The sequence below is a fragment of the Parathalassolituus penaei genome (genome assembly GCF_026626885.1).
Taxonomy (GTDB): Bacteria; Pseudomonadota; Gammaproteobacteria; order Pseudomonadales; family Oceanobacteraceae; genus Oceanobacter; species Oceanobacter penaei.
On the sequence record NZ_JAPNOA010000039.1, the window covers coordinates 172030 to 229700 of the forward strand.

General features: G+C 56.8%; 50 protein-coding genes (1 of these 50 running past the window's edge). 13 read left to right on the forward strand and 37 right to left on the reverse strand.

The annotated features are described in order from the left end of the window. Positions 1-20: 20 nt before the first annotated feature. Positions 21-821: a CZB domain-containing protein gene (locus tag OUO13_RS13745; RefSeq protein ID WP_283174472.1), complete on the forward strand. Its 801-nt coding sequence runs from the start codon at positions 21-23 to the stop codon at positions 819-821. Between the two features lie 104 nt (positions 822-925). After that, positions 926-1390: a phosphatidylglycerophosphatase A family protein gene (locus OUO13_RS13750; RefSeq protein ID WP_283174578.1), complete on the forward strand. Its 465-nt coding sequence runs from the start codon at positions 926-928 to the stop codon at positions 1388-1390. Positions 1391-1409: 19 nt separating this feature from the next. On the opposite strand, the gene OUO13_RS13755 is transcribed toward OUO13_RS13750, so the two are convergent. Beyond that, positions 1410-2090 carry a zinc metallopeptidase gene (locus tag OUO13_RS13755; RefSeq protein ID WP_346429356.1) on the reverse strand — a complete coding sequence of 227 codons (681 nt, stop codon included), beginning with the start codon at positions 2088-2090 and terminating at the stop codon, positions 1410-1412. Positions 2091-2207: 117 nt separating this feature from the next. On the opposite strand from OUO13_RS13755, the gene ribA reads away from it, so the two are divergent. Continuing rightward, on the forward strand, positions 2208-2849 hold the full coding sequence (gene ribA, locus OUO13_RS13760; RefSeq protein WP_283174473.1) for a GTP cyclohydrolase II: 642 nt from the start codon (positions 2208-2210) through the stop codon (positions 2847-2849). Between the two features lie 16 nt (positions 2850-2865). Here the strand turns inward: ribA and nosR are convergent, their stop codons facing one another. The 3 genes from nosR to dxs all read right to left on the reverse strand — a co-directional run bounded on the left by nosR (position 2866) and on the right by dxs (position 7254). Beyond that, entirely contained in the window at positions 2866-4200 is a 1335-nt protein-coding gene (nosR, locus tag OUO13_RS13765) for a response regulator c-di-GMP phosphodiesterase, NosR family (protein WP_283174474.1), read from the reverse strand. After that, complete coding sequence (locus OUO13_RS13770; protein ID WP_283174475.1) at positions 4193-5260, reverse strand: sensor histidine kinase; 1068 nt, start codon at positions 5258-5260, stop codon at positions 4193-4195. The genes nosR and OUO13_RS13770 overlap by 8 nt, the downstream gene beginning before the upstream one ends. A gap of 110 nt (positions 5261-5370) precedes the next feature. After that, complete coding sequence (gene dxs / locus OUO13_RS13775; RefSeq protein ID WP_283174580.1) at positions 5371-7254, reverse strand: 1-deoxy-D-xylulose-5-phosphate synthase; 1884 nt, start codon at positions 7252-7254, stop codon at positions 5371-5373. 277 nt (positions 7255-7531) lie between these two features. On the opposite strand from dxs, the gene OUO13_RS13780 reads away from it, so the two are divergent. From OUO13_RS13780 to OUO13_RS13795, 4 genes are all read left to right on the forward strand, one after another. Beyond that, on the forward strand, positions 7532-7885 hold the full coding sequence (locus tag OUO13_RS13780; RefSeq protein ID WP_283174476.1) for a YgiW/YdeI family stress tolerance OB fold protein: 354 nt from the start codon (positions 7532-7534) through the stop codon (positions 7883-7885). Between the two features lie 25 nt (positions 7886-7910). Next, positions 7911-8582: a response regulator transcription factor gene (locus OUO13_RS13785; RefSeq protein ID WP_283174477.1), complete on the forward strand. Its 672-nt coding sequence runs from the start codon at positions 7911-7913 to the stop codon at positions 8580-8582. Between the two features lie 55 nt (positions 8583-8637). Continuing rightward, positions 8638-9843 carry a sensor histidine kinase gene (locus OUO13_RS13790; protein ID WP_283174478.1) on the forward strand — a complete coding sequence of 402 codons (1206 nt, stop codon included), beginning with the start codon at positions 8638-8640 and terminating at the stop codon, positions 9841-9843. Positions 9844-10110: 267 nt separating this feature from the next. Then, entirely contained in the window at positions 10111-11499 is a 1389-nt protein-coding gene (locus tag OUO13_RS13795) for a M48 family metalloprotease (protein WP_283174479.1), read from the forward strand. A gap of 1003 nt (positions 11500-12502) precedes the next feature. On the opposite strand, the gene choV is transcribed toward OUO13_RS13795, so the two are convergent. The 6 genes from choV to betI form a co-directional block, all read right to left on the reverse strand. Further along, on the reverse strand, positions 12503-13708 hold the full coding sequence (gene choV / locus OUO13_RS13800; RefSeq protein ID WP_283174480.1) for a choline ABC transporter ATP-binding protein: 1206 nt from the start codon (positions 13706-13708) through the stop codon (positions 12503-12505). 2 nt (positions 13709-13710) lie between these two features. Beyond that, on the reverse strand, positions 13711-14553 hold the full coding sequence (gene choW, locus OUO13_RS13805; protein ID WP_283174481.1) for a choline ABC transporter permease subunit: 843 nt from the start codon (positions 14551-14553) through the stop codon (positions 13711-13713). A gap of 66 nt (positions 14554-14619) precedes the next feature. Beyond that, positions 14620-15570, reverse strand: a complete 951-nt coding sequence (locus OUO13_RS13810; RefSeq protein ID WP_283174482.1) for a choline ABC transporter substrate-binding protein — start codon at positions 15568-15570, stop codon at positions 14620-14622. Between the two features lie 96 nt (positions 15571-15666). After that, the gene (betA, locus tag OUO13_RS13815; RefSeq protein WP_283174483.1) at positions 15667-17370 is read right to left on the reverse strand and encodes a choline dehydrogenase; all 1704 of its coding nucleotides are present in this window, start codon (positions 17368-17370) and stop codon (positions 15667-15669) included. Positions 17371-17394: 24 nt separating this feature from the next. Beyond that, complete coding sequence (betB, locus tag OUO13_RS13820) at positions 17395-18855, reverse strand: betaine-aldehyde dehydrogenase (protein ID WP_283174484.1); 1461 nt, start codon at positions 18853-18855, stop codon at positions 17395-17397. A 3-nt stretch (positions 18856-18858) separates the two neighbouring features. Then, positions 18859-19497 carry a transcriptional regulator BetI gene (gene betI, locus OUO13_RS13825; RefSeq protein ID WP_283174485.1) on the reverse strand — a complete coding sequence of 213 codons (639 nt, stop codon included), beginning with the start codon at positions 19495-19497 and terminating at the stop codon, positions 18859-18861. 809 nt (positions 19498-20306) lie between these two features. On the opposite strand from betI, the gene OUO13_RS13830 reads away from it, so the two are divergent. Next, the gene (locus tag OUO13_RS13830) at positions 20307-21308 is read left to right on the forward strand and encodes a branched-chain amino acid aminotransferase (protein WP_283174486.1); all 1002 of its coding nucleotides are present in this window, start codon (positions 20307-20309) and stop codon (positions 21306-21308) included. 237 nt (positions 21309-21545) lie between these two features. Here the strand turns inward: OUO13_RS13830 and OUO13_RS13835 are convergent, their stop codons facing one another. The 14 genes from OUO13_RS13835 to OUO13_RS13900 all read right to left on the reverse strand — a co-directional run bounded on the left by OUO13_RS13835 (position 21546) and on the right by OUO13_RS13900 (position 38759). Continuing rightward, complete coding sequence (locus OUO13_RS13835; protein WP_283174487.1) at positions 21546-22076, reverse strand: nuclear transport factor 2 family protein; 531 nt, start codon at positions 22074-22076, stop codon at positions 21546-21548. An 880-nt stretch (positions 22077-22956) separates the two neighbouring features. Next, the gene (locus tag OUO13_RS13840) at positions 22957-24018 is read right to left on the reverse strand and encodes a TRAP transporter substrate-binding protein (RefSeq protein WP_283174488.1); all 1062 of its coding nucleotides are present in this window, start codon (positions 24016-24018) and stop codon (positions 22957-22959) included. A 123-nt stretch (positions 24019-24141) separates the two neighbouring features. After that, positions 24142-25224, reverse strand: coding sequence for an aromatic ring-hydroxylating oxygenase subunit alpha (locus tag OUO13_RS13845; protein ID WP_283174489.1), 1083 nt, complete (start codon positions 25222-25224; stop codon positions 24142-24144). 74 nt (positions 25225-25298) lie between these two features. Beyond that, positions 25299-26243, reverse strand: coding sequence for a PDR/VanB family oxidoreductase (locus OUO13_RS13850; protein ID WP_283174490.1), 945 nt, complete (start codon positions 26241-26243; stop codon positions 25299-25301). 328 nt (positions 26244-26571) lie between these two features. Continuing rightward, positions 26572-27057, reverse strand: a complete 486-nt coding sequence (locus OUO13_RS13855) for a MarR family winged helix-turn-helix transcriptional regulator (protein ID WP_283174491.1) — start codon at positions 27055-27057, stop codon at positions 26572-26574. 206 nt (positions 27058-27263) lie between these two features. Continuing rightward, entirely contained in the window at positions 27264-27449 is a 186-nt protein-coding gene (locus OUO13_RS13860) for a hypothetical protein (RefSeq protein ID WP_283174492.1), read from the reverse strand. A 700-nt stretch (positions 27450-28149) separates the two neighbouring features. Further along, complete coding sequence (locus tag OUO13_RS13865; protein WP_283174493.1) at positions 28150-28512, reverse strand: hypothetical protein; 363 nt, start codon at positions 28510-28512, stop codon at positions 28150-28152. A gap of 557 nt (positions 28513-29069) precedes the next feature. Beyond that, on the reverse strand, positions 29070-29846 hold the full coding sequence (locus tag OUO13_RS13870) for an SDR family NAD(P)-dependent oxidoreductase (protein WP_283174494.1): 777 nt from the start codon (positions 29844-29846) through the stop codon (positions 29070-29072). 127 nt (positions 29847-29973) lie between these two features. After that, the gene (locus OUO13_RS13875) at positions 29974-31833 is read right to left on the reverse strand and encodes a phytoene desaturase family protein (protein ID WP_283174495.1); all 1860 of its coding nucleotides are present in this window, start codon (positions 31831-31833) and stop codon (positions 29974-29976) included. 223 nt (positions 31834-32056) lie between these two features. Continuing rightward, the gene (locus OUO13_RS13880; protein WP_283174496.1) at positions 32057-33274 is read right to left on the reverse strand and encodes an MFS transporter; all 1218 of its coding nucleotides are present in this window, start codon (positions 33272-33274) and stop codon (positions 32057-32059) included. 91 nt (positions 33275-33365) lie between these two features. Then, the gene (locus tag OUO13_RS13885; protein WP_283174497.1) at positions 33366-34736 is read right to left on the reverse strand and encodes a DUF1329 domain-containing protein; all 1371 of its coding nucleotides are present in this window, start codon (positions 34734-34736) and stop codon (positions 33366-33368) included. Positions 34737-34751: 15 nt separating this feature from the next. Continuing rightward, a complete protein-coding gene (locus OUO13_RS13890) occupies positions 34752-36461 on the reverse strand; it encodes a DUF1302 domain-containing protein (protein WP_283174498.1) in 1710 nt (569 codons plus the stop codon). Between the two features lie 46 nt (positions 36462-36507). Beyond that, positions 36508-37530, reverse strand: coding sequence for an SMP-30/gluconolactonase/LRE family protein (locus OUO13_RS13895; protein WP_283174499.1), 1023 nt, complete (start codon positions 37528-37530; stop codon positions 36508-36510). 74 nt (positions 37531-37604) lie between these two features. Further along, positions 37605-38759 carry an amidohydrolase family protein gene (locus OUO13_RS13900; protein WP_283174500.1) on the reverse strand — a complete coding sequence of 385 codons (1155 nt, stop codon included), beginning with the start codon at positions 38757-38759 and terminating at the stop codon, positions 37605-37607. Between the two features lie 242 nt (positions 38760-39001). On the opposite strand from OUO13_RS13900, the gene OUO13_RS13905 reads away from it, so the two are divergent. After that, positions 39002-39931 (forward strand): LysR family transcriptional regulator, encoded by a 930-nt coding sequence (locus tag OUO13_RS13905; protein WP_283174501.1) that lies wholly within the window; start codon positions 39002-39004, stop codon positions 39929-39931. A gap of 10 nt (positions 39932-39941) precedes the next feature. Here OUO13_RS13905 and OUO13_RS13910 read toward each other — a convergent pair whose 3' ends face one another. The 6 genes from OUO13_RS13910 to OUO13_RS13935 all read right to left on the reverse strand — a co-directional run bounded on the left by OUO13_RS13910 (position 39942) and on the right by OUO13_RS13935 (position 46717). Next, entirely contained in the window at positions 39942-40250 is a 309-nt protein-coding gene (locus OUO13_RS13910; protein ID WP_283174502.1) for a hypothetical protein, read from the reverse strand. A 191-nt stretch (positions 40251-40441) separates the two neighbouring features. Then, on the reverse strand, positions 40442-41641 hold the full coding sequence (locus OUO13_RS13915; RefSeq protein WP_283174503.1) for a multidrug effflux MFS transporter: 1200 nt from the start codon (positions 41639-41641) through the stop codon (positions 40442-40444). Positions 41642-41878: 237 nt separating this feature from the next. Continuing rightward, a complete protein-coding gene (locus OUO13_RS13920) occupies positions 41879-42052 on the reverse strand; it encodes a hypothetical protein (RefSeq protein ID WP_283174504.1) in 174 nt (57 codons plus the stop codon). Positions 42053-42714: 662 nt separating this feature from the next. Next, entirely contained in the window at positions 42715-43644 is a 930-nt protein-coding gene (locus tag OUO13_RS13925) for a transporter (protein WP_283174505.1), read from the reverse strand. A gap of 87 nt (positions 43645-43731) precedes the next feature. After that, positions 43732-44964: an MFS transporter gene (locus OUO13_RS13930; RefSeq protein WP_283174506.1), complete on the reverse strand. Its 1233-nt coding sequence runs from the start codon at positions 44962-44964 to the stop codon at positions 43732-43734. A gap of 121 nt (positions 44965-45085) precedes the next feature. Next, positions 45086-46717 carry a GMC family oxidoreductase gene (locus OUO13_RS13935; RefSeq protein WP_283174507.1) on the reverse strand — a complete coding sequence of 544 codons (1632 nt, stop codon included), beginning with the start codon at positions 46715-46717 and terminating at the stop codon, positions 45086-45088. Between the two features lie 204 nt (positions 46718-46921). On the opposite strand from OUO13_RS13935, the gene OUO13_RS13940 reads away from it, so the two are divergent. Then, positions 46922-47887, forward strand: a complete 966-nt coding sequence (locus OUO13_RS13940; protein ID WP_283174508.1) for a helix-turn-helix domain-containing protein — start codon at positions 46922-46924, stop codon at positions 47885-47887. A gap of 814 nt (positions 47888-48701) precedes the next feature. Here the strand turns inward: OUO13_RS13940 and OUO13_RS13945 are convergent. Beyond that, positions 48702-50120, reverse strand: coding sequence for an aldehyde dehydrogenase family protein (locus OUO13_RS13945; RefSeq protein WP_283174509.1), 1419 nt, complete (start codon positions 50118-50120; stop codon positions 48702-48704). 214 nt (positions 50121-50334) lie between these two features. Here OUO13_RS13945 and OUO13_RS13950 point away from each other — a divergent pair, with 214 nt between their 5' ends. Next, positions 50335-51294: a helix-turn-helix domain-containing protein gene (locus OUO13_RS13950; RefSeq protein WP_283174510.1), complete on the forward strand. Its 960-nt coding sequence runs from the start codon at positions 50335-50337 to the stop codon at positions 51292-51294. 5 nt (positions 51295-51299) lie between these two features. Here the strand turns inward: OUO13_RS13950 and OUO13_RS13955 are convergent, their stop codons facing one another. Beyond that, entirely contained in the window at positions 51300-52238 is a 939-nt protein-coding gene (locus OUO13_RS13955; protein WP_283174511.1) for a quinone oxidoreductase family protein, read from the reverse strand. Between the two features lie 154 nt (positions 52239-52392). Here OUO13_RS13955 and OUO13_RS13960 point away from each other — a divergent pair, with 154 nt between their 5' ends. Next, a complete protein-coding gene (locus OUO13_RS13960; RefSeq protein WP_283174512.1) occupies positions 52393-53199 on the forward strand; it encodes an AraC family transcriptional regulator in 807 nt (268 codons plus the stop codon). Between the two features lie 61 nt (positions 53200-53260). On the opposite strand, the gene OUO13_RS13965 is transcribed toward OUO13_RS13960, so the two are convergent. From OUO13_RS13965 to OUO13_RS13980, 4 genes are all read right to left on the reverse strand, one after another. After that, positions 53261-53641: a hypothetical protein gene (locus tag OUO13_RS13965; RefSeq protein ID WP_283174513.1), complete on the reverse strand. Its 381-nt coding sequence runs from the start codon at positions 53639-53641 to the stop codon at positions 53261-53263. Between the two features lie 222 nt (positions 53642-53863). Further along, positions 53864-54622: a response regulator transcription factor gene (locus tag OUO13_RS13970; RefSeq protein ID WP_283174514.1), complete on the reverse strand. Its 759-nt coding sequence runs from the start codon at positions 54620-54622 to the stop codon at positions 53864-53866. Positions 54623-54745: 123 nt separating this feature from the next. Beyond that, on the reverse strand, positions 54746-55810 hold the full coding sequence (locus OUO13_RS13975) for a CobW family GTP-binding protein (RefSeq protein ID WP_283174515.1): 1065 nt from the start codon (positions 55808-55810) through the stop codon (positions 54746-54748). A gap of 165 nt (positions 55811-55975) precedes the next feature. Next, a complete protein-coding gene (locus OUO13_RS13980; RefSeq protein WP_283174516.1) occupies positions 55976-56797 on the reverse strand; it encodes a MoaF C-terminal domain-containing protein in 822 nt (273 codons plus the stop codon). A 146-nt stretch (positions 56798-56943) separates the two neighbouring features. Between OUO13_RS13980 and OUO13_RS13985 the strand changes: the two genes are divergently transcribed. Then, positions 56944-57654 carry a helix-turn-helix transcriptional regulator gene (locus OUO13_RS13985; RefSeq protein WP_283174517.1) on the forward strand — a complete coding sequence of 237 codons (711 nt, stop codon included), beginning with the start codon at positions 56944-56946 and terminating at the stop codon, positions 57652-57654. On the opposite strand, the gene OUO13_RS13990 is transcribed toward OUO13_RS13985, so the two are convergent. Beyond that, positions 57622-57671, reverse strand: partial view of a hypothetical protein gene (locus tag OUO13_RS13990; RefSeq protein ID WP_283174518.1) — the 3' end only. Its footprint extends 142 nt past the window's final position; the window shows 50 of its 192 coding nt (coding positions 143-192); its start codon lies beyond the right edge, outside the window; the stop codon is at positions 57622-57624. The genes OUO13_RS13985 and OUO13_RS13990 overlap by 33 nt on opposite strands.

Below are 57671 nucleotides of genomic sequence, written 5' to 3' on the forward strand. Positions count from 1 at the left end.
CGTCCGCAGGAACATGTGTCATGGAATATCTGAGCTTCAGCCACGGTGGCCATCACTATGCGGTGCCTCTGGAGCATGTGCGTTACATCGCTGCCAGCACCTCCGTCAAAACCACGCGGATTGCTTATGGCAATAACGAAGAGCGCGACACCATCAACTACGAAGGCCATTCCTGTCTGGTCTTTAATCTGGCCGAATTACTGGGTGACAGCCCGGAATTACGGCAGTCACGGCAGCTGCTGGAATTGCTCGATCAACGCCAGCAGGATCACGAAAACTGGATGAACAACCTCGAAGAAGCCCTGAAAAACGACGGCCATTTTACCCTGGCCCGTAACCACCGGGATTGTGCTTTTGGTCGCTGGTATCAGGATTTCCAAACTTCTGATGCAGAATTTAAAGCCATCATGGAGCGTTTTGACCAGCCGCACCAGCGAATACACCAGCTAGCCAATGAACTGCTGGATCTGCATAGCAAAGGAGAAACAAGTGAGGCATTGGCTATTTTGCAACATCACCGTAAAACCACTCTGCGACGCCTGATTGATCTGTTTGGTGACGCCCGCCAGCACCTCAAGGGTGTGGCACGGCCAACGGTGGTGGTGTTGCAGCGCCTGCGCCATCCGGATGATCCATCCCGCGATCTGTTTGGTCTGCAGGTTGATCATATTGGTGATGTGTTCAGCTGTGATGACCCGGTCACCCGCGACAGCAGTGATTACTGGCTGCCCACATTCGCCGATGGCTGGCTCAAGGACATAGCCATCAACAACCACAAGGTAACGGCGCTGGCGCTGGCACCGGAACGGATCAGCTGCTGAGTTCAAGCGCACCGACTCCGTCGCCAATACTTGTCAGATGTTCAGTGGTGTTTATGATGCCAACAGCCTGATTGCGAGGATTCCCTGTGTCTGTTCATCCCAATATGAAAAACCCCATTCACCTGCTGGCGTTTGGCCTGGGTTCCGGCCTTGCCCCCAAAGCACCGGGGACATTTGGCACCATCGCCGCGTTACCTGTATGGTGGTTGCTGCTGGACGGCATTCCGGTGTTGCCATATCTCGGCATTCTGGTCGCAGGTCTGGCGCTCGGTGTTGTGGTGTGTGAAATCACATCGCGTGATATGGGGGTCCACGATCACGGCGGTATTGTCTGGGACGAGTGGATTGGTCTGTGGATCACCCTGCTGGCGTTGCCCGGTGATGGCCATATCTGGTGGCTGGTGTACGGTTTTGCGCTGTTCCGTATGTTCGACATCCTCAAGCCGTGGCCTATTGGCTGGCTTGACCGTCGTGTCAAAGGTGGTTTTGGCATCATGATCGACGACGTACTGGCTGGCATCATGGCCTGGCTGGTTTTACAGGCCACCGCTCTGCTGCTGGGTACCTGATCGCCGTCGCATATAGCGGTCAGCGCCGCAACATACGAAACCACTGCCAGACATTCAGCAGGTTGGCCAGCGACGCCGCCACATAGGTAAACGCCGCCGCCTGCAGAATACGCCGCGCATACTGCATATCCTGCTCCTGCAAATAGTCTCCGTCGGCCAGCATCGGCAACGCCTTGTTAAAGCTGGCATCCAGCTCCACCGGCAAGGTCAGCAGATGCACCAGCAACCCCGTAAGCATGGCGACCACAGCCAGACCAATCGCCAACCGCGATGCCGCTGGCATCACCGTTAATAACAGAGGCGCGATCAGAACCGCCGCCGGAGCCAGCCGCTGTAACCAGATTGCCAGCCACGCCAGCCCGGTGCGTGCATGAAACAGCATCTCACCACGGGCATGCTGGATGGCGTGGCCAACCTCGTGAGCGGCCACCACCACGGCGGTGAGGCTACGACCGTCGAGTTTGTCAGCGGTCAGACGTACCGTTCGAGCCGAGGGATCGTAATGATCACCGCTGCTGGTACTTTCAACCTGAACATCTGCTAACCCATGCAACTGCAGCAGATGCCGCGCCATGTCGCCACCCGTCCCGGGAAAGTCGGGCCGTGGCAGGCTGTGCTGTTGTAAAATCCGCGCCACCCACCATGATGGCAGGGCCAGTATCATCAACAGCAACAGCGCCAATAAAAACCACAAAATCATGTCGAAATCCGAAACAGTTAGTTGGATGAACAAATTGTTATTCGGTGCGCTACCATGCTTTGGTCAATGCACATTGACTGCTAGACTACGCCGCCTGTTCTACCGGAGGTCCAAGCCTTGAGTATCCGCTACATTGCATCGTCCAAATTACCCACCCCGTTTGGTGAGTTCACCATGCATGGCTTCGAGGATACGGAAACCGGCAAGGAACATGTAGCCCTGAGTATGGGCGACATCGGTAATGGTGAACCGGTTCTGGCGCGTGCCCATTCCGAGTGTCTGACCGGTGATGCCCTGTTCAGCCTGCGTTGTGACTGTGGTTTCCAGCTCGAAGAAGCTCTGCGTTCAGTGTCAGTGGCTGGTCGTGGTGTGGTGTTGTATCTGCGTCAGGAAGGTCGTGGTATTGGCCTGCTGAACAAGATCCGCGCCTATAACCTGCAAGATCAGGGGGCTGACACCGTAGAAGCCAACGAACGTCTGGGATTTGGTGCCGACATGCGTAACTACAGCATGTGTCAGCCGATGCTGGCGCACCTGGGGGTTTCTGCGATTCGTCTGATGACCAACAACCCACGCAAGGTCAAAGCCCTGTCGGATGCCGGTGTCACCGTCGCTGAACGTGTGGCTCTGGAAGTAGGCCGTAACCCGCACAACCGTGGTTATCTGGATACCAAAGCCAGCAAGCTGGGCCATTATCTGCAACAGACCGGTCAACCCGGTGTTGCCATCAGCCATCAGGATGACGAAGCCGGCGCCTGAGCACCGGCTGTTTTCGTTATTCGTCGCGATTCTGACGAACGTGTAACAGAATCTGGTGGCCCGCAAACTGCCGGGCCATCGCTTGCAACTTGGTGACATGACGGTCATTCAGTTGTGTCCCTTCCGATAGCAATACCACTCCAGCCGGACTGATCAGGTTGGTGGCCAGGGTCATACCGACCCGAACCTCGGCAATCGGAATACGGTCCATGTTGGATACAACGCCTTCATCGAAGTCTTCCAGCACTTCCATAAAGATATCCACCAGCTCGCGGTCATAACGCTGCCCTGCCATTTTCAGCAGATACGCCTTGCTGGCTTCTTCGTTCAGACGCTCACCCAGAAAGTTGTATTCGCGCTGCAGGTCAACGTAGTCGGTAACAATACGCAGCAGGCGCGCTTCGCGCGGAATGGCGTCCATCGCCAGACGATCCGGGAATCCCTTGCCGTTATACAGCTCCATATGCGAACGAATAATGTTGGCAGCATTCTGTAATGGCTCCAGCAGCATCAGGGTGGTCTGGCCATTAATGGTAAAACGTGCGTATTCCTTTTTCTCAGCTGGAGTCATGACCGTCAGCGACTTCACCAGCACCGAATCTGGCAAGGTAATCTTGCCAATATTCTTGAGCAACGCAGCGTAGTAAAGATCTTGCACCTGTTCGCCCACCAGCCCGGCAAATTCACCAAAGAGTTTGGCCAGACGAGCCAACCTTTCACTACTTCCAGGTTCTTCACCGTTACGACGTTCTACCAGGCTCACCAGCATATGCAGCATGCTTTTGAATTCCTGCACCAGGGTGCGATATGCACCTTCCAGCTTGGCTTCGGCTTCACCGGCCTGATCCGATTTCTGCAAAAATTTCTTTTCCAGTTCACGGTTCAGTCGCGCCAGTTCCTCGTTCTGTTCTATTACCCGCGCCTGCAGTTTTTCGTTCAGGTCTTTCAGAAGGTTGCGTTGCAGGGCATCGGCGACGATGCCGCGTAGCTGTTCGTTGTTCCAGGGTTTGTTGACGTAACGGAAGATGTTGCCATCGTTTACAGCCTTTACTGCCGATTCGAGATCCGAATAACCGGTGATCAGCACCCGGGTCATGTCTGGCCAGCGTTCAAAACAGATGGCCAGCAGGTCAGCACCACTCATGCCGGGCATGCGCATATCAGAGATAATCAGGTCAAATGGCTCTTCTGACAGTTTGGCCAGCGCATCATGACCACTACTGGCAGTTTCTACCTGATACTGGCGATATAACAGACGCTTGAGGGCCTGCAACACCGCAGGCTCATCATCAACCAGCAGTATTCGGCCGAATTTTTCATCGGCTTCCTGTACGAGATAATCATCAAACATGTTGTCCCTCCTGAGCCGGCACCGGCAGATAAATATGGAAACAGGTACCTACTCCCGGCTCGCTTTCCACTTCAAGACGCCCACCATGATCCTGCACCAGCTGGCGACTCAGGGGTAATCCCATACCGGTGCCATCCTGTTCCCCCTTGGTGGTAAAAAAGGGCTCAAATGCACGCTGCAGCAACTCCGGGCTCATCCCCGGACCGTCATCACAGATGGTGATCTCCAGCTCGCCGTCACGCAGCGTCTGGGTCAGGGAAATATCGCCGCTGTTATCACCCACCGCCTGCACGGCATTAACCAGAATATTGAGAACCACCTGACCAATCTGCGATGGGTTACACCAGAGTGGCGGGCAGTCATTCAGCAGGTGCACATGGAACTGTACCTGACCCTTGATCCGGGTGCGGGCAATGTTGATGACGGTGGCAAGGTCCTGATTGAGATTGCACAGCGCCTTATTTGACCCACCACCCCGTACCAGGGTTTTCATGTCATGGACGATATGGCCGATACGATCGACGCCTTCGATGCAGTCTTTAAGGCGCTCGGGAAACAGCGCCAGAATGTCGGCTACCTGTTCATCACGATAGGCCTGCACCATGCCGCGCCAGATATCACTGTCGCGCGGAAGATCATGGGCCAGTTCATCAATACGACGGATAAAGCGGTGCAGGTTATCGAAGTCTTCGCGGATATCCACCAGGTTGCTGTGCACATAAGCCACCGGATTGTTGATTTCATGGGCGATGCCAGCGGATAACTGTCCCACCGCCACCAGCCGCTCCATACGTAACAGCAGGTCGGTGTCAGCCAGGGCAGAAACAGCCGGGGCAACCACATCAGGAGGTGTTTCAGCAGCCGGGTCGGGGTCTGGATCATCGGCAAGCGCAGGCCCATGGCTCAGCATCACCCTAGGTCTGTCAGCCACCATATGGACTGCCAGCAATAACATGATCACTGACACCACGGTCCAGACCAGAGATGCCAGATCAGCAAAAAGGAGAGCCGCCCCGATCAAGAGGGTGCCCATATAAACGGGAGTTCGGCTAAGAGCCACCGGATTCACCTGTTAAATGTTCTTGTACTAACCAGTAAAGCATCATTTACAGGAGTTGCCCGGCCAGCGAGCAGACCATACCGTCTGGCATGGTCAGCGAGGGATGGAAATCAGAGACCCAGACGTTGCTGGATTCGGGTCAGCAGGCTGCCGCTATCCAGACCACAGTCTTGCCACTGACGGGCCGGAGTGGCGTGTTCAATAAAGCGATCCGGGATACCGGCCATCATCACCGGACAAGCCACACCGGCCAGCGCCAGTACTTCCAGAACGGCACTGCCAGCACCGCCCATCACGGCATTTTCTTCCAGAGTCACCAGCAGGTCATGATCGTGTGCCAGCTGTTGTACCAGCGCCTCGTCCAGTGGCTTCACAAAACGCATGTCGGCCACAGTGGCATCCAGGGTTTCGGCTATATCCATAGCATTGTTCAGTGGCGCACCAAAGACCAGCAGCGCAACCCGTTTGCCAGCAGCAGCATTACCCACCCGCCGTACCACCCCTTTGCCCAATTCAACGGTTTGCAGGTGGGGCTGGGTTTCAATACCGGCACCACTGCCACGTGGATAACGTACCGCCGCTGGCCCCTGATGATGGAAACCGGTGCTCAGCAACAAACGACATTCCTGTTCATCGGACGGTGTCATCACCACCAGATTGGGGATACAGCGCAGGTATGACAGATCGTAGGCACCGTGGTGAGTTGGGCCGTCTTCGCCCACCAGACCGGCACGATCGATGGCAAACAACACGTCGAGGTTTTGCAGCGCTACGTCGTGGATCAGCTGGTCGTAACCGCGCTGCAGGAAAGTCGAATAAATCGCCACCACCGGCTTCTGCCCCTCACAAGCCAGACCTGCCGCCAGCGTCACCGCATGTTGTTCGGCAATGGCAACGTCGAAATAACGCTCGGGGTATTCGTAGGAGAAACGGATCAGGTCGGAGCCTTCACGCATGGCCGGGGTAATCCCCACCAGACGTTTGTCGGCCGCTGCCATATCACACAGCCATTCGCCAAAAATATTGGAGTAGGTCGGTTTGGCTGGCACGACTGGCTTGCTGGCTGGAGCAGGCGCTTTGAGTGCGTGATAACGGATCGGATCGTCTTCCGCCGGAGTGAACCCCTTGCCTTTACGGGTGACCACATGCAGGAAACGTGGGCCACGCAGTTTACTGAGATTACCGAGGGTGTTAACCAGCTCATTGATATCGTGGCCGTCGATCGGGCCAAAATAGTTGAAGCCGAATTCTTCAAACAGGGTGCCCGGAGCCACCATGCCTTTCATATGTTCTTCGGTGCGACGGGCAAACTCCCAGGCGGCCGGAATCTTTTCCAGCACCTTCTTGCTGCCTTCACGAATGGCGCTGTAGGTGCGGCTCGACCACAGACGGGTGAAATAACGGTTGAGCGCACCGACGTTGTTGGAGATCGACATATCGTTGTCATTGAGGATCACCAGCATGTCGGCCTTTTCGTGGCCGGCGTGGTTCAGGGCTTCAAATGCCATACCGGCGGTAATGGCACCATCACCAATAACCGCCACCGCCTGACGCTGCTGGCCTTGCTGGCGGAATGCCAGCGCCATACCCAGCGCCGCCGCAATCGAGGTACTGGAGTGACCCACACCAAAGGTGTCATAAGGGCTTTCGGTGCGCAGCGGGAAAGCCGCCGGGCCGTCTTCACGACGGATACGGGTCATCTGTTCACGACGGCCGGTCAGAATCTTGTGAGGATAGGCCTGATGACCAACGTCCCAGACCAGACGGTCGTCCGGTGTGTTAAAGACATAATGCAGGGCAACGGTCAGTTCCACCACCCCCAGACCGGCAGCGAAATGGCCACCCGACTGGCCAACGCTGTACAACAGGAATTCCCGCAGTTCACGGCACAGATCCTTAAGCTTTTCGGCAGGCAGCTGCCGCAGGTCGGCAGTCTCCTGAATGGCGTCAAGCAAAGGTGTTACAGGGCGTGAGCCCGGAATTTCGGTAAACATCAAGGTTCACTGTCCGGTCATGGCTTGCAGCAGGAGCCGCCAAGCGATTCAGCGTTGGTTTGGTGAACACCTGTGTGTTTACCGTACCGGTTACAAAAAGGCGACCATTTTAGCGGCTGCGGCCATTATTGAGTAGGAAAAAAACCGGCCAGCTACATGCAACTCTGGTGTTAGTCCTCGCGCATGCCACCCTCACGTTTTCTTCACACCCACTCACGCAGTATGGCATGCACAACGGCACCCGGCCGTTCCACCCACGCCAACCGGAGTTATCACCATGAGCCACATTTCCGCACTTGTTCTGTCTATCAGTGCTCTGACCTCTGCCAGTATGGCCAACGCCGAATACCAAGGGCCGGTCCAGAATGAACTGAACCGGATTGACCAGATTATCGATAACGGCAAGGATGACCAGATGGTGCGCCTGCAGGGTTATCTGATCGAAAAAGTCAGCAACGACAAATACCTGTTCAGCGATGGCCAGCAACAGATCCGGGTCGAGATTGATGATCATCTGTTCCCGGCCGAGCCGTTTGATCATCAGGACCGTATCGAAATTCTGGGCGAGGTCGAAAAAGACTATCTGGAATCCGCTGAAATTGATGTCGACAGCCTGCGTCTGCTGCGCTGATCAACCGACTGCAGGAGCAATATCCGTGAATATTCTGGTCGTAGACGACAATCCACAGGTCATGGCAACCCTCTGTGACTACCTCGAACTGGCAGGTCATCAGGTTGACTGTGCCCACCATGGGGACGCCGCTCTGGAACGCCTGCGCCATCAGCATGTGGATGTGATCGTGATGGACATCATGATGCCCAGACGCGATGGCATCAGCACCGTCCAGCACATTCGCCAGCAACTGCATCTGGATATTCCGGTGCTGTTTCTGACCGCCCGCGACCAGCTTGACGACAAGGTCGCCGCCTTTGAAGCCGGCGGTGACGACTACCTGGTCAAACCCTTTGCCCTGCAGGAACTGCAATTACGCCTGCAAGCACTGGCCCGACGTGGACGCCAGCCCAGTGTTGGCCGTCTGCAACTGGGGGCACTCTGTTACGACCTGCAACAGCAGCAGGTCAGCCTGAATGAACAAACCGTTCATCTCAGTCCGATCCGCTTGCACATCCTGCGGCTGTTGATGCAACAGTATCCCGCCATGGTCAATCGCCAACAGCTGCTCAACCAGATCTGGGGCAACAACGAACCTGACAGCGATGCCCTGCGCAGCCACATTCACGGCCTGCGTTGTGCCCTGCGGGAGCATGGCCAGCATGACTGGCTGGAGACCGTCCACGGCCAGGGGTATCGTCTTGTTTGCCCATAAAAACCCCACCCGCTCAGCCGCTAATCTCCACCAGCATCCGAGTCTGTTCAGGCGCATGTGGTGGCTGACCGCCAGCATGGGTCTACTGCTGGTATTACTGTTCTGGGGCCTCATGGTGATTGCCGAAGATCAGCTGGAACGCATCAGCCTGCATCAATGGCTGGATGCCGAAGCAACCCAGTATGAGCGGAACTGGCAACTGTATGGCACCTCAGGACGCCTGCCCAATCCCTATGCCTTCGACTTCTATCAGCAGGAACAGGCACCTCAATGGCTAAGCACCTACCAGCAATCAGGATTTTACGAACACCAGCTGGGTCCTGAGGACAAACACTTTCTGGTGCAGCATCACCCATCCGGAGCAGGTCTGTATTATCTGGTGTTCAAGGACAATGCCGATGATTTCCTTGACCCCTTTGAAGAACAGCTCCATCACGGAGCACTGCTGATGGGTCTGCTAATGAGCATCCTGCTCATGCTGTGCGGTTATTATCTGGTCAGAACCCTGCGCCAGCCGCTACAGGAACTGCTGACCCGGATTCCACAACTGGCCCCCGGACAAGCCGCCTCCGTTGTATCCGCACGGTTTCAGGAGCTGGCGCAGATCGAACAGCAACTGCTGGCCAGCAAACAACAGATAGAAGGCTATTTCCGGCGCGAACAGGAATTCAACCGCTTTGCCTCTCACGAGATACGCACGCCGCTGATGGTGCTACAGGGGTCAGCCGAATTACTGGCGCAAATCCCGGCCGTACAGGCACAGCCTCTGGCACAACGGGCTATCCAGCGCATTGAGCAGAGCTGCAGCGATATCCGCCTGTTGACCGAGGTCTTCCTGCTACTGGGGCAAGAGCGGATCGACACTCACCACATCCAGCCAGTCGACATTGGCCAACGTCTGAATAACCTGATCCCATCGCTGCAGACACTGTTCAACAGCAGTGGCTTAGCCGTACACCAGAACGTCAACGAGACCGCGGTGGTGATCAGCGCACCACCCGGCTTTGTTGATGTATTGCTCACCAATTTACTGAAAAACGCCTTCATTCATGGTCATCAACATATCCAGATTGAGCTTTCCCGGCAGACATTAACGATTTGCAACGGTGTGAGCCCGGACAGTCACCCGACGCCTGGCTACGGTTATGGCTTACAAATAAGTGCCCGCATTTGTGAACGCCTTGGCTGGTCACTGGATGACGATCAGGACGACCATGAATTCCGAATCATAGTGCGCTGGCCAGAGCAACCGGCTCATTGAAGGATCTTGTGACTTCTACAGCTCCCCACATAAGCAGCCCCACCCCGACCAACACCGACTGCAATAATCGCCCATTAAATGCCACATTCCCTTGCGAATACGATAATTCGAGACCTGATTCCGGTTATTTATGGTCTATAAAAGACCATTTTTTATAACAACGTGGTGGTTCACGGAGTCACTCTGACATTACAGGCATACTCCTTGGCAGTGCTCTGAAGTGAGACAGCATCTGAGCTAACCTCTCCCTTTCAAAAGGACTTGCCTGTGAAACTCGTTTATAAAAACGAATCGTCGTTGTGGACGATTGCCGCCGTAATATCCGGCCTGTTCTGGCTGTTGCTGATTGTCGCCACCTTTGGACTGGCGCTGATCTACATCCTGTTCGGATACCTGTTTTTCCTGTTTACTCACTCGGCGTTTATTGCCTGGTTAAAAGGCACCGGTGTGCGAATTACGATAGAACAGTACCCGGACCTGCATCAGCGACTGGTCAAACACTGCGAAACTCTCGGCGTGGCCGAAGTGCCAGAAGCCTACCTGCTGCGTACCGACTTTTTTAACGCCATGGCGACCCGCTTCCTCGGCCGTCACTTTGTGGTGTTGTTCAGTGATGTGGTAGATGCCCTCGAAAACCGTCCGGGAGCCGTCGATTTCTACATCGGCCACGAACTCGGCCATATTCACCGCAAACACCTGGTGTGGAGCAGCTTCCTGTTCCCGGCCATGTTTATGCCACTGCTGGGTTCCGCCCTGCGTCGCGCCGAGGAATACACCTGCGACCGTTATGGCGTCGCCTGCTGCGATAGCGAAGAGGATGTAAAAGCCGCCCTGTCGGCGATTGCCGCCGGTAACAGCCGCTGGAGCACCATCAACCTCGATGCCTATATGAGTCAGGTGGCTGAAACCAATGGTTTCTGGATGTCTTTCCACGAACTGACCGGTGATTACCCATGGCTGACCAAACGGATGGCCACCGCGGTTGCCCTCAAGCGGGGTGAAGACGTGCAGTTCCCGCGCCGCCATTCCATGGCATGGGTGCTGGCGCTGTTTGTACCACGCCTCGGGATTCCGGGAGCCGGAGGCCTCAGCGCCATGATTATGGTGATTGCCATCATGGGGATTCTGGCCGCCGTTGCCGTTCCGAAATACCAGAGTTTTATGGAACAGCAGCGTTACAGCAGCGCCATCGAACAGATGGACCCGGTGCGCATCGCCGTGCATGAATACATCATGGCCAACCACGCCTACCCGGAATCCCTGCAAGACCTCGGCTTTACCGATTCGCAGCTGAACGGTGACGGTTATTACATCGAGCTGTACGACTACGGCCTGGTATACGCCAACATGGGTTCCGATACCTGGGGTGAAGACGTGGGAATTATCATGCAGCCAAACATCGATGACGGTACGTCCTCTACCGCCACAGCCTCCGGCTCCAGCGAAAATCTGCTAGCCGACGCTACCGAGTATGAAGAGTCTGCCGCCAGCGATGACGACGTCTACACCGAAGAAGACGATGAGGACTACAGCTACGACGAGGAAGACTCGGACGAAGATGAATACGCAGTAGACCTCGCCAATATTTCCAGCATCAGCTGGAGCTGTTACGGCGAAAACCTCAACACCGAACTGCTGCCAGAGGCCTGTCAGTAAGCCTGCGGGCGTCGGGTCGGGCCGCGTTCGGATCGGGTGTCGGGCGTCGGGCGTCGGGCGTCGGGCGTCGGGCGTCAGGTGTCGGGCGTCGGACGTCGGGCGTCGGGCGAACAATATCCATCAACACCGATCTCACCCAGCGCAGCTGGCTGCCCAATGCCCATCTGGGCGAGCCGGGATTCACCGCAACGGCCGACCCGGCCGGGGCATGGATGCCCCCGCCAGCTCAGTTGGCACAGGGATGTGCCATCTGAGCGGGGTCGAACAGCCGTTGTCGGTGAAAACTGGGGAAACGAGCCCAGTCGGGCAAAAGCAGGGGGAGGCCCGCCCGGCCGGGGGACAAGGTCCCCAAAGAGGGCAAGCAGCTTCGCCAATTAACACGCCGAGTAGCCGCCAGCAGCCGTCGGGCGAACAATATCCATCAACACCGATCTCACCCAGCGCAGCTGGCTGCCCAATGCCCATCTGGGCGAGCCGGGATTCACCGCAACGGCCGACCCGGCCGGGGCATGGATGCCCCGCCAGCTCAGTTGGCACAGGGATGTGCCATCTGAGCGGGGTCGAACAGCCGTTGTCGGTGAATACCGGAAAAACGAGCCCAGCAGGGCAAAAGCAGGGGGAGGCCCGCCCGGCCGGGGGACAAGGTCCCCCAAGAGGGCAAGCAGCTTCGCCAATTAACACGCCGAGTAGCCGCAAAGCGCCAGATCCGATCGCGGCCCGGCCAGACGCCAGACGCCAGACGCCAGACGCCAGACGCCAGACGCCAGACGCCAGACGCCAGACGAACAGCATCCAGACCCAAACTACCAGAACAACATTCCCACGCAGGAGCGTGGGAACGAGAAAGCCGAGCAGAAACATAAAAACGAAAAACAAAAAGCCCGACGCTCAGGTCGGGCTTTTTGTTATCTGAAACCTGCACCGCAGGCCAGATCATGAGATAAAAGGCTGAACCTCTGCCGGTCCGCCACTCGCCCCCCGGCAACAACAGACCGGCAAAGGTTCAGGATGCCAGTTGCTGCTGGGAGGAGCAGGTGAAATGTTTACCCAGCATGGCGTGATAGAAGTTATGGTCGGTCAGAACCCCCACCAGCTTGCCCTGTTCGGCAATCACCACCGGTAGTTCGGTGGCGTAACGCAGTTCAATGGCACGACGCATGGACACATCCGGTGTGGTCACCGCCAGAGTACCGGTGGCTGGCAGAGAGCCATTCAGCGAGTTGGAGCAGTTCTGGATTGGCAGAACCTTGCCTGCACATTCCGCAGCCACCACTTGCTGGCCTTTCATATCCAGCCAGATGCCTTTTTCGTTGTCGGCCAGCACTTTGCCGTTGGCGCGTGGCAGGTCGGCAGCACGGGTCATCAGTGAACGACCCAGCAATACGTTGAGCGGATTGGTATGCGCCACAAAGTCTTCCACGTAGGCGTTGATCGGGTTCAGTACGATCTCTTCCGGTGGGCCGTACTGGATGATACGGGCAGATTCCATAATGGCGATGTTGCTGCCAATCTTCAGGGCTTCATCCAGATCGTGAGAGACGAACAGGATGGTCTTGTTGAGGTTACGCTGCAGCTCAATCAGTTCGTCCTGCAGTTGGGCGCGGATCAGCGGATCGAGTGCCGAGAAAGGTTCGTCCATCAGCAGAATGTCGCTGTCCATCGAGAAGGCGCGGGCCAGGCCCACACGCTGCTGCATACCACCGGACAGTTCATGCGGTAACACGTCTTTCCACTGCGCCAGACCCACCATGTCGAGTTTCTCCATGGCTTTTTTATGGCGCTCGGTTTTGCCCATGCCCATCAGTTCGAGACCATAAGCAACGTTGTCGAGCACACTCAGCCACGGCATCAGGGCAAACTTCTGGAACACCATGGAGACGCGTTGCGCCCGTACCCGACGCAGGGTATTGGCATCACAGTTACCAAGGTCAACATGGCTGTCACCATCACGCACCAGCACGTTGCCACGGCTGATCGGGTTGAGACCGTTCACCGCCCGCAACAGGCTGGATTTGCCGGAGCCGGACAGGCCCATCAGCACGCAGATTTCACCTTGCTGGACATCAATCGAGGCGTTGTGAACACCCACAACGCTGCCAGTGGCCTTGATAATTTCCTGACGGGTCTTGCCCTGATCGAGCAGTTGCAAAGCCGGGCCCGTGTTGTCGCCAAACACCACATCGAGATTACGAACGCTGATTGCAGTCATGATTAAGCCTCTTCCTTGCCAGGTGCCTTGAAGATACGGTCGAGAATGATGGCCACCAGTACGATCACAATGCCGGCCTCAAATCCCTGTGAAATGTTTACGGTGTTCAGAGCGCGTACCACCGGTTTGCCCAGACCATCAGCGCCTACCAGCGCGGCAATCACCACCATCGACAGTGACAGCATGATGCACTGGGTAACACCGGCCATGATGCTGGACATGGCGGCTGGCAGCTCAACCTTGAACAGCAGTTGCATCGGGGTTGCACCAAACGCCTTGCCCGCTTCGATCAGCTCTTCCGGAACCTTGCGGATCCCCAGGTAAGTCAGACGAATCGGTGCCGCGATGGCGAAAATAATGGTCGAGATCAGACCTGGAACCACACCCAGACCAAACACCACCAGAGTTGGAATCAGGTATACGAAGGTTGGAACGGTCTGCATCAGGTCGAGCACCGGGCGCAGGAACGAATACACCTTGGGGTTGTGACCGGCATAAATACCCAGAGGTACACCCAACAGGATACAGATACCGGTAGCGGTCACGACCAGCACAAAGGTTTCGATCATCTCGTTCCAGTAACCGAGGTTGATGATCAGCAACATGGATGCCAGCACAAAACCGACCAGCGCCACACTGCGATGCAGGAACCAGGCAAGCGCCATGGTCGCCACAATCGGCACTGCCGGATTAAACCACTGGAACAGGGCGATCAGACTCATGATTACCCATTCCAGCGACAGCGAAATCAGATCAAAGAAACCGGAGGCATTGCTGGTAAGCCAATCAACCAGGATTTCCATCCAGTGCCCCAGCGGCAGTTTGTGTTCAGTTAGCCAGTTCATAGGCGACATCCAGAAAAACGTTTGGAGAACGGCCCGCAAGAATCGGGCCGACTTTAATGAAATTAATCAGAGTTTCAGATAGTTACGTACGGCAGGCAGGGCTGCTTCACCCTTCAGGGTGGTTACGCCACTGAGCCAGCTGTCGAGTACCTGTGGATTGGCTTTTAACCATTCAGCCGCTGCCGCTTCCGGTTGTTTGCCACCATCGAGAATCTTGCCCATCACCTCGTTTTCCATTTGCAGGGAAAAGTCGAGGTTGGTCAGCAGCTTGCCGACGTTGCCGCATTCCGTGGTGTAACCCTTGCGGACGTTGGTATACACATCAGCACCACCGTAGTTCGGGCCGAAGAAGTCATCACCACCGTCGAGGTAGGCCATTTCGAAGTTGGCGTTCATCGGGTGTGGAGCCCAGCCAAGGAACACGATCCACTTGTCACGTTTCACCGCGCGCGATACCTGGGAGAGCATGCCGGCCTCACTGGACTCCACCATCTGGAATCCCTTCAGGCCGAAAGCATCCTGATCAATCATGCTCTGGATCAGACGGTTACCATCGTTACCCGGCTCAATGCCGTAGATCTTGTTTTCAAACTTGTCGGCGTTTTTGACGATATCCGCGAACGACTTGACCCCCGCGTCGTACACGTATTTCGGCACCGCCAGGGTGTATTTGGCACCGGTGAGGTTGGCCTTCAGGCTTTCGACGGAGCCATCTTTCAGGTACGGATCGATGTCAGCCTGCATGGTTGGCATCCAGTTCCCCAGGAACACGTCGATATCCTTGTTGGCCATCGACTTGTAGGTCACTGGCACCGACAGCATCTGGGTCACCGGGGTGTAGCCCATGCCTTTCAGAACCACGGAAGTAACCGCAGTGGTAGCGGTGATGTCGGTCCAGCCCACATCAGAAAAGCGCACAGTATCGCACTGGGCAGCAACAGCTGCACCGGAATGAAGCACAGTGGCCATAACCAGACCGGTGAGCAGCGAAGTGGTTCGTTGGTTAACACGTGTCATGCTGAGTCCTCAAATCGGGTTTAAAGGGTTCACACTACAGTCACGCTGAACCGACCCGGGCGTCTGACGCCCCTGGACGACTCAGCGTGGAGGGGGTCAGTTTCGCTTCAGCGGTCGTTTGGCAGTGCCCTGACGCTGACGTTTCTGCCACTGCGGATCAATCCACACCGGCACACCGGCGGCTTCCAGCAGAGGCTTGCCAAGAATCATGTCGGCTGCCCGTTCTGCCACCATGATGGATGGGGCGTTGAGGTTGCCGTTGGTAATGGTCGGGAAAATCGACGAGTCCACGACCCGCAGGGCGTTGACGCCGCGCACCCGGCACTGGCTGTCGAGTACGGCCAGCGGGTCGTTGTCAGCGCCCATCTTGCAGGAGCAGGACGGGTGATAGGCGCTTTCAACGTTGGCGCGTACCCAGGTATCAATTTCCTCGTCGGACTGGATGTTCATACCCGGCTGGATTTCATCACCGCGGTAGGCATCCATCGCTGGCTGCGCCAGGATTTCACGGGTCAGGCGGATCACATCACGCCAGTCCTGCTTGTCCTGTTCACTACCGATGTAGTTAAAGAAGATTTCCGGTTTGGTATGCGGATTGGCGTCCTTGATGCGGATAAAACCACGGCTTTTGGACTTGTTCGGACCCACATGCACCTGGAATCCATGACCAGCAATCGCCTTGCCACCGTCGTAACGCATGGCTGCCGGCAGGAAGTGGTACTGGATGTTTGGCCACTCGATGCCTTCACGAGAGCGGATAAACGCACAGGATTCAAAGTGGTTGGTGGCACCCAGACCATCCTTGAACATCACCCAGCGAGTACCAATCAGGCCCTTGCTGATCAGGTCGAGTTTGCCGTTGAGAGTAATCGGCTGTTTGCAGTGGTACTGGAAGTACACTTCCAGGTGGTCTTGCAGGTTTTCACCGACACCCGGCAGATCGTGTTTGACCTCAACACCAGCGTCTTTCAGAACCTGTTTCGGACCAATACCGGACAGTTGCAGCAGCATCGGTGAACCGATGGAACCGGCGCTCAGCACCACTTCGCGCTCGGCCGCGGCCTGTACCAGCTTGCCGCCTTTTTCGTATTGAACACCCACCGCCCGTTTGCCTTCCAGCAGCACCTTGTGCACCACCACTCCGCTGATCAGGGTCAGATTCGGGCGTTTCAAGGCATCACGCAGATAGGCGTTGGCGGTAGAAGCCCGCACACCACCATCAACGGTCATGTGCATGGTGCCGAAGCCTTCCTGCTGATAACCGTTGTAGTCTTCGGTGCGTGGATAACCGGCGTCTTCACCAGCCTTGATAAAGGCTTCATACAGCGGGTTAAGCGCCATTTCGTTACCGTTGCAGGTCGCCAGTGGGCCTTCACCACCACGGTATTGATCGGCACCCTTGTACCAGCTTTCGGCACGTTTGAAGTACGGCAGCACATGCTGGTAATCCCAGCCTTCAGCGCCAGACGCCGCCCATTCGTCGAAGTCACGAGCGTGACCACGGACGTACACCATACCGTTAATAGAAGAACCGCCACCCAGCACCTTGCCACGCGGGCAATGCATCACCCGGTTGTTGATGCCCGGTTCATTGGTGGTTTCAAACTGCCAGGCGTACTTGTCGTTGTTCATCGGGTACGACAGCGCGGTTGGCATCTGGATAAAAATGCTGCGATCAGAGCCGCCCGCTTCCAGCAGCAGCACCGAATATTCACCGCTGGCGGTCAGGCGATTGGCCAGTACACAACCGGCGGAACCGGCGCCAACAATGATGTAGTCAAACGTGGAAACACTGCTCATGGCGGTCACTCCAAAAATCCGTTATCAGGCGTATGGGCAGGCCAGGTCGCCCAGCTCTACGTAAACACTCTTGGTCTGGGTGTAGTGATGCAGGGTCTCGATACCGTTTTCACGGCCAATGCCCGACAGCTTGTAACCACCCACTGGCATCTCCGCTGGCGACGCACCCCAGCTGTTGATCCAGCAAATACCGGCTTGCAGGCTGGCAATTACACGGTGAGCACGGGCGAAATCGCGGGTGAACACCCCACCGGCCAGACCGTATTCGGTATCGTTGGCGCGACGGATCACTTCCTCTTCGGAGCTGAACTTCAGAACCGACATCACCGGCCCGAAGATTTCATCGGTCACGTTTGGCATGTCGTCAGTGCAATCGGCAAACACGGTTGGCTCTACAAAGAAGCCCTTGTCGAGGCCATCACGGGTTACCCGTTTGCCACCACACAGCAGACGGGCACCGGCTTCGCGGCCAAGCTCGATGTAACTCAGGACTTTCTTCATGTGTTCTTCCGATACCAGCGCACCCACCTGGGTATCGAGGTTGGTCGGATCACCAATCACCATCTTTGCGGTGCGTTCCGCCAGACGAGCCAGGAAGGTCTCGTACAGGCTTTCGTGGACAAACACGCGAGTACCGTTGGTGCAGACTTCGCCCTGGGTATAGAAGTTGGCCATCATGGCGCCGGACACTGCACGTTCGAGGTCGGCATCTTCAAACACGATCAGAGGAGACTTGCCGCCCAGTTCCATGGTCACAGACTTGAGCGTACTGGCGCTGTCGGCCATCACCTTGCGACCAGTACCGGATTCACCGGTGAACGACACCTTGGCAATCCCGGCATGACGGGTCAGGGCCTGACCAACGCGGTAATCACCCTGCACCACGTTAAACACACCGGCTGGTACACCGGCTTCGCTGTAGATTTCCGCCAGTTTCAGCGCGGTCATCGGCGTCACTTCAGAAGGCTTGAACACCATGGCGTTACCCGCGGCCAGCGCTGGCGCGGATTTCCACATAGCGATCTGGATCGGGTAGTTCCAGGCACCGATACCGGCCACCACACCCAGCGGTTCACGACGGGTATAAAAGAAGGTGGTCAGCCCCAGACTCTGTTGTTCACCCTGCAGCGCAGGCACCAGACCGGCGTAGTACTCGATCACGTCAGCACCGGTAACGATGTCGACACAATTGGCTTCCTGCAGTGGCTTGCCGGTATCCAGCACTTCCAGCAGCGCCAGCTCGTCGTTACGTTCACGCAGAATCTCAACGGCCTTGCGCAGGATGCGGCTGCGTTCCATCGCCGACATTGCCGACCACACCTTGAAACCTTCCTGAGCCGACGCCACCGCGGCATCCACATCGTCCAGCGACGCTTGCTGAACCATGGCCAGCGTCTCGCCGGTCGCCGGGTTGATGGTGGCGAATTCCTCGCCGGAAGTGGCGTTGCGGTAACCGCCGTGAATGTACAGAGACAGAGTTTGCATGGTTTATTCCTGTTCGCGCTCGGCCGCTGCTACACGCTGGTCGTAAATACCAACCAGCTCGGCAGGGAGTTGCTGACGGATGTAATCGTTGATCAATTGCTGGGCCAGACGGACATTGATGCCCTCCGGAGTCAGGGCACCGCGCAGCCAGATACCGTCGATCAGAGCCGCCACGGTCTGGGCCACAAAACGAGCACGCTCACGCGGCAGCACCCGGCAGAGTTCGTAGGTCAGGTACGACAACAGACGCTTTTCGTTGACACGCTGCAGACGGAACAGAGCATCGTTGTGCATGGACTGGGTCCAGAACGCCAACCAGGTCTTCACCACCCTGGAATCCACCTGGGTGTCATCAAAGTTGCCACGCACAATGGCGTTCAGGCGTCCCATCACATCCTCACGCGGCACATCGGCCAGCTGGCGACGGATGCTGTCGGACAGCTGCTTCAGCACACTGCGCATGGTCGCTTCGAGCAGATTGTCCTTACCGCCGAAGTGATGGTTGATGATGGCCGGTGATACGCCCGCGTAACCGCTGATCATCACCACGTTGGCTTTTTGCAGCCCGACCGCATTGATGGCCTCCATGGTGGCCTCGATCAGCTGCGGTTTGCGTATTTCTGCAACCCCGAGTTTTGGCATCTGTTCACCTGACGTTTTAGTTAAATGGCCATTTGGTTAAATGACTGTTTGATTAAAATGCAGACGACCAAAAACACCGTCAACGCGACGAGTCGGAACTGAACAACTTTGGCGGAAACAGGCATGTCCTTGTCGCCAAATGCGGCTCAAATCTGACAAAGCGGGACAATCTGAAAACGGCAAAAAAGCCTTATGAATCAAAACGCACGCATATAGGGCGCACGCTCTCAAATGCAGCAAAGCCCCCTTCAAACCCGCCAAAACCACCCCCGGTTATGACAGATAGATTTGTCTGAAAACGACGTTCAAAACGTCACCAGTCAAATTTTGAACAGGTAAAAACCATTGAAATCAATGAGTTGAATTCATGGCTCAAAAGGGTGCATGCGGGGACGAAGCGTCGGGCATCGGGTGTCGGGTGTCGGGTGTCGGGTGCACAGCATCCACTCACATCGATTTCACCCACCGAAGGTGGCTGCCAAATGCCCATCTGGCCGGGGTCGAACAGCTGTTGTCGGTGAAAACCGGAAAAACGAGCCCAGTCGGGCAAAAGCAGGGGGAACCGGGGGACAAGGTCCCCCAAGAGGGCAAGCAGCCTTGAGCCAAACACCAGACGTCAGGGTCACTCAATAATTGTTGATGCATTAAACACTCCAACCGTTGCCGTTCATCGTGTTTGGGGCTGCATCAATGCGTTTCGACGTTTTGTTGATGCGGATGTGCGCGAAATGCTGTACTCCGACGCCGCGGCGGCGATAATGTGCGTCTAGCCGTTTATATAAGCCACTGATTGGGTTTCAAGGTATTCGATGTCGCAATTTGGTTCTGTATTTTTCCCGGAAATGATTCTGGCGCGTTTCGATGGCGAAAGCTGGAGTGACGCTGAGTTTGTACCTTCTGACAAGCTGACCCTGCACCCAGGCGCGCACGTGCTGCACTACGCCAGCACCTGCTTCGAAGGTCTGAAAGCATTCCGTCACCCGGATGGTCGAGTCGCCATTTTCCGAATGGATCAGAACATTGCCCGTCTGGCCCAAAGCTCTGCACTGCTGAGCCTGCCAGAATTCGAGCCTGCCCAACTGGCTGAAATGATCACCACTGCAGTGGCTCGTTACGCCGACAAGATCCCGACTCCTCCAGAGTCCCTGTACATCCGTCCGACTCACATCGGTACTGAACCGTGCATCGGCAAGGCAGCAGCTCCATCTCTGGAATCCCTGCTATACGTTCTATTGTCTCCAGTAGGTGACTACTTCGCAGGCGGTCTGAAGCCACTGCGTCTGCTGGTTGAACAGGACCAGACCCGCTGCTCCGCGCACATGGGTATGGTTAAGTCTGGTGGTAACTACGCTTCTGCGATGTTCCCGACCATGGCTGCCAAGAAAAACTACAAGGCTGACCAGGTGCTGTTCGCACCGGGCGGCGACGTACAGGAAACCGGCGCTGCCAACTTCCTGCTGTTCGACGGCAACGAACTGATCACCAAGGCGCTGGATTCCAGCTTCCTGCACGGTGTAACCCGCAGCTCCATCCTGACCCTGGCTCGTGACCGCGGCATCAAGGTGACCGAGCGCAACCTGACCGTTACCGAACTGCTGGAACGTGTACAGGCCAACCCGAACTGTGAAGCTGCCCTGTCAGGTACCGCCGCGGTACTGGCACACGTTGGCACCCTGATCAGCGACGGCAAGGAATACACCGTAGGCACCGGCGAAGCGGGTCCTCTGGTGAAATCCCTGCGTGAAGAGCTGAACGCCATTCAGTGGGGTCAGGCAGAAGATCGTCACGGCTGGCTGACGTTCATCAGCTGATACTCGCCACGGGGGAAACTCCAACGGCAAAACAAAACGGCGGATGGTGGCAACACCTCCGCCGTTTTTGTTGGGGGTCTGAAGTCGGCGTCTGAGGCAATCATTGTGGACATCAATACCGACCCTACAATCCAATGCCGATCAGTTTTGGAAAGCCATGAACCGATCACGGCCAGGCATGCCCACCAGAAGTCTGGGAACAAGACTGCGCCGGTTTTAACCAGCGCAGCTGACCACTCAGTGCGCCATGCCCAGTGATTTGGTCACGCCATCCGTCGTACGGGTAAAGTCGAGGTAGGCAACCTTGATGTCGTAGAACTTACCGTCGGCGTTGATCTTGTACATGATCACCCCGTGGTAATCGAAGTTTTCACCCTGTTTGACTTTGCCAAACGGAGAATCCTCCGCATCTTTCTCAGCCGTAAAATGTGCTTTTAATTCAATCGCCAGGTTATCGCCGTCGGAAGTGTAGTTCACCACGTTCAGCTCTTCTTTCATCACCGACCAGATCTTGCGGTAATGCTCCTTGACTGCGGGAATCCCATTCAGCACCAGATGACCATTTTGCATACGGATGTCATCCGCGTAACAGGCTTCGAATGCTTTGGGGTTTTTGCCATTAAACAGAGCGATGTAATGATCAAACGCGGCGCGGTTGATGATCTGGCAATGTGGGGTAGCGGCTTCGTCAGCCATAACGGGTGATACTGGCAGTAAAGGCAGGCAGCCCATGCCCAACAGGCAGAGCGTTTTTGTTATTTTTTTCATTATTTTCTCCAACATGGATAACGCGGGTCAGGCCCACAGCCGTACCTTACGATGCAGCCTTGTCATGATGGAAACCCATAGTTCTGATCTTATTGATTGATATGACCAATAGTTAAAGGGCAGGTCGGGCCGCGATCGGATCGGACGAACAGCATCCACCAGCATACCGATTTCACCCAGCGCAGCTGGCCACCATTGATTGCCCATCTGGGCGAGCCGGGATTCACCGCAACGGCCGACCCGGCCGGGGACAAGGCCCCCCAAGAGGGCAAGCAACGTAACAAGTTAACAAGCCAAGTAGCCGTCGGGCGTAGAGTCCGATCTTGTGGGCATAAATGCCCACCCTACAACAGAGCATGCATTTACACTGATTTAACCCACCGAAGGTGGCCGCCTAATGCACATCTGGGCGAGCCGGGATTCACCGCAACGGCCGACCCGGCCGGGGGACAAGGTCCCCCAGGAGGGCAAGCAGCCTGGCCAATTAACAAGCCGAGTAGCCGTCGGACGTCGGACGAACAGCATCCACCAGCACACCGCTTTCCCCCAGCGCAGCTGGCTGCTCAATGCCCATCTGGGCGAGCCGGGATTCACCGCAACGGCCGACCCGGCCGGGGCATGGATGCCCCGCCAGACCCGTTGGCACAGGGATGTGCCATCGGGTCGGGGTCGATCAGCCGTTGTCGGGGAATACCGGATTCACGAGCCCAGCGGGCAAAAGCAGGGGGAGGCCCGCCCGGCCGGGGGACAAGGTCCCCCAAGAGGGCAATCGGCCAGGCCAATTAACAAGCCGAGTAGCCGTCAGATCCGATCGCGGCCCGGCCAGACGCCAGACGCCAGACGCCAGACGCCAGACGCCAGACGCCAGACGTCGCCAGCCTTACTCCACCGCGGCGGTTTTACTACCGCTGAACTGGTTTATCAGCTCATTGGCTTCCTGATACAGATGCTGGCCATCGAGGTTCTGGGCGTTCATATCGCTGATCCAGTTGGCCACGACAGGTTTCACCAGCTCCTGACAACGCTGGGTTTCGTCGTTGCCCAACACTATGGTTTCGTTGGAGGTGGTCTTCACGATATCCATACCGGTCTGTTCCATCTTGTCGAGTTCACGCCCCATCCAGGCCGCCAGTGGCAAACCGGAGTTACGGTCGATCACCGCTTTCAGGTCATCCGGCAGTTTTTCGTACGTCTGTTTGTTCATGGTGAACAGGAACACCTGGGCATACAGACCACGGTCGCCGCCAAAACGGGTGTGGGATTTCACCAGCTCATGCACCTTCAGCGGTTTCACCACGTCGTACGACAGCGCCGCCACATCAATGACCCCTTTTGACAGCGCCGACGGCAGCTGTGGTGCCGGAATAAAGGTCGGGCTGGCGCCCATCAGATCCAGTGCTTCGGCAATCGATTTGTTGGGAGCCCGTACTTTCAGGCCCTTGAGGTCATCCAGCGAACGGATGGCGTGATCACGAGAATGGAAAACCCCGGTGCCGTTGGTGTGAATGGCGAGCAATTTGACCTCGTCGAAGTCCCCTTTCATTTCCTTGTCGGCGTAAGTCTGGATAGCCTGACTGGTGGCTTCGGCGCTGGCGGCCATAAACGGCAGCTCAAACACATCGGCTTTCGGGAAACGGCCCGGCGTATAACCGGCCACCGTCCAAGTGATGTCGGCAACGCCTGTGCGAGCCTGATCAAACAGCTGGGCTGGTTTGCCGCCGAGCTGCATGGCCGGATAGAGGTCGATATGAATCCGGCCCCCCGACTCCTTCATGATATTGTCGGCCCACGGCTGCAGGATATCGGTATGAACCTCCGACATCGGCGGCAGCAGGTGATGTAATTTCAGATTGAATTCGGCATCGGCGGCCTGGCTGAACTGGCTTGCCAGTAATGTGACCAGACTGATACCCAACGTGCGCAGCGTACGATTGTTTTTCATGGTGTGACCTTTTTGTTTTTATTAAATGGCTGGTACCGGACGAACAACCGGCGGTGTTGGCTGTAACCCCATCACCACCGGGACTTGCTACTGCTAATAAGATTTTCGTGTTTGTGGAGCTGGTTATTGCTTCAGTTGCTCCATGATGCGGCGCGCTCGATTAGGGCCAACGTCGACGTGGATATCCACCATCGGCTCACCGGCAAACTGCTTCATGTTGTTGTATTGGGCTTCGATCACCACCTTGTCTTCCTGGAAGGTAAAGGCGGTTTGCTGGATCACCGCGGCCAGCACCTCCTCGCGGTTGTCTTGCGGATTGGTGGCCATGGTCCAGAGGTAATGACTGCTGGTTTCGGTTTCCGGGGTGATGGCGTGATAACCGCGCATGTGGAAACCGCCGCGTTGCGGGTCATCGAGATCATCGGTGTTAACGTCCACTGCCCCGGTCCAGATACGCAGATGGTTGGGGGTAAACAGGATTTCCTGCCAACGATCGACCTTGCCCGCAAACGGCCAGACGGCGGTGTAGGTCGGTGGTGGCACCGAATCACGCATGTAGCGTTTCACCAGTACTTCGTTGCCGTTGGCTTCTACTTTCTGCTCGGCATTCATGTGGATTCTGGCGTTGCCACCGATGGTTTGCAGGTGCACATAACCGAGGTGACTGAGGTCGAGCAGGTTGTCGTGAATAAGCTGGAACGGCGCCTGGTAATGGAACACATCACCATCCCAGACGTACTCGGGTGAGCTGTGCACCGGATACGACGGCGGCGGGCAATCCGGCTGGCTGTCGCGCTCGGAGCCGAACCAGATCCACACCAGTGAATCCACTTCCTGCACCACATAGGCATGTACCCGCGCCTTGGCCGGGACCTTGTCCTGCCCCGGAATCTCGGTGCACTGGCCTTCACGGTTGTAGAGCATGCCGTGATAACCACAACGGATACCGTCGGCTTCCAGCGTGCCATTCGACAGCGGCAAATGACGGTGACAGCAACGGTCTTCCACCGCTGCCACCGCACCATCAGCGGTACGGAACAGCACCACTGGCTCATTCAGAAAACGCCGCGCCAGCGGACGTTCGCTGTTCACTTCCTTGCTGAGCGCCGCCACGTACCAGAGGTTAAGTGGAAAGGCTTGCGGGTTGCGGGTGTGGCTGGGGGTAAAGTCCACCGACACACCGGGGATGTGTAATGACACACTCATGGAAAAGCTCCTTTGTTATTGTCGTGTCGAGCAAGTCAGGTTCGGTTCAAGCAAACGCAGGAGGCCTGCGGCGATTACAGATCAATCACCAGCCGGGCACTGAAGGAACGGGAACAACAGGGGGTAAACAGACGGTTGCTGGCCTGTTCGGCCGAGGTCAGATACTGGTCACGATGATCCGGCTGACCATCCACCACGTTGGTGAGGCAGGCACCACAAATGCCCTGCTCACACGATGACGGCACATTCACACCGGCAGCGAGCAGCGCTTCCAGCGCGGTCTGGTCGGCGGCTACCTGGATCAATTGGCCGCTGTTGAGCTGCAATTCGAAGGGTGTGTCGCCCGCCGTTTCCACCACCGGCGCAGCAAAAAATTCACGATGCAGACGATCTTCAGCCCACACCTGAGCACGGGCGGCACCTAACACGGCCTCAATAAAACCGCTGGGGCCACACACATACAGATGGCTGTCGACCGGGCTATCCACCAGCACGCTGTCCAGCTCCAGACGCTGACCTTCGTCGTCGATCCAGACATGACAAAACGGGGCCAGATCACCCTGCTGCAACTCCTCCAGAAACGCCGCGCGATCACGACTTCGACAGGCGTAATGCAGGCTGAACGACCGCCCCTGCTGCAGAAGCTGACGCGCCATCGCCAGAATCGGCGTGATACCAATACCACCGGCCAGCAACAGGCTGTGCTGTGGGCCTTCATGTAGCGGGAACAGATTGCGCGGCGCACTCACCGGCAGACACTGCCCTTCCTGCAGCACCTCGTGCACCTCACGCGAACCGCCACGGGAATTCGGGTCTTTCAGAACCGCAACCCGATACAGCAACGGTTCGGCACCCGGATTGGTAAGGGAATACTGACGCACCGTGCCGGATGGCAAATGCAGATCGATATGGGCACCGGCCTCAAAACCGGCCAGTGGCTGGCCGTCTTCACGACCCATCTCCAGCTCAACAATGTCGCGAGCGACGTTATGTTTACGAATAATCACCAGATGCTGCATGAGTACCTCTGCTTCTCCCCGGTACTGATCCGTTGCTGAACCAACCCGGTGTCGGAGTGTTTTTATTATTAGAGTTGACATATCAACACTATCATCAAAACATAGTTGATATGTCAACTCTAAAGGCATTCATTTTGGGCACAGGGTATTCAGAAAAGAGAAAGGATCAGGGTGTCGGGCGTCGGACGTCGGACAAAGTAAAAAACGCGGCATTCCCACGCAGGAGCGTGGGAACGAGATAGAGATCAGGCCCGGCCAGACGCCAGATCCGATCGCGGCCCGGCCAGACGCCAGATGCCCGACACAATAGAGGCCAGACGCCAGATAATCACTCAGCTTCCGGCAAGCACCGATTGGCGTCTTCCACTCTCGCGCTAATACGCAACAGCAAGCTCACCAGCTGATCCACCTCGTCATCCGACAGATCCGCCAGCAATTGCGATTCCCGCGCCAGCGCCACCTTGATAATGCGGTTATGCATATCACAACCAGCAGCCGTCAGGCGCAAATGGGTACGGCGGCAGTCGGCGGGATCGGGAATGGCGGTAATGAGTTGCTGCGATTCCAGCTGTTTGACGGCCCGGCTGACCGCGGCCTTGTCGAGGCCAATCACCTGACACACGCGGTTGGCGGTAATGCCATCTTCCACCGCCAGCAGCGCCAACATGCGCCATTCCACAATGCCGACACCAAAATGGTTGCGGTAACAGTTGGATGCACCGCTGGATAACTTGTTGGCCAGAAAAGTGATCAGCGCTGGCAGATAACGATCCAGATCAAGTTTGAGCGGAATATCAGGATGAGGAGCAGTCATGACAGCAGCGAATTCACATCGGCAACAGAGGGAGTGATTCTATACAGCGAATGCGGGTACAGAACAACGTTGGCCGCTGTAATTCACCGGCCAGACCTGTAATCAGAAACAAAAAACACCTGCCGGAAGGCCCGGCAGGTTGGCCTCTGCACAGAGGCCAGGAGCGATAAAACGTTAACCGGCGTGTGAACGCAGACGCCAGGCAATCACATAGTCACCACGGTCCGGCGACTGACGGGCACCACTAGCCGACAACCACGGGCCGCCAGCATCACACCACCACCCAGCAGGCCCAAACCTGCCAGCACAAACACAATGGCCAACAGCCACAGAATCACACGCACCGGTGCCGCAAGCGGCCGCGCGCCCAACGAGGGATCGGAATTATTCATAAACAGGCTCCGGTTCAGACACCCAGAAAGGGACCAGCCGCACAGGCTGACCATAAAGACCACTCACCACTGACGGACGACAAACAGAAAGGAAACTCACATCACCCGGCGCGGGTGAACGAACTTGAATCAGATAACAGCCCCCGCCCGCCACACGGCCACAAAGCCATGAAAAGCACGGAAGCCAGCCGTCAGGCTGCCTGGTCTGGAACCCGCATGATCCGGCCATATGCCCGCAAATGCGACAAAACGGGCCATAACGATTTCTACCACCCGCATACCAATAACGACCGTTATCCAGCCGACCACAACAGGCCGTTCAGGCACGGCAGACAATCGTCTTCTCAGGGATGGTATTTGCAGCAAGCTGCGGAATTTATGAGCAGCAGTGAACGGGGTTTAGGGCAGGAATTACCAACAATGCTGTGCAGCAGAGGGACAGTGGGATTAGGCAGGCAACAATGAAGTGGAGAAGCAGCTGGGACTGGTTGGGCCGGTTAGTTGGTTAAACACTAGAGCGGATGGTGAAGTCGTTATCGGGGGTTGGCAGTTGTCTGTTAAAGCTGGACAAGATCACCGGAGAGGCCGAACGTTTTGTTAGCCGGCAAATCTGCGAAAAATAGAAATGTGGTAAAGAGCGCCACTATCCACCTTTTAATAGACCGCAGAATTGCGCAACTGAACATTTTCGCACCAAGCCTTACATGATCTTTTTAACCGGGTAAGTTAAATCACCATCCTGTCCCTCAGGCTCACCCAATTCAATCGTTGCAGGATCACTGAAGTTGAAATCCAAATCTATACCAGCTTGTTCAAGTACGGACGCATCAAATGTGATTGAAATATCTTCATCACCAACAGTAATTGTTCCTATTGCCCAATCCGCATAATCGGAATCGCCAACACCCGAATCAATAATGTCGACAGTGCCAGTTACAACACGTGGCAAGGCCGTATTCAAAGACACTGCAGAGTTTTTAATCGAGGAATTATCTGACTCATTACTTTCACCACAACCTAGCAACGAAATAGCGCCAAACAATAAAATAGCAATTTTATTCACACTCATTCCTTTTATTTAAAACTGGGATAAAATTTTTTCAAATGCATTGCTGCATCTTCTAACGGCACGATTTATTCAGAGAGGAAGACAGGTATTTACATTGATTGAAAATCTCCATTTTCACCGTACTTTCTTCCCTGAAAAAACAAGCGCATATGACGAATAATGCTCATATTGCCGTTTAAATATGCGCCTTACACACAGCGCCACAAGTACAAAAGCAATGAACATCATGGAGTTACGCTAACAGCAATCAATAAAACGTGCAATCGATCTGAAGATACAATCATCACTTTTCCGCCATGATCCGACTGCATTCTGCATATATCTGGTACTTAAGAATGAGTAGAGTCACGCACACAAGGCGACTTTTAGTCGGAAAGATGCATATGCGGCAGCACTGGTATCGCTAAACGAAAATGGGGGGTAACGTAAAAATAAGATCATCTTTTAATCAACCCGACGATCCAAACCACCCACAAAAAAGCCCCCTTGCGGGGGCGAACAGAGCCGGAGATGAGCTATCTCCGAGAGTGATGCAGCGGAACGAACAAGGCTTACCAGGCGGTGGAGCCGCCGTCGACCGGCAGGTCGGCGCCGGTAACCCAGGAGGCTTCGTCGGAAGCCAGGTAAATCGCGGCGTAACCGATGTCTTGCGGCTGGCCGAGGCGTCTGATCATGGTTTTGGCCAGCACTTCCTCGCGGAAACCGGGGATGTTTTCCAGCGGTTCGCGGGTGGCGGTGGTTTCGATCAGGGCCGGGGAAATGGTGTTGGCGCGGATGTTGAACTCGCGGCCTTCCATCGCCAGCTGACGGGTCATGGCCAGTACGCCGCCTTTACCGGCGCAATGGGCCAGGGCGGGCAGTGGTTTGAAGGCGTTGTGGGCGTTAGCGGAGGCGAAGTTGATAATCGCGCCGCTGCCGCTGGCTTTCAGGTGGGGCCAGGCGGTCTGGCAGGCGAGGAATACCACGCTCAATTCGCCGTCGAGGGTGCGTTTCCAGCCGGAGTAATAATCCATGTCCTGAATCCAGGCGAAAGCGCCAAAGGCTCCGGCGTTGACCAGAATATCGAGGCGGCCGTGGCGTTCAATACAGGTGTCGATGAGCTTCTGGACGTCTTCCGGTACGGTGAGGTCACAGGGGGCAACCGAGTGCATCGGGGTGCCCTGCTCTGCTGCCAGCGCATCGGTTTCAGCAGCCGTGGTCGGGTTGATGTCAGCACCGACCACCAGCGCACCTTCAGCGGCAAACATCAGAGCGCAGCCACGGCCAATGCCGGAACCGCTGCCGGTGACGATGGCGACCTTGCCTTCCAGGCGTTTGGTTTTGTTCATTTTATTGTCCTTGTGGGTCGGGTGTCGGGCCGGGCGTCGGGAGTCGGGCCGGGCCGCGTTCGGATCGGGTGCCAGAGAAACTCCCGACACCAGACTCCAGACACCAGACGCCCGACTCCAGACCTTTTTACTTGCTCTTACGGAACGGCAGGGTGGCGAGGAATGCCATGTCGCTGAACTTCATCATCTTGAGGCCAGCGCGGGCGGCGTCGGCATCCAGACGGGCTTCCATCGGCATGGTGCCGAAGCTCTTGCCCTTGATGATCAGTTCGCTGCCTTCACGGGCGATGGAGTCGACGGCCATCAGTTCTTCGTCGGCCGGGCCGCGCAGTACCATACCGGACGAGCGTTTCACGGCAGCAGCGGCGGATGGATCACCCATGTCGTTGCGAGCGCCTTTGGCGACGGAGCCGAAGTCCATGCCCAGTTCTTCAAACATCTTCTGTGCGGTGGCACGGCCAGCGCCGTAAACACCGCCGCCCGGATGCTGGAACGGACCGGCGAGGAACAGGTTCTTGATGCCCGGAATGGTGAACTGTCCGAGGTCCGGGGTCGGACGGTGGCCAGCGCTCTGGTACATGTACGGTGCAACACCGTGCAGGTCACCACGCACCATGGAGTTCGGTGAGCTGCGCTCCAGATCCACCGGTGAGCAGATGGTGCGCATGATGATGTTGTCGCTGGTGAGGTTCTTGACGAACTTGCGGTAGTGCTCCAGCGACAGGTCGCCGATCTCTTCCTTGAATTCGTCCCAGTGTTTGCCAGCCCAACGCTCGTCTTTTACCTGATACGGGGCGAAGGTGATGCCGTGGAACATACCAGCGCCTTTTGGTACGCGGGTCTTGTCGCCAATCGACTCGTCACCACCGGCGCACAGACGGCGTTTGGTGATCTGGCCGCGTTTGAGGTCGTCAAAGTCGGCGCACATTTCATCGAGTTTGTCGGTGGCCATGAATTCCAGCATGGTGGCGTAACCGACTTCTTCACCAGCGTAGTACTGGCAGTTCTCTTTGAGGTCGTAGTGAGAAACCATGATGGAGAACGGTGCCAGGGTGGTACGTTCGGCACGTTTCAGCACTGGCTCGTTGACGCCAGCAACGAACTTGCGGATCACGTGCGGGTGGATTGCACCGATCACGGCGTCTTTGGCCATGATCTGCTCGCCGTCCGACAGCTCAACACCTTTGGCTTCGCCGTTGTTGACGATGATGCGGCTGACTTCGGAGTTGCAGCGGACTTCACCGCCGTGGAACTCGATGCAACGCACCAGCGCTTCGGTCAGTTTGCCGGAGCCACCAATCGGCTGGGATACGCCGTAGGTGTGGATGATGCCAGGCATCAGCAGCACGCCCATACCGGTGCCCAGTTCGTTCGGGGCTTGCAGGTTTTCACTCACCAGACGCAGCAGGTGAATCTTGATCTTGTCGCTTTCGTACAGCTGGTTAACCAGGTCGAGGCAGTCACGGCTCATGTAGTCGAGCATGATGCGGCCTTCTTCGGTACGGTCCAGCATCGCCATCATTTCACCCAGTGGTGGTGGTGGCGAGTACAGGCCAGGCATAAAGACTTTCAGGAAGTCCTGGCTCATTTTTACGAAGCTGCGGTAGGTTTCGGCGTCTTTTGGCGAAATTTTGGCGAAGCATTCGCAGGTCTTGTCCAGATCCTTGTAGGTGAACAGCACCGACTGGTCCGGGAAGATGGTGGCATGAGGCACCGGTGAGTAGTGGTATTCCAGTCCGTGCTGGCTCATCAGGCCCAGTTCGTCCTGACGCAGCATCGGGTTACCCTGGATCATGATGTGCACACTGGAGTGCTCGTCATGCCAGTAACCTGGGGTGTTGATCTGTTGGGTGGATACACCACCACCCGGATAGGCTTTACGCTCCAGAACCAGCACTTTCTTACCGGCTTTGGCCAGATAGGCAGCGGCGACCAGGCCATTGTGGCCTGCACCCATAGCAACGATATCGTAGCTGTTACTGCTCATTTGGTTTTCCTCAATTGTCGCGCCAGCGGGCAGGATTCTCGGGTAATGCCTGCTGGCGTTCGGTTACCGGGCTTTATCCCGGACTCTTCTTCTAATCGTTCACACTCAAATCAGGATCTGGCTGTTCTCTGACGCTTGTCAGACGGTTCACAGCCGTTCTCAAACCGCTCTCCGGCAAGCGAATATCAGGCAGCTATCAGGCAACCGTTCTCAGGCAAGCGAATCAGGCAACCGACAGGGTCTTGTTGCGCTGCAGACGCTGGCCAATGGCCACCAGGATGGCAGCTGGCAATACAAACTGGCCGATAAAACCGATGGCGGCGGCGTGGCTGCCCAGTACTTCCTGCAGGCCTACCACCACAATCGGGGTGAAGAACTGGCCCAGGAAGAAGGCGGCCATCCAGGCGCCGGTGCCGAGGGCACGACGGTGTGGTGGCAGGTTGCTCATGTTCCACACCATCATGGATGGCAGCAGCATGCCGCCACCAAGGCCGGTTACCAGGGTGCCTGCCACCATAATGGTGACTTCACCGTGGGCACTGCCCACCAGCATAAAACCGGTGCCGATCAGGCCAAACGCCAGTGACAGACGCACCGGGGTGACATACCAGGCCTTGTTCAGGAACAGACGGAAACACAGGGAGCCCACCACAACGGCAACTTGTGCCAGTGATGCCAGCAGGCCGATGGAGCTTGGAGCGGTAACGTTAACGCTGTGCAGCAGGTAACCGATGTGCACCTGAACCGCCATAAACAGCACACCACCCACCAGGGTTACGGCGCAGATACCGGCGATTTTCCATGGGTTCCACATGGCTTCTTCTTCGGCGGTCAGCTTGTCGAGCAGGTGTTCTTCCTTGTGGCTGCGAGGTTCCCACAGCACCAGCAGCGCCAGTACGGCCAGAATCAGGCTGATGGAATACACCATAAACGGGGTACGCCAGCCGAACTCACCGAGGGCACCGCCGACGGCAATAAAAATCACGGCTGACATGGAAGACAGGGTGGTATTCAGCGCCAGGTAACGCTCACGCTGAACACCGGAGTAGTAGTCACCAATCAGGGCGACCGAGGCCGTCATGATGATGGCTTCCGCCAGACCCACACCAATACGGGTACCGATAATGGTTGGCAGGGAGTCAATGAATACCGGTGCAACACCAAACACGGCGTACATGGCCAGACCCACCACCAGCAGGTTCTTGCGGCCAGTACGGTCGGCCAGCACACCCACCACCATCGACAGCAGGGCAATCACCAGCCCCGGAGCGGTCAGTGCCATTGGCACCAGAAATTCCACGTTGTCAGTGGCAGAGAAGTGTTCCTGCATTTGTGGCAGAACAGGCGCAATCACCACAGCAGCCAATACCGACATGCAGCCGCAGAGCAGCAGCAGCCAGGCATGAAATGGCCGGGCGATTGGGGTCGCATTTTTATTCATATTATTGACTCCCGAATCAGGGCTGGAAGATTACCGGGCCTTACGACCCGGCGTAATGTTTCATATGTAAAGAAATCCCTTGATCCAACGATCAGCGGATACCTTCACCGGCCATTGCTTCCGGAGTGAACGTGAAGTCGTCGTACTTCGGCATAACCTTGTATTGCTCTTCGGAGTCGTTCAGCACGCCGTCCAGGTACCAGGCACCGGAAATCAGGTCATAGAAACCGAAGTTCATGGGTGACACGGTGGCCGGGATGTCTGGCATCACGATCGGGTTCTGGAAGCCCATCTGCCACAGCTGGCCGTTGGCATCCCAGTGGTCAGCCAGTACAGCAGCCCAGGTGTCTTCGTCGAAGTAGTAACGACGTTTTGGTGACAGGTGACGCTGGCCTTGTTTAACCGTGGCTTCCACTACCCACACGCGGTGTTTTTCGTAACGCATGTCTTCCGGATTCACGTGGTGATCCAGCAGGATTTTCTCGGAAGGACGCTGGAACAGGCGGTTGGCGTTGTACGGAATCACCATTTCCTGCTTGCCAACAATCTTCCAGTCGAAACGGTCGGTCTGGCCGTTGAACACGTCGGTCTGGTCGAACATGGAGATACCGGCAGACGCTGGCGTCGGGGTATCACAGCAGGCGTTTGGCAGCTTGCGCACACGACGCTGACCGGTGAAGTACACCCAGGTCTGGCCAGCGCCAGCCTTGATGTTTTCACGACCAACAATGGCTTCACCGGCACGGATTGGTGGGCCGTAGTTGAGCAGACGGATGGTCCAGTAAACACCTTTGTTGTCTTTTTCGAACTCGGCGTTGTTGCTGTCCTTGAAGTAGTACGGCATCTGGAAGTCACCAGAGGCATATACAGTTGGAACGTGCTGGCCAGCCGAAGTGGTCTGCACACCACGAACATCGACGTGGTGTGCCGGGGCACGCCAGCGCAGCAGGTGGTTCCAGACGATTTCTTCACCGTTCTGTGGCACCGGGAACGGAATACCACCAAACGCACCGGATACACGGCTGTCTTTCAGGTTGGCATGAGTGGCGTTGACCTTGGTGTTGTCATACACCCATTGTGGCGCCGCAGCGGTACGGTGAGTCGGGTATACCGGAATGGTGAAGGTGTCCGGGTACTTCTTCATCATGGCCTTGAGGCCGTCGGACAGCTGGTCGGCATACTTGTCCATGTTGGACGCGTTGATCACGTACAGCGGTTTTTCACTGGCGAACGGGTCAGAACGTTTGCCACCGTTGCTGAAGCTGGCATCAACCTTGGTGTAACCACCGGTCCAGGCTGGAATAGAGCCATCGGCGTTACCGGCTTTTTCAGCACCAAACGGGGTCAGGTCGGAACCCAGACGTGCCGCTTCTTTTTCAGAAACCGCGGCAGAGGCAACACCCGCTGCGGCCAACAGGGCGCTCAGCAGCGCCACTTTGAAAGTCTTGTTAACAGGTTTCATGCAAATCTCCCGGTCTTAGAAGGTACGGCGAACGTTGAACGAGATGTTGTCGCGGTCGGACATGGCCTGGGCGTAAGAGCCGTGGCCGTTCTCGTCGATGGTGTTGTCCACCGGGCCGAAGAAGTTGGTGTAGTTGAGGCCGAAGCGCCAGGTATCCAGGTAGGTGCCTTCCACGCCGAAGCTGAGGTCACCCACGTGTTCACCCATAAAGGAACCCACTGCCATGGAGTTGCCATGCAGGCCGTAACCCAGCACGGTTGGCAGGCTGATATCCAGGCCTGGCATTACCTGACGGTATTTCGGGGCATAGATCAGACGCATGTTCCAGGCGTCGCGGTCGGCGTTCGGGTTCAGCACACCACCACGGTCGGAGGTCACTTCCATCACGTGGTTGTAGGCGATCTCACCGAGGAAGTCGGCTTCCTTGGACAGCATGTTCGGGCCAATACTGGCCAGCCAGTTGATCTGCGCGTGAGCGGTGTTACCAATCGCGTACAGCGCGGTGCTGGAGGTGTTGCCACCCGCGGCAATTGCACCACCGGTTGCGACCGACAGGTCGGTGGCGGCATCGCTGTTCAGCGGGGTGTTATGACGAACCGACACTTCACCGGCAAAGTTGAAGTTGTCGAAGGTACGGGTTGCCGACGCACCGAAGGCGGTTACACCTTCGTGGTACAGCCAGCGGTATTCACCGATACGCATACGGCCTTCGTCGTCGGCGTAAGGGGCACCGTTTGGACGCACGTTAATGTTCGGCGCTTTTTCGTGGTAACGGATGGCGTACAAACCGTAGTCAGAGTCTTCGCCACGGAAACGCACTTGCAGACCGCCCTGACCGGAATCCTTGGCTTCGACGTCAGCGGCACGTTTGAAGTAAGCGCTGCCATCGGCGGCCAGCAGCATCTGCTCGGCACCGTCACTCAGGAAGTCGACGCTGGAGAAGTAGGAACCGGAGCCTGGCAGGCGGGTCTTTTTCCATTCCAGCTGGTAGTAGGCACCAATGGCAACGTCCGGAGTCAGCTGGATCTGGCCTGACATCTGGTTCACCGGAATCATCAGTTCCTTGAACTGTACGGATGGCACCGCCATGGCCTTGGCCACGTCGATGGGCGCCTGACCGTTGGCAATACCGTTGCCACCGAAGAACAGCGACTCACCCCATACCAGGGTGTGGGAACCCAGACGGCCGGTAGCGGTGGCATCACCCAGCTTGGTGCGACCGAACAGGAAGTAGTCCAGCATCTCGGCATTCTGGCCGTGCAGCTCTTTGGTGCCATCGGTGAATTCGTTGTGGTCAACGCTCATCGGGTTGGCCGTGCTGGCTGAATCGTTGTCGTTCTTGTGGTTGTAGGCGGTGTCGTACCAGGCCGCGCCGCTCAGACGCAGACCGTAGTTACGCTTGTAGACGATATCCATTTCGGTCAGAACGTCGACGCGGTTGGAAACAAACCCCTTGTCGAAGTTGCGGTTACCGTCGTCGGTGTTTGGCCAGTTACCCTGGGTGTCGGCGATCAGTTGGGCGCTCTGATCCTGCAGACGGTACATGGTGGAGTACTTGGCGGTGGTATCCCACAGCACCTTGACGTCATCACTACCGGTTTCGACCTGGAATGCCTGGGCTGCGGCGCTACCCAGCAGGGTGGCGATAGCAGTGGCCAGCAGGGTTGGCTTGACCAGCCGCACAGCGGACAGGTCGCGGGTCTCGTGCCTTGCTTGTCTGTTCACGGAATGACTCCTTGTTATATTTATCTGGGTCAGTTCGAGCGTGGGATTAACGTTGACGCCAGTGCGTCATCGCTAATCCCGGAACCGGGGATCGGAAGCTCGGCAGGGTCGAACCCGCCAGGCTGCCGATGTACACAGTGCGCAAATCCGGGCCACCAAAGGTGATGCTGGCCATCATCGGCGCCAGGGTGCCTTTACAGGCTCCCATCAGTTCCGGCGTGGTGGTGCCGGCCTGATAGTGTTCTTCGTAAATCGCCAGGGCTTCCGGATTGCCGTCGTCGAGCAGGGTCAGCACTTCACCATCCGGGGTCAGAGCGATCAGGCGTTCGGTCAGAATCAGGGTGATCCAGAGGTTGCCGTAGGCATCAAAGGCAAAACCGTCCGGGAAACCGCCGAGGTCTGACGGGCCGTACACTTCACGGGCCACTTCTTCGCAGTTGTCGTTGATACGAACGCGGGAAATACGGCGAGCATTGGTTTCCACCACGTACAGCCACTCTTCGTTGGCGTCGAAGCGGATTTCGTTGGTGCCGACAAAACCGTCGGCTACCAGGCGAATGCCGTGCTCGTCGATCACACCGACATAACCGTCGGCGGTTTTTTCGTTGATGGATTTGGTCCACGGCACCTGACGGGTGGTCACGCTGAACCAGATCCGGCCTTTGCTATCGCACAGGCAGAAATTCATCTTGCCGAGTGGCTTGCCGTCCATGCTGTCGAACAGCAGTTCGGATTTGCCGTCACGGCTCATACGCTCGATGGCATCGGTGCCGAAGTTGGCGATCACGATGTTGCCGCGGGCATCAAAAGCGATGCCGTTTGGCAGGGTGCCACCCATCATGCGGTCGGCTGCGGAAGCATTGGCATCCAGGCCCTTGCCCACCTGTTGGGCGATCAGGGTCTGTTCACCATTGGGTGCAATGTGCACCACACCGCCACGGGCATCGGCGGTCCAGAGCGAACCATCCGGCTCGGCCAGAATGCATTCCGGGCGCTGCAGGTCGCGGCCGACGTGGACAATACTTTCCCGATCGACCGTAAAGCCGATTAATGGATTACTGGTGGTCATGGAATTTCCTCAGTCAGGCAGCACAGCCGGATAACCCGGATTCCGGGATACAAAAGACATGGTTGAGTCCCCTTTTATGATTCTTCTTGCGGGTTCAGCGGGTCGGCGGCAAGCGCCGGCAAAAAGGCTTCAGCGTCCAGCCCCAGCAGTTGCAGGGCATTACCCGACAACAATTGCTGACGCTGGCTGGCATCCAGTCCGGGGACCTGCTCGACCAGCCAGTGCAGGTCATAAGCGCCCATATCGAACGGGTAGTCAGTCCCCAGCACCACCTGGCCAATACCCACCTGATCAATCAGCTGGCGTACCGCTTGTGGGCTGAATACCAGGCTGTCGAACCAGAGGTTGCGCAGGTACTGCGATGGCAACAGACGGGCACCCTGCACTTCCGGGCGCACCTTGGCAGCGTGGTCGCTGCGGCCACAATAAAACGGCAGATAACCACCACCGTGAGCGGCCAGAATGCGCAGTTGTGGATAACGATCGAGGGTGCCGCTGAACATCAGCTGCGACAACGCCAGCGTGGTTTCCAGTGGCTGGCCCACCAGATTGGACAGATACCAGGAGGCCAGACGCTCGCCGACCTGACTGCCAAACGGATGGATAAACACCAGTGCACCCAGCGCTTCGGCACGGGCCCAGAACGGCTGCAGACGTTCATCGCCCAGTTCGAGGTTGCCCACATGGGTGGAAATCTCGACACCCTTGAGGCCCAGCTCCAGTACCGCATGCTCCAGCTGCGCCACCGCCAGTTGCGGGTGTTGCAGGGCAATGGCACCGAGGCCAACAAAACGTTGTGGATATTGCAGACACAGCTGCTGAATGGCGTCGTTCTGAACCGCCACAATACGGGCAGCCAGATCTTCATCGGCCCAGTAGTAGTACTGGGAAGGCGCCGGACTGAGGAGCTGGATATCAACCCCCATGGCGTCCATGTCGGCGATACGTACTTCAGGGTCCAGCAAACGGGGGACTACCGCGGGCAGCATCTGTTCACGATTGAACTGCACCGAGGCGTCACCGGAGGCCTTGAGGTTGGCCTGGTCTTCGGCGATTTTCAGGGGGTGGCCAGCCACCAGCTTTTCAACCGCTGGCACCAGCACGTGGCAATGAGTATCAACAACCGGGAACGAGCGATCACGGCGGGCTACGGCCTGCGCCGCCTGCTGCTTGCGATCACACTGACTGTCACAGCCAGGTCCGCACAGATGCAACCGAACCTTGTCCATCGGACACCTCACTGCCGGGCGCGGGCGGCATAACCGGACTCCACGACCCTGTTGTTATTCTTGTGTACCGAACGGCTGTTTCAGACCCGGTTTCTGCACCGTTGTCACTGTCCATTCGGCTGATGAGGCCATACTAGGGGGAGTTTTGGTATCCACTAAATCGTTTGTTGCCATGACAGGCATCGGCGAATACGATAGAAAAAAATAACAAGATCGGGCTTTAACCCGAAGGAGTCTGCGTCATGCGATTTAATCGTTTTGACCTCAATCTGCTGGTGGTGCTGGATGCCCTGCTCACCGAACGCAATATCACCCGCGCCGGTGAAAAGGTTTTCCTCAGTCAGTCCGCCACCAGCGGAGCCCTGGCCCGATTACGTGAATACTTCGACGACCAGCTGCTGGTGCAGGTGGGCCGCAAGATGATCCTGACCCCACTCGGCGAAAGCCTGATCGTGCCGGTACGTGAGCTGCTGATGAAGGTGCAGATCACCCTTGATGCCCGCCCCGATATTGATATTTCCACCACCGAACGGCGTCTGAGCATGGTGATGTCGGACTACCCGGTAACGGTCCTGATGCCGGAAGTGTGGCGACGGGCGGCGGAAATCGCGCCGGGCATTACCTTCGAAACCATGTCGCCCAGCAACTCGCCACAAGACGAACTGGAACAGGGCAATATCGATTTTCTGTTGCTGCCGAGTGAATTCCTGCTACCGGAACACCCCAGCATCAAGCTGTTTGACGAGGATTTTGTGGTGATGTGCTGGGATCAGAATCCCGACATTGGCGACAGCATCAGCCGTGAACAGTACCTGCAGATGGGCCATGTGATGGTGCAGTTTGGTACCAAACGCCGCCCCAGTGTGGACGCATGGATGACCGCGCGTGGCGGTATTGAACGGCGCGCCGAGGTAATTGTGAATACCTTCACCGCGGTGCCGCAATGTCTGGTGGGAACCCGCCGGATTGCCACCATCCATCGCCGTCTGGCCGAGACCTGGGCTCAGTACCTGCCGCTGAAAATTCTCGAAGCACCGCTGGAAATTCCGCCGTTCAGCTGGGGCCTGCAGTGGCACCAGATCCAGGATCTTGACCCGGTGAATCGCTGGATGCGGGAGCTGATGCTGGACGTTTCCCGCGAGTTGGATCAGGCCCGCAAACAGTCACTGTAACAACGCCCGCTCAGTGGTGTTGCAGGTGTAACTGACCGCTGGAGAGCGCCTTGCCGAGGGCTTCGCAGGAAGCCTTGCCATGGCCAAAATAAATCAGCGAATCCGGCTCATCCTTGCCAGCCAGCACTTTCCAGCCATCGGCTGGCTGGTCGAGCAGTACGGTGGAGAGTTTGATTTTCACCAGTTCATCCGGGGTGTAAGCCGCCGGTTCACACTGAGCATTACGGAACACCCACCAGTCACTGGTAGCAGCACTGGCACTGAAACTGGTGAGGGAACTGGCTGCGGCCAGCAGGACCATCGGTAACAGGCGTTTCATGTTGTGTCTCCTGACAACGTTAGGAATAACGTCAGGCTAACGACTTGGCATGCGGGAATATTGACATCGGGCAGGATCAGAGCCGGAAAACCCGGCTCATTGGTCATAAATCTGCAACAACGCGACACAGGTCGCGCCAGCAGTGCCAAACGGCGCGCATCAGATGTCAGGCGCCGTCAGCAGGGGTTGGCTCAGTCGCCGCTGGAAACCGGCGGACGGGTACGGCTGTTGATAAACCTCAGGGTGATCCCCAGCAAACAGCCACCGGCCATCATCGCCACCATCGACAGCGGCGTCCCATCACTGGTGGCACTCACCACCGCACCGGCCAGACCACCGGACGCAAAGCCCAGCGCACCAATCAGGGCGGTAGCGGTACCAGCCTGTTGTGGGAAAAACTCGGTGGTCGACGAGGTTGAGTTGGCGACAATAAAGCCGTGGCAGCCCATAAACGCCATGATCATCAGCATCAGAGGCATCAGCTGCATATGCTCGGCAAGCAGCGCATACAGCACCATCAGCACCCCCATACTCAACTGTACCGCCTGCCCAAACGACACCAGCTGACTCGGGTTATAACGCTTCAAAAGCTTCAGGTTCACGCGGCTCATGGCCACCATACACAACACGTTGCCACCGAATACAAACGGGTAAGCCCCTTCGGAAATCCCGAAGTAACCCATGTACACACTTGGCGACGCGGTAATAAACGACAGCAAACCGGCATAGGCGGCACAGGTCGAGGCAATAAAACCCCACACCCGGCGTTCCCCCAGCACAATGCCATAGTTACGGAACAGGTTACCGCGCACCCGGTACTGGCTGGTTTCCGGCAAGTGTTGGCGGAACAGCGCAATCAGTACCGCGGCGTACAGCAGCAGGAACACAAAAATCATCTGCCAGTTACTGATTTTGAGGATCAGCATCCCCAGAATCGGTGCCGCCAGCGGCGCAATCATCATCACCTGCACCACCCGCACCATGTAACCGGCACCTTCGCGGCCGGTGGCCATGTCACGGATAATCGCCCCGGTATTCACCACCGCCAGACCACCGCCCAGTGCTTGCAACACCCGCGCGCCCCACAGCAACTCCAGGGTTGGTGACAGCAGAATCATCAAGGTGCCAAAGGCAAACACCGACAGACCAAACAGCACCATCCGCCGACGGCCATAACGGTCCGACAACGGCCCACCCAGCAACTGGCCAATACTGAAACCGAGCAAATAAAAACTGATCGACAGTTCAATGTCGTGGAGGGAACGGCCAAACGCTTCCGCCATCACCGGCACAGCAGCCAGATAGACGTCGGTAGCAAGAGGGGTCAGCGCGGTCAGCGCCGACAACATCAGCAACAGCCCGGTCGTCGGGCGTGCAATGGGGGCATTCATACGTTAATTCCGGTTCAGGAGTTGTCAGGAAACAGGGTGAAACCTGTTACGACAGCTGAGAACAGCACCTTGGGACAGGCTGCAAGGCTCAAGCAAGCCCTGCAGAAAGACTGATCGTCCCCGAGTGCCACCGCGGTTTGGAAGTGTTATGGATGCGATTCAGCCATCTTGGGTTGTAGCGCTAACGCTAGCACCGGCCATAAGACCCAACAACCAGCCTGACCTCAACGCATTTATTCATCTGACGACACAATCGGTTCCGAATATGGCTTGTATTGAAAATAACGATACAAAATCGGTAAACGCCAGACGCCAGACGCCAGACGCCAGACGCCAGACGCCAGACGCCAGACGCCAGACGCCAGACGTCGGACGTCGGACGTCGGACGTCGGACGTCGGACGAACAGCATCCACCAGCACACCGCTTTAACCCAGTGCAGCTGGCTACTGAATGCCCATCTGGGCGAGCCGGTATTCACCGCAACGGCCGACCCAGCCGGGGCATGGATGCCCCGCAAGGCCCTATTTTCACCGACAGACAGGGCACAGGGATGTGCCATCGGGCCGGGGTCGAAACGCCGTTGTCGGTGAAAACCGGATAAACGAGCCCAGTCGGGCAAAAGCAGGGGGAGGCCCGCCCGGCCGGGGGACAAGGTCCCCCAAGAGGGCAAACAGCCAGGCCAATTAACAAGCCGAGTAACCGCCAGCCGCCAGACGCCAGACGCCAGACGCCAGACGCCAGACGCCAGACGCCAGACGAACAGCATCCACCAGCACACCAATTTCGCCCAGCGCAGCTGGCTACTGAATGCCCATCTGGGCGAGCCGGAATTCACCGCAACGGCCGACCCAGCCGGGGCATGGATGCCCCGCCAGACCCGTTGGCACAAGGACGTGCCATCGGGTCGGGGTCGAAACGCCGTTGTCGGGGAATTTCGGGTAAACGAGCCCAGTCGGGCAAAAGCAGGGGGAGGCCCGCCCGGCCGGGGGACAAGGTCCCCCACGAGGGCAAGCAGCCTGGCCAATTAACAAGCCGAGTGGCCGCAAAGCGCCGGACGTCAGACAAACAGCATCAGAACACGCGGGTAATCCGCAACTGCCCCTGAAAGTCCTGCTTGATACCCTCTTCCACTTTCACATCCTTACCCACCAGCCCCTGCAGCTGCCATTGCGGCGCAACAAAATAGCTGAGGGTGGCGCGGAAATAGGTAGTGCTGAGCGCATCATCCTGATTCACACCGTCCACTTCACGCTCGGCACCACCGATATGGCCAAAACCAGCGCCCAGCAAGTTGCCGCCGCCGAGGTCATAACGCAGGTAACTCTGCAGCTCGTAACGGGTAGCCTGCTTGAGGTCAGACTGGCCGCCGTTGAAATCACTGTTGGTAGTGGTTTTGGACACATCAACCGCCGAATCCAGCGCCCACTGGCTGTTGAAGTGGTGGATATAGGTCGATTGCAGCAGGAAGCGCCAGCGGTTCTCACCCATGTTCAGGGCTTGATCCTTGTCGTAGTTACCGGTTGGTGCGTACACAAACGGAGCCAGCGCAAAAACGTTTTTGCTGTCGCCTTCCAGGGTCCACTTGAACGGCAGACCAAAAATAATATCGCCCAGACCACTGGCATCACCCAGCACATCGGCGTCACCGGAGGTTTTCAGGGAGCCGGATGGAATCACCACCTGCGGTTCCATTTTCACGCCATTGGCGAGGTCGATGTTGTGCAGCAGACGCACAATCGCCACCTGGGTATCCAGTTTGAAGTTGTCATTCACCTTCTTGCCGTCGCTGTACAGCTCTTTGCCGGAGGTGGTGTTCAGGTACAGGATCGCCAGATTGAGCTGATCCGGCAGCGGCTCATAGTCACCCGGAGAGATTTCCAGTGCCTGGCTCAGTGGGCTAGCCAGCAGAGCGGCTGTCATAGCGGTGCTCAGGGCAGCCGCGTGGAAACGGTTTGAACGAGCGGTAACAGGGTGAGTGCTGTTGTGGGAACGGTTGTTCATATCAATCCCTTTCGGTCTTTATTATTGGTTGTGGGGTTGGTACGGCCGCGCCGGTCAAGGCCGCGGCCATGGTCGATCAGTGACGCCTCAGATCTGGCCGGCCGCCAGCTGGGAAGTCGCCACGCCCACACGCGCCGGTGCGGTTTCTTTCAGGAACAGCGACAGGAACGCTGCAATCAGGGAGCCACCAGAGGCAATCCACATCACCACCTGCAGGCCATAGGTATCAGCCATAAAACCGGCGATGGTCGGGGTTACGAAACCACCAAACAGTTCGCCCACACCCATGATCAGGCCCAGTGCGGTTGCCACCTGGGATGGGGAAACGGTTTCCGCCGGAATCGTTGCCATAAACAGGGTGAAGCAGCCCAGACCGGTGTAGGTCAGGAACACCAGCGGCAGCATGGAATCCGCATCCGCGTACAACAGCACCATCGGGCAAGCGGTGGCGATCAGGGTGAACAGGATCATCATCGGCTTGCGGCCAAAACGGTCGGACAGTGCCGAAATCACAAAGCCCCAGATCATCCACGCGAAGCCCAGTGAACCCATGATTCCGCCCATGGTTTCCGGGGTGAAACCGCGCGCCTGCATCAGGAAGGTCGGGGTGAAGGAAATCAGGGTGATAAACCAGGAAATGTAGAAGCAGGAAATCAGCACACACAGCAGGATGTTGCGGTTCTTCAGCAGGGTTTTGATATCACCCTTGCTGACATGCACATGCTGGTGCGCAATGGATTCGTGCACGTGTTTGTTACGCACAAACAGCATGATCAGACAGGCAATCAGCAGGCCCGGAATCATGGTGGCGTAAAACGCGGTGCGCCAGCCGTAATCGGTGGCCAGCCAGATCAGGATGGGTGGAGCCACAATGGCACCAATCAGACCCGGTGCAGAGGCATTCACCAGACCCATGTTCAGGCCACGGCGTTTCGGGTTGGAGGCATCGGCAATCAGCGACTGGGAGATCGGCAGCACCGGACCTTCGGCAATGCCCATCAGGCCGCGGAAAATCAGCAGGCTGACGAAGGTGGTGACCATGCCGGACAGCGCCGAACAGACGGTAAAGGCGACTACCGAAATCACCAGAATGTATTTTTTAGAGTCTTTTTTATCGGCGATATGGCCCAGGGTCATACCGGACAGCGCCCACGCCAGAGCCAGCACCGATGACAACATGCCCAGGTGGGAGTTGTTCAGGTTGAGGTCAGCAGCGACAAACGGAAACAGGAACGACAGCGCCAGGCGGTCGAAAAATACAAAGCCGAAACACAGGAACAGAATCAGCAGCAGCCGATTTTCGTAGGTATTTACTTTCATGAGTACACCGTTGTTTTTGTTGTTCTGGTTGTTTTTGTTGTTTGGATTGCTTGGTTATTTGGGTAAGCGCGAACAGCGAGTCAGCAGCAAGCGGCAAACCGCCCGCTGCTGACGGTTTGCCTCAGGCCACTCCTCGCTGGGAGGAAGGACGATTGGCACAGGCCTCAAGGCCCAGAATGAATTCAGCACAACGCTCGGCGATCATGATGGTCGGCGCGTTGGTGTTGCCGGACACCAGGGTTGGCATCACCGAGGCGTCGCACACCCGTACACCGGTCACGCCATTCACTTTCAGGGTCGGGTCAACGACGGCCTGCTCATCACTGCCCATACGGCAGGTGCCGACCGGGTGATAAACAGTTTTGGCAAACTGGCGTACGTGTTTTTCCAGCTCGGCATCCGATACCTCATCCTTGCGGGATGGCAGCAGCTCGTGGTCCACCACCGCTTTCATGGACGGAGTACGCAGGATCTTGCGGGCCAGCTTGACGCCTCGCACCAGGGTGTCGACGTCGGCCTGCTCTTTCAGCGCGCCGCTTTCGAAAATCATCGAATCCAGAGGGTTGGCGCTGCGCAGCTTGGCGAAACCACGGGATTTCGGACGCAGGAAACACGGATTCAGAGAGATGCCGTGGCCTTCTACCGGTTCACGGTCAACGTCACCCATCAGGGTTGGAATCACGTGGAACTGGATATCTGGGCGACCACAACCGGAGGTATCAGCAAACAGGCCGGATTCCACCACGTTGGAGGTCAGCAGTCCGCTCTTGAAGAACACCCACTCGAAGCCATTGCGCAGGGCTTTCAGACCCTGATCGTTACCCAGCAGTGAGTTCGGTTCCTTCGAACGGCCGTACACGGATACTTCGAGGTGGTCCTGATAGTTCTGGCCCATCTGCGGCGCATCGTGCAGCAGCTTGATCTTGTGTTCCTGCAGGTGCTGTTTCGGACCAATGCCGGACAACATCAGGATTTTGGGAGTCGACAGCGCACCGGCCGACAGAATCACTTCTTCCTTCACGGCGATCTGGCTCAGCTCACCGCTTTTCTTGTCGACGATTTCAACACCGGTGGCTTTTTTGTTGGCATCAAACAACACGCGGGAGACGTAGCAACCGGTCTTGATGGTCAGTTTTGGGGAACCTTTCACCGCCGCCAGATAGGTAGCAGCCGTACTGCCACGGCGACCGTTAAAGGTGGTGGTATGGTAAAAACCCACGCCTTCCTGTTTTTCGCCGTTGAAGTCGTCGCTGTAGTTCAGACCAGCTTCCTGCGCGCCCTTGATAAAGGCGAGGGTCAGCGGGTGACGGTGACGGGTGTCAGAGACTTTCAGCGGACCTTCGGTGCCGTGGTATTCATTGCTCAGACGCATGTGGCTTTCAGAACGCTTGAACGCCGCCAACACGTTATCCCAGCCCCAACCGGTACAGCCCTGGGCTTCCCAGTCTTCGTAATCCTGACGCTGGCCACGGATGTACACCATGGCATTGAGGGAGCTGCCACCACCGAGAGTACGGCCTTGTGGAACGTAGGTTTTGCGACCACCGGCTTCCGGTTGCGGCTCGCTCTCGTAGACCACGGAGCGTTTGGAGCCAATCACACGGACAAAGGTGGCTGGCATGTGAATGTAGAGGGTGTCGTCTTCCGGACCATCTTCCAGCAACAACACCTGCTTGCCTGCCATCACCAGTCGATGGGTAATGGCGCAGCCGGCGGATCCACCACCAACCACAATATAATCTGGCTGTTTCATACACTGACTCACGGCTTATTGTTATTCAGCAGTCCCTCTGGCGGAGGGCCACAACAGGCCGGCAGTCTGCGTTTCAGGGAGCGTTCACGCTTGATCATTCGGGCCAACTGCTTTACCCAAACTAGTTAATATATTTACAAAATATTTCACATCAGCGATAACTGGCGCTCGCGTTACCATAAGAACAATCGCGGGAGAACGACCATGCGGGTAGCAGCACAAAACAGCATTCAGCCTCAATTCCGCACCTGGGACTGGCCCGAGCAGGACCGCCGCGCCTTCTGGCTGGAACAGATCAACCAGCACGTTATCCGCATTGATTGCCCAAGCCCGGCACCGGCCGCGATTGAAGCCAGCCTGACCCACGCTAATCTTGATCAGGCCCGCCTGAACCTCATTCGCGCCAACCCCCATTCCATCCAGCGCAGCCACGTCGACATCAGCAACGATCAACGCCATTCGGTGTTTGCCTGCTTTATGCTCGAAGGTCTCGGATTTACCTGGCAAGGCAACCGCTGCGCCCAACACGGGCCGGGGGATATCGTGCTGTACGACACCCAGCTGCCGTACGGACATGGTTTTTCAACCGATATGGCCATGGTGGTGATGGACCTGCCCGAGCCAGTGGCCAGCCAGTATCTGGGTAACTGGAAACGCGGCGAGGTGTTACACCTGCGCCACGATATCCGTTACAGCGAAACCAGCTGCGTCGGCATCCACCAGCAGGTAAACCAGTGCCTGCAGCAATCGGTGCAGGGTAAGGCAGCGATTCGCCCGGTGCTGGAGCAACTGCAAATCCTGCTGATCAATTACCTGTCTGGCGAATCCAACAACGCCCTGTGGCGTCGTTGTGAAGATTTTGTGCAACGCCATCTGGCCGAAGACAGCCTCGGTGCCGACCTGCTGGCCACCAACCTGCATATTTCCGAACGCCAGCTGTCACGCCTGTTCGCCCAGCAAGGCACCAGCGTGCAGCGCTATATCTGGCAACAACGCCTGTCGCGTTGTCGTGAGGACATCTGCAACCCGCAGCTGGGCGACTGGAGCATCAGCGACATCGCCTTCCACTGGGGCTTTAACCACTCCGCCCATTTCAGCCGCCGTTACCGCGACGTATTTGGCGAAAGCCCGACCGAAACCCGCCAGAAAAGCCGCCGAATCTCGTCCTGAGGCTTGAACCGGGTGTCGGGTGTCGGGTGTCGGGTGTCGGGTGTCGGGTGTCGGGTGTCGGGTGTCGGGTGTCGGGTGTCGGGTGTCGGAAAAACAGCATCCAGACCCAAACCACCAGCACAACATTCCCACGCGGGAGCGTGGGAACGAGAAAGACGCCAGACGCCAGACGCCAGACGCCAGACGAACAGCATCCACCAGCACACCAATTTCGCCCAGCGCAGCTGGCTACTGAATGCCCATCTGGGCGAGCCGGGATTCACCGCAACGGCCGACCCGGCCGGGGCATGGATGCCCCGCCAGACCCGTTGGCACAAGGACGTGCCATCGGGTCGGGGTCGAAACGCCGTTGTCGGGGAATTTCGGGTAAACGAGCCCAGTCGGGCAAAAGCAGGGGGAGGCCCGCCCGGCCGGGGGACAAGGTCCCCCAAGAGGGCATGCAGCCTGGCCAATTAACAAGCCGAGTAACCGCCAGATCCGATCGCGGCCCGGCCAGACGCCAGATCCGATCGCGGCCCGGCCAGATGTCGGGCAAGGTAAAAAAACGCAGCAGAATAAAAACGATACACCACCAAACGGCAGTCAAAAAAAACGGGAGTACCTGGAGCAAGGCCTCCCCAATACTGCAGAGGCAGTCAGGACGAAAAAGGCTGTTCTGCCCATCCTGAGGTAACAGCAGGGTGAGCAAAGAGCAGAACAGCAGAAAAAAAAGAGGGCCCCTGGGCCCTGAAAAACCCGGTCGCTGATGTGCCGGGAGGAGATAAACAGCCGGGCGCCAGACCACCAGCCTGACACCACAGCTATCTCACATGAATCATGCACTGGCTGGCAGGAACACCACCTGAATATTGGTGTTGGCCAACAGACCTTCCTGACCAAACTCCACACCAATACCGGAACACTTCACGCCACCAAACGGCACGTTCGGCTGAATAGCACCGTGTTTGTTGATCCACACCGAACCACACTCCAGACGGCCAGCCACCGCACGGGCGGATTCCAGATTATTGGTCCACACCGAACCACCCAGACCGTTGTCGTTGTTGTTGGCCGCGGCAACCACCGCATCCAGATCGCTGTAAGGAATAATCGGCAGTACCGGACCAAACTGTTCTTCGTGCACCAGTGGATCGTCCGGGTTATTGGTCGCAATCAGGGTGATCGGGAAAAACAGGGTATTGCTGTCATCAACCGGGCCACCCAGCAACACGCGACTGCCACCTTCGATGGAAGCACGCACCAGCTGATTCACCTTGTCGAACTGCATACGGTTCTGCACCGGACCCAGCTCGCTCTTTTCGTTAAAGCCATCACCCACCACCACGGTGCTGGCAAAAGCCACCAGCGCATCACACACCGCTTCGTACTGGCTTTCATGCACGTACAGGCGTTTCAGTGCGGCGCAGGTCTGGCCGTTGTTGTTGAAAGCACCCCAGAACAGTCCCGGTGCAATGGCCGCCGGATCGGCATCCGGCAGCACAATACCGGCATCGTTGCCGCCCAGTTCGAGGGTCAGACGTTTGAGGGTTTCGGAAGACGAACGCATCACTTTTTTGCCAGTGGCGGTCGAACCGGTAAACACAATCTTCTGCACGGCCGCATGGCCAGACAAGGCACCACCGAGTTCATCGCCACCGGTAATGCTGTTCACCACACCGGCTGGCAGCACTTCGTTCATCAGTTCGATCATGCGCAGGGTCGACAGCGGGGTATATGGCGACGGTTTGCACACCACGGTGTTACCGGTACGAATCGCCGGAATGATGTGCCAGATGGCAATCAGCACTGGCCAGTTCCACGGGGTAATGGAACCCACCACACCCAGCGGTTTGCGGTGCATTTCTACCCGACCGTTGGCATCGTCCTGCAGCACGTCTACTGGCACTTCGAGGCTGGCGGTATACCGCGTCCAGGCAATGGCACCACCAATTTCAAACATGGAACCCATGGCACCCATAGGTTTGCCCTGTTCGGTAGTCAGAATTCGCGCCAGTTCTTCATGGTGCGCTTCCAGCTTGTCGGCCACTTTCATACAGTACTGTTGACGCTCGCCGTCGGACAGCGCCGACCAGCCCGGAAAGGCCGCCGTGGCGGCAGCAATCACCTGATCCAGCTGTTCCAGACTGGCCTTGGGGGCTTCACCAGCCATATCCAGAGTGGACGGGTTGGTCACCAGCAAACGTTCGCTGGTTGACAAAACCTGGCCACCGGCAATGTTGTTAAAAAAGTACATATGAAAGGCACCTCTTGTTGTTCTGTGTTGCCCGGGCGGATCTACCCAAAACACCAAGTGTTACCGATCAAACCTGCCAGCGCTTGATTAAGACTGCCAGAAGCCTTGACTTTACCAGCCATAGAAATACTTAATATATTTACTAAAAAAGTCCATTTGCTAGAATTCGCCACGTTACGTCACAACTACTATAAAAACAGCCGGAGGGCGTACCATGCAGACCGCCGCAACCACTCATTTTTCCACGCATTGTTTGCCTGCCGATAAACGCGGCTCATGCTGGGTGGATGTTGTTAACCGCCATATCATCAACCTCGATTGCCCGGATGAACCGGATACCGGTATTGATGCCGAACTTGATCATTTTGATCTGGGTGATATCCGCTTTAACCACATTCGTGCCAGCAGCCATTGCGTCCAGCGGAGTAATGCCCACATCAATGATGACGGACGAGAGTCCGCTTTTATGTGCCTGATTCTGGAGGGGAACGGTTTTGCTTGCCAGGGGATCCGAGGCAGCCTGTTCAACGTTGGCGATGTGCTGATTTACAACACCGTCCATCCCTACTCGCTTGGCTTTCCAGACAAGACAGAAACGATGGTCATTGATCTGCCGCATACGATTATGAAAGAGTATTTCGATAGCTGGAACCAGAAAGACCTGATCCATCTGGATCGCACCCTGGATGTCGGTGGCTACAGCACTGCAAACCTGTTCAATATCGTGCAATCCTGGATGCAGCAAGATAGCGCTAGCAATGAAATAACCTGCCACCGGTTACTAGAGCAACTGCATGGTCTGATCCATCAGCGTTCTCTCGGCAATAACAGCCGTTCGTTGCCCCGCTTGTTACAAAAAAGCAAAGCTTTTATCAATCAACACCTGCAACGCGAAGACCTCAGCGCCGACATCATCAGTCAGCAGATGCATACCTCCAGCCGCCAGCTGGCGCGGGCCTTTGCCATCGAAGGCAACAGCATTACGCGCTATATCTGGAACCAGCGTCTGGAACGCTGCCGCAACGAAATTCTGGGCTCGTCAGGCCACAAGGCCAGCATCAGTGAAATTGCCTTCCGTTGGGGCTTCAACCACTCCGCGCACTTCAGCCGCAGCTACAAGATGCGTTTTGGAGAAACCCCGACCGAAACCCGCCAGCGCGTATTGCGCGGCTGAGCGGGTTATTCCGCCATGGTCAGTACCAGACGCTCCGGCCCCTGGTACTGCCAGGCGTCAGCAACCTGTGCCATCGACATACTGCGGGTCGCCATCTGCAATCCGGCCGGACGGGCCATCTGCAAGGCTTCGGCAAAACAGCGCATCAGGTCCGGGTTGGGCACACTGCCCAGCCCACTGCCCATCAGGGTCAGAGGTTTGCCACGTAACCAGCCAGCGTTGACCGGAATATCCACCCCCGCCAATGAACCTATGTTCACAAAGCGCAACGGCCTTGAGCTGCTGGCGGCGGCCAGAATACGGGCCGCCGGAACACCACCGAGGTAATCCAGCACAATATCCATGCCCGCCATATGCACCGCCAGACTGGCCTGCAAATCAGCATCGGATTGATTCAGGCAGACAAAACAGTCGGCGCCCAACGCCAGTAATTCCGCTTCCTGTTCCGGCTTGCGTGCCGTCACCACAATCTGGCCGGCGCCCAGATAACGGGCAATCTGGATCGCCAGCCGCCCGGACGCACCAGCAGCACCGTTGATCAGCACATTGTCACCGGCCACAAAACCGGCGCGATAACGCAACGCTGCCAGCGATGACATCCCGGGATTGGCCAGTGCCGCCGCCGTTACATCGTCGAGATCATCTGGCACCGGCACACACAACGAGGCCTTTACCAGAGTCTGTTCAGCCATGCTGCCGCAGGCCGGAAAAGCAAAAAACACCCGCTCACCGGAAGCCAGAGCACCCACACCATCCACCCCCACGACCTGTGGCAAAGCGCCACCACTGCTGTAATGACGGCCCGAGGCCTTGGCTCTTACCAGCTGGCTGATGGCAGCGGCACGCGGCAACACCAGCACTTCGTCGGCGTTAGCCGCACGCGGAGCATCCGCGTTTCCCCACACAGGTGGCAGGCTGTAATCAGTAACAAGGACGGCTTTCATAAACACTCCGGATCAGCAGCAACAGAACAGGTATCAGCACTTGCCGACAGCACGTCAGAGCACCACGGGTGTGGATAAGCGGCCTGGCAAGCACTGGAGCTGAGGCCAGTTTGTTCTTAAACTGGCTGTCGTACTTCTGGAGTTCAGACATTTTATGCCGAAAACCCGACAAGAATGGCAACGGGTGCCCCTGATTACCCTGCCGGATGGCCAGCCAACCCGCCCAATCAGCGTGCTGCAACGGCAATTGCCAGCGCAGACGGTAGTGCCCGCTCACAGCCACCACTGGGGTCAGCTGGTGTATTGCCGTCGTGGCGTACAGGAAGTCAGCACTCCGGCCGGGCGTTATCTGATTCCGCCGGACCGCGCGGTATGGGTGCCACCGGACCAGCCGCATGAGATTTCCACCCATGCCGGTGCCGATATCGCCAGCATTTACGTGATGCCGGAGGCGGCGGAAGGATTACCAACCAGCGGCCGGGTGCTGGAAGTGTCGCTGCTGTTGCGCGCACTGATTCTGGAAGCCCAGACCTTGCCGGTTGATTATGACTGGCACGGTCCAGCCGGACGCCTGTTCCGCACCCTGCGTGACCAGATTATGGCAGCCCGCGAAGCACCGCTGTATCTGCCGTTACCGGAAGATTCGCGCCTGTGCAGTATTACCTGGCAACTGCAGCAGCAGCCGGAGCAGGATCTGACCCTGGCGCAATGGGGAGACAAGGTGGGAGCATCGGAACGTACGCTGCAACGCCTGTTTCAGAAAGAAACCCGGATGACGTTTCAGCAATGGCGTCAGCAATTACGCCTGCAGGTGGCCTTGCAACGTTTGTTGGCAAGCCGCGATTCCATTACCCGCATCGCCAGCGATCTGGGCTACGAATCAACGTCGACCTTTATCGGGCTGTTTCAGCGTCATATCGGCAAAACGCCGGGGGAATATCGCAAATCATTACAAGGGTAGCGAGGCCAGACGCGCAGCCAAACGGCCATAACACGTCTGGGGATCAGAGCACGCGCAATTACTAACGACGATCGTCAATGGCACGCTGCAGATCAGCCATTTCCGCTTCGATGATTTCCAGATCCAGTTCCTGCAATACCATCCGCACACGTGCCAGCTGGGCAACCGCATCATCGAGCACCTGACGGGCGGACACCTTGTCATGACGACGCAAATACAAACGCACCAGCGCCTGACAGGCTTGCAGACGACGCATCTGTTTATCGGTTGGAGTCAGGGAAGTCTGCCAATACTGGATATTGGCTTCGCTCAGACGCTCAAACGCACTTTTACGCTGGGTGCGTTGCCAGGGACGAACAACACCAACGCCTCCAGACTTGCAGGTACGGGTATTATTGGTATCGGGTAATGCAGCTTTGATCGCAGCAGATGATCGCCACATAGAAGCCTCCTTGATACTGGTAGCGAAATAACAGCGCTGCTCTGTTGTCCTTATGTACCGCTCCGGGTCACTGTCAGCGCTGACCAAATTTGTCGGATTGGACTATATAAAGGTTGTCTCTCAAAGTAATTAACTTCTCATTAACCATAAATAAATTTGACAGTTAATCGTATTTTCTGAACCCGCTCACACAAATCCGGGCCAACATTCGATGAACAGGCATTAACCCCTGTGCAGTACCCGCACCAACGGATTGAGCTGATAACCACGACGGGGAACATTCACAATCAAATTATTGCCATCGTGCAAGCTGGCGATCTTGCGCCGAATACGGTGCATCAGCACTGGAATGGAAGCAGGGGCAAAATCGTGATGATCACCCAGCTCTGCCATCAGGCTGTCGAGCAGCTGATCGGAAGCCAGAATAGAGCCTGCGCCCTGTACCAGGGTTTGCAACAGCACAAACTCGACGGTGGTCAGACGGGTTTGCTGGTCGCCCTTGATACAACACTGTTGCTGGTGATCCAGCGCCAGCACGGCATCGTCAATTTGCAGATGAATCATACGACTGGCGGCCGGTGTTACCACGGCCGTCGGCGGGCGCAGGGCCTGTGCCGCGTGCCAGCGCTTTTCCGCGCGCAACAGCAGCTCGCCAGGATGGAAAGGTTTGCACAGGTAATCATCAGCGCCGAGGGTCAGGGCACGAATACGGGAGTCGTCATCGGTGCGGCCGGAGATCACAATCACCGGGATCAGACCCTGACTGGTCAGCTGCGGAATCACATTCATGGCATCATCAGCATCCGGCAACGACAGATCCAGCAGGATCATATCCACCGCATGCTGGTGCATGTGCTCTAACGCAGCATTAACTGAATGCACCACGTTGGTATCAAAGCCCGGACGTGAATTCATGGCCTCGCTGATCAGCAGCGCAAGGGTACTATCATCTTCGATGATCAGAACTTTACAGGATAACATTCGACTACTCGTCCCTTGTTCGCCGTTCCATATTCACACACTCCTTTGTGGAATCGCAGGGCCAGCCACAACCGGACAGAATGGCAATCGTTTTTATATCCACAACCGCATCAGTCTGTACCATTACTGCATCAGGCGCAGATTACTCAGTCCCAACAGCGCCAGTGGTGCTTGCTGCAGATCTTGCAGACGGGCACCAGTAAAAGTGCGGAATACTCGTCGAATATCGTCTTCGTCCAGTCCTTCCCCAATCAGCACAATCCGGCTACGAGTATCCGCCGATGGCCATTGCGCCAGTAACTCAGGAGGAGAGACCAGCTGCTGTACCGCATGAATCAGCATCGGCTGCTGTGGCAAGCCACGCAGCTGAACCAGACCTTTGATACGCAACAGACGATCACCGTGAACACTGGTGACCACCTCAAGCCAGGTGCGCAACTCGATTTCATCAATCGGATCCATCGTCACCAGTACCAGACTGTTCACTCGTCCAGAATGCCCGGACGCCACCGTTGTGTCATCAAGCAATTGTGATACAGCCTGTTCCGCAGCCCCCAGCGAACCATCAAACAGCAGTTGTGGGTCGAGTTGGCCTGCACTGACGAGTAACAAACGTGCCATCGGATTCAATTCGGCCAGACGGGTCTGCAAGGCCGGGGTTGCCGCTTCCGGCAAATCCTGTTTGGTCAGCAGCAGCAAATCCGCTACCACCACCTGACGCTGGGCTTCCGGATAACGCTCCAGAGTTTCCAGACCATTCACGCCGTCCACACAGGTGACCACCGCATCGGCGCGGAAATGCTCCACCACACCGTCGGCCATCATCAGGGTTTGCAACACGGGTAGAGGGTCGGCAAGGCCGGTGGTTTCAATCACCACCCGCTCAAAGGCAGGCACGTCGCCATTGGCGCGACGTTCGTACAACGACTTTAACGACTGCACCAGATCATCACGAACGGCACAGCACAAACAGCCGTTATCCAGCAGGAACAGGCTTTCACTGGCGTTATCCACCAGCAAATGATCCAGCCCCACCGCGCCCAGTTCGTTGATGATGACGGCGGTATTGGCCAACTGCGGCGACCGCAACCAGTGTTTCAGCAAGGTGGTTTTGCCACTACCGAGAAAACCTGTCAGCACATTCACCGGAATCCGGTTATCACCAGCAACATTGGCGGAGGAAGTCATGAGAGTCCTGTCTGCGAACGGCAATCACACGCTGATTGCAGCGGCCCGCCATATGACGGGCTGCGACAGGATAAAGAGCTGGCTGGCTACGGGCAATGCGGTATTGCCCGTAAATGAGCAATACCATGTTACAGGCCCGTCAGCTGGAGAATGAGTGAAGAAGCATCATTCAGCGTCAATAACCGAGCGGATTCGGGCGTGGGCACCCACCGCAAAATTGTGCAAAGCCTCCGACTCGCTGGATTCATAACCCAGAATCTTGCCAGTGGTTTTCAAGGCCGTGAGATCAATCATGATCACGCCGAGGGTAGGAATAATTTTTTCGCACCACACAAACAGATACAAATCAGTACTGATGCGATAGTAATAACAGGCGTCCGTATCAGCCAGCCCCAGCTCGGCACCCTTGATGCAGTGCCAGGTGTAAGACATAGGATTCAGATATATATGCTCATATACCTCAAGCGGGCTGTAGCGATATTCAATTCGCTTGCCGATCAGATCGCTGGTAACGGCCGGCAACGGCATGTCAGCCGTCACAGGCTGATCAATACTGCCACGCAGGAAGGTTGTACTGACCGGTGTCAGCGCCTTGCCCTCGGCAATTCGGGTTGGTATCGGCAACAGGCGCTCGGTCTGGTCCGGCAGCTGTCCCTGCACGGCCACAAACACCTGTTCGGCCAGATTCAGAACCAGCGACACGGTGGTAGCGCGCTCGCTGCTTTTGATAAAGTCCACAAAATAGATCTGATCGCGAATACGGGTTGCCTGATACTGATCGTGGCCGATCAAATGCTCACCGTCAGGCGCAGTCATGTCCCAGGTCAGATTCTGGTGATCATGAAAGTCATGGCGAATGACCCAGCCATTTTCAAAGTAGAGCGTAAACGTACGCCCAGCGAGATCGGTCACCACCGGCAGGCAATGGTTGTCATGCTGGAAAGCCGCACCGAGAGCGCCTACCGGAATCCATGAAGGAGAGTTCATAACGTCAGTTCCTGTTGAAAAAAGACCTGCTAATGATTTCCCGATGGCCCTCGTTTGCCCATCAACCAGAAGTATGACAGGGGTGTTTTTATTGCAGCGCTGACGTAGCCTTGCAGGTTAATGCAATGCCGGAGGATCAACCCCAAATGATTGCCTCACCTGCGACCGGGCACCTGCTGGAAAGTTTTGCTCATACGTTTGGCAGTAGTGCCAGCACCCTGCTGGGCGCTACCGGCTGGGTTACCTACATTGTCGGTGCCGAGTGGCGAATCAAGCACTTCCTCGCCATGAATACCCAATGTCCGGAACAACAAGCCTACGAACACGCCTTTTACGCCTGCGACCCACTGGCACCTGCTCACTGCCTGAAAGCCGGTCTGCGGGTTGCGCTCCTGCAAGAGCAGATATCCGACAGCGTCGAGCATCAGACCTACCGCCATGAGTTTCTCGAACCGTTTGGAATTACAGATGCTCTGGAAGTGTTTCTGCAATCGGATGCCGGGCTGATCCTCGGCTGTTCGCTGTTGCGTCACCACCCCGCACCACGGTTTGTGGATGCAGACAGGGTCAAGGCCGAAGCGCTGCTCGCATTAGGGGATTTTGCCCTGGCCCGGATATTTCCGGGTAATCAGGCCAGTATTGAAAGTATCACGAAACGTTTCCCTATCCTGACTGCACGCGAAGTCACGCTGGTTCAACTGGTGGCAGCGGGGCTGAACAACAAGCAGTTGAGCCGGGAACTGGACATATCCCTGCCGACGGTCAAAACCCATCTGCTGAATATTTTCCGCAAGCTGGAAACCAGCAGCCGTACCGAGCTGGTATCACGAATACTGGGATTTGGAGGGGATGAATAAACCGGCAGCCAGACGCC

Excerpts from the sequence above, each read along its gene's own strand:
- OUO13_RS13745 (WP_283174472.1), top strand. The coding sequence starts at position 21 with ATGGAATATCTGAGCTTCAGCCACGGTGGCCATCACTATGCGGTGCCT.
- OUO13_RS13750 (WP_283174578.1), top strand. The coding sequence starts at position 926 with ATGAAAAACCCCATTCACCTGCTGGCGTTTGGCCTGGGTTCCGGCCTT.
- OUO13_RS13755 (WP_346429356.1), bottom strand. The coding sequence starts at position 2,090 with ATGATTTTGTGGTTTTTATTGGCGCTGTTGCTGTTGATGATACTGGCC.
- nosR (WP_283174474.1), bottom strand. The coding sequence starts at position 4,200 with ATGTTTGATGATTATCTCGTACAGGAAGCCGATGAAAAATTCGGCCGA.
- dxs (WP_283174580.1), bottom strand. The coding sequence starts at position 7,254 with ATGTTTACCGAAATTCCGGGCTCACGCCCTGTAACACCTTTGCTTGAC.
- OUO13_RS13780 (WP_283174476.1), top strand. The coding sequence starts at position 7,532 with ATGAGCCACATTTCCGCACTTGTTCTGTCTATCAGTGCTCTGACCTCT.
- OUO13_RS13790 (WP_283174478.1), top strand. The coding sequence starts at position 8,638 with ATGTGGTGGCTGACCGCCAGCATGGGTCTACTGCTGGTATTACTGTTC.
- choV (WP_283174480.1), bottom strand. The coding sequence starts at position 13,708 with ATGACTGCAATCAGCGTTCGTAATCTCGATGTGGTGTTTGGCGACAAC.
- choW (WP_283174481.1), bottom strand. The coding sequence starts at position 14,553 with ATGAACTGGCTAACTGAACACAAACTGCCGCTGGGGCACTGGATGGAA.
- OUO13_RS13810 (WP_283174482.1), bottom strand. The coding sequence starts at position 15,570 with ATGACACGTGTTAACCAACGAACCACTTCGCTGCTCACCGGTCTGGTT.
- betA (WP_283174483.1), bottom strand. The coding sequence starts at position 17,370 with ATGAGCAGTGTTTCCACGTTTGACTACATCATTGTTGGCGCCGGTTCC.
- betB (WP_283174484.1), bottom strand. The coding sequence starts at position 18,855 with ATGCAAACTCTGTCTCTGTACATTCACGGCGGTTACCGCAACGCCACT.
- betI (WP_283174485.1), bottom strand. The coding sequence starts at position 19,497 with ATGCCAAAACTCGGGGTTGCAGAAATACGCAAACCGCAGCTGATCGAG.
- OUO13_RS13830 (WP_283174486.1), top strand. The coding sequence starts at position 20,307 with ATGTCGCAATTTGGTTCTGTATTTTTCCCGGAAATGATTCTGGCGCGT.
- OUO13_RS13835 (WP_283174487.1), bottom strand. The coding sequence starts at position 22,076 with ATGAAAAAAATAACAAAAACGCTCTGCCTGTTGGGCATGGGCTGCCTG.
- OUO13_RS13840 (WP_283174488.1), bottom strand. The coding sequence starts at position 24,018 with ATGAAAAACAATCGTACGCTGCGCACGTTGGGTATCAGTCTGGTCACA.
- OUO13_RS13845 (WP_283174489.1), bottom strand. The coding sequence starts at position 25,224 with ATGAGTGTGTCATTACACATCCCCGGTGTGTCGGTGGACTTTACCCCC.
- OUO13_RS13850 (WP_283174490.1), bottom strand. The coding sequence starts at position 26,243 with ATGCAGCATCTGGTGATTATTCGTAAACATAACGTCGCTCGCGACATT.
- OUO13_RS13855 (WP_283174491.1), bottom strand. The coding sequence starts at position 27,057 with ATGACTGCTCCTCATCCTGATATTCCGCTCAAACTTGATCTGGATCGT.
- OUO13_RS13860 (WP_283174492.1), bottom strand. The coding sequence starts at position 27,449 with ATGAATAATTCCGATCCCTCGTTGGGCGCGCGGCCGCTTGCGGCACCG.
- OUO13_RS13870 (WP_283174494.1), bottom strand. The coding sequence starts at position 29,846 with ATGAACAAAACCAAACGCCTGGAAGGCAAGGTCGCCATCGTCACCGGC.
- OUO13_RS13875 (WP_283174495.1), bottom strand. The coding sequence starts at position 31,833 with ATGAGCAGTAACAGCTACGATATCGTTGCTATGGGTGCAGGCCACAAT.
- OUO13_RS13880 (WP_283174496.1), bottom strand. The coding sequence starts at position 33,274 with ATGAATAAAAATGCGACCCCAATCGCCCGGCCATTTCATGCCTGGCTG.
- OUO13_RS13885 (WP_283174497.1), bottom strand. The coding sequence starts at position 34,736 with ATGAAACCTGTTAACAAGACTTTCAAAGTGGCGCTGCTGAGCGCCCTG.
- OUO13_RS13895 (WP_283174499.1), bottom strand. The coding sequence starts at position 37,530 with ATGACCACCAGTAATCCATTAATCGGCTTTACGGTCGATCGGGAAAGT.
- OUO13_RS13900 (WP_283174500.1), bottom strand. The coding sequence starts at position 38,759 with ATGGACAAGGTTCGGTTGCATCTGTGCGGACCTGGCTGTGACAGTCAG.
- OUO13_RS13905 (WP_283174501.1), top strand. The coding sequence starts at position 39,002 with ATGCGATTTAATCGTTTTGACCTCAATCTGCTGGTGGTGCTGGATGCC.
- OUO13_RS13910 (WP_283174502.1), bottom strand. The coding sequence starts at position 40,250 with ATGAAACGCCTGTTACCGATGGTCCTGCTGGCCGCAGCCAGTTCCCTC.
- OUO13_RS13915 (WP_283174503.1), bottom strand. The coding sequence starts at position 41,641 with ATGAATGCCCCCATTGCACGCCCGACGACCGGGCTGTTGCTGATGTTG.
- OUO13_RS13920 (WP_283174504.1), bottom strand. The coding sequence starts at position 42,052 with ATGCTGTTCGTCCGACGTCCGACGTCCGACGTCCGACGTCCGACGTCT.
- OUO13_RS13925 (WP_283174505.1), bottom strand. The coding sequence starts at position 43,644 with ATGAACAACCGTTCCCACAACAGCACTCACCCTGTTACCGCTCGTTCA.
- OUO13_RS13930 (WP_283174506.1), bottom strand. The coding sequence starts at position 44,964 with ATGAAAGTAAATACCTACGAAAATCGGCTGCTGCTGATTCTGTTCCTG.
- OUO13_RS13935 (WP_283174507.1), bottom strand. The coding sequence starts at position 46,717 with ATGAAACAGCCAGATTATATTGTGGTTGGTGGTGGATCCGCCGGCTGC.
- OUO13_RS13940 (WP_283174508.1), top strand. The coding sequence starts at position 46,922 with ATGCGGGTAGCAGCACAAAACAGCATTCAGCCTCAATTCCGCACCTGG.
- OUO13_RS13945 (WP_283174509.1), bottom strand. The coding sequence starts at position 50,120 with ATGTACTTTTTTAACAACATTGCCGGTGGCCAGGTTTTGTCAACCAGC.
- OUO13_RS13950 (WP_283174510.1), top strand. The coding sequence starts at position 50,335 with ATGCAGACCGCCGCAACCACTCATTTTTCCACGCATTGTTTGCCTGCC.
- OUO13_RS13955 (WP_283174511.1), bottom strand. The coding sequence starts at position 52,238 with ATGAAAGCCGTCCTTGTTACTGATTACAGCCTGCCACCTGTGTGGGGA.
- OUO13_RS13960 (WP_283174512.1), top strand. The coding sequence starts at position 52,393 with ATGCCGAAAACCCGACAAGAATGGCAACGGGTGCCCCTGATTACCCTG.
- OUO13_RS13965 (WP_283174513.1), bottom strand. The coding sequence starts at position 53,641 with ATGTGGCGATCATCTGCTGCGATCAAAGCTGCATTACCCGATACCAAT.
- OUO13_RS13970 (WP_283174514.1), bottom strand. The coding sequence starts at position 54,622 with ATGTTATCCTGTAAAGTTCTGATCATCGAAGATGATAGTACCCTTGCG.
- OUO13_RS13975 (WP_283174515.1), bottom strand. The coding sequence starts at position 55,810 with ATGACTTCCTCCGCCAATGTTGCTGGTGATAACCGGATTCCGGTGAAT.
- OUO13_RS13980 (WP_283174516.1), bottom strand. The coding sequence starts at position 56,797 with ATGAACTCTCCTTCATGGATTCCGGTAGGCGCTCTCGGTGCGGCTTTC.
- OUO13_RS13985 (WP_283174517.1), top strand. The coding sequence starts at position 56,944 with ATGATTGCCTCACCTGCGACCGGGCACCTGCTGGAAAGTTTTGCTCAT.